53 protein-coding genes, 1 tRNA gene and 4 pseudogenes (1 of these 58 running past the window's edge) are annotated in these 55565 nt (G+C 70.1%); 31 read left to right on the top strand and 27 right to left on the bottom strand.

Annotated features, from left to right (window positions below; all coding sequences use genetic code 11):
* Nucleotides 1–305, bottom strand: partial view of a potassium channel family protein gene (locus tag ACZ573_RS24915; protein WP_471307632.1) — the 5' portion only. 244 nt of this gene lie to the left of the window's left edge; only the first 305 of its 549 coding nucleotides appear in the window; it begins with the start codon at nucleotides 303–305; the stop codon falls past the left edge of the window.
* A 113-nt stretch (nucleotides 306–418) separates the two neighbouring features.
* Here ACZ573_RS24915 and ACZ573_RS24910 point away from each other — a divergent pair.
* The 3 genes and pseudogenes from ACZ573_RS24910 (at nucleotide 419) to ACZ573_RS24900 (ending at nucleotide 2958) form a co-directional block, all read left to right on the top strand.
* Nucleotides 419–809, top strand: a pseudogene (locus ACZ573_RS24910) (SHOCT domain-containing protein).
* 57 nt (nucleotides 810–866) lie between these two features.
* A complete protein-coding gene (locus tag ACZ573_RS24905) occupies nucleotides 867–1352 on the top strand; it encodes a MarR family winged helix-turn-helix transcriptional regulator (protein WP_471307631.1) in 486 nt (161 codons plus the stop codon).
* A gap of 202 nt (nucleotides 1353–1554) precedes the next feature.
* Nucleotides 1555–2958, top strand: a complete 1404-nt coding sequence (locus tag ACZ573_RS24900) for an MFS transporter (RefSeq protein WP_471307985.1) — start codon at nucleotides 1555–1557, stop codon at nucleotides 2956–2958.
* Here ACZ573_RS24900 and ACZ573_RS24895 read toward each other — a convergent pair.
* The gene (locus ACZ573_RS24895) at nucleotides 2882–3349 is read right to left on the bottom strand and encodes a MarR family winged helix-turn-helix transcriptional regulator (protein ID WP_471307630.1); all 468 of its coding nucleotides are present in this window, start codon (nucleotides 3347–3349) and stop codon (nucleotides 2882–2884) included. The two genes, ACZ573_RS24900 and ACZ573_RS24895, sit on opposite strands and share 77 nt — an antisense overlap.
* 35 nt (nucleotides 3350–3384) lie before the next feature.
* Complete coding sequence (locus ACZ573_RS24890; RefSeq protein ID WP_471307627.1) at nucleotides 3385–4227, bottom strand: NAD(P)H-binding protein; 843 nt, start codon at nucleotides 4225–4227, stop codon at nucleotides 3385–3387.
* Nucleotides 4228–4326: 99 nt separating this feature from the next.
* Between ACZ573_RS24890 and ACZ573_RS24885 the strand changes: the two genes are divergently transcribed.
* Nucleotides 4327–4797, top strand: coding sequence for a MarR family winged helix-turn-helix transcriptional regulator (locus ACZ573_RS24885; RefSeq protein ID WP_471307624.1), 471 nt, complete (start codon nucleotides 4327–4329; stop codon nucleotides 4795–4797).
* Between the two features lie 108 nt (nucleotides 4798–4905).
* On the opposite strand, the gene ACZ573_RS24880 is transcribed toward ACZ573_RS24885, so the two are convergent.
* Nucleotides 4906–6741 (bottom strand): galactose oxidase-like domain-containing protein, encoded by a 1836-nt coding sequence (locus tag ACZ573_RS24880; RefSeq protein WP_471307622.1) that lies wholly within the window; start codon nucleotides 6739–6741, stop codon nucleotides 4906–4908.
* A 436-nt stretch (nucleotides 6742–7177) separates the two neighbouring features.
* On the opposite strand from ACZ573_RS24880, the gene ACZ573_RS24875 reads away from it, so the two are divergent.
* Together ACZ573_RS24875 and ACZ573_RS24870 are read left to right on the top strand one after the other, a co-directional pair.
* Complete coding sequence (locus tag ACZ573_RS24875) at nucleotides 7178–7588, top strand: VOC family protein (protein ID WP_189738411.1); 411 nt, start codon at nucleotides 7178–7180, stop codon at nucleotides 7586–7588.
* Nucleotides 7589–7619: 31 nt separating this feature from the next.
* Nucleotides 7620–7970 (top strand): helix-turn-helix transcriptional regulator, encoded by a 351-nt coding sequence (locus tag ACZ573_RS24870; RefSeq protein WP_471307620.1) that lies wholly within the window; start codon nucleotides 7620–7622, stop codon nucleotides 7968–7970.
* Between the two features lie 16 nt (nucleotides 7971–7986).
* Here ACZ573_RS24870 and ACZ573_RS24865 read toward each other — a convergent pair whose 3' ends face one another.
* Nucleotides 7987–8814 carry a DUF2182 domain-containing protein gene (locus ACZ573_RS24865; protein WP_471307617.1) on the bottom strand — a complete coding sequence of 276 codons (828 nt, stop codon included), beginning with the start codon at nucleotides 8812–8814 and terminating at the stop codon, nucleotides 7987–7989.
* Between the two features lie 209 nt (nucleotides 8815–9023).
* Here ACZ573_RS24865 and ACZ573_RS24860 point away from each other — a divergent pair, with 209 nt between their 5' ends.
* From ACZ573_RS24860 to ACZ573_RS24835, 6 genes are all read left to right on the top strand, one after another.
* Complete coding sequence (locus ACZ573_RS24860) at nucleotides 9024–9677, top strand: DUF1326 domain-containing protein (RefSeq protein WP_471307615.1); 654 nt, start codon at nucleotides 9024–9026, stop codon at nucleotides 9675–9677.
* A 430-nt stretch (nucleotides 9678–10107) separates the two neighbouring features.
* Nucleotides 10108–10446 carry a response regulator transcription factor gene (locus ACZ573_RS24855; RefSeq protein WP_471307612.1) on the top strand — a complete coding sequence of 113 codons (339 nt, stop codon included), beginning with the start codon at nucleotides 10108–10110 and terminating at the stop codon, nucleotides 10444–10446.
* 67 nt (nucleotides 10447–10513) lie between these two features.
* Entirely contained in the window at nucleotides 10514–10939 is a 426-nt protein-coding gene (locus ACZ573_RS24850) for a hypothetical protein (RefSeq protein WP_471307607.1), read from the top strand.
* Between the two features lie 95 nt (nucleotides 10940–11034).
* Entirely contained in the window at nucleotides 11035–11283 is a 249-nt protein-coding gene (locus tag ACZ573_RS24845; RefSeq protein WP_471307605.1) for a hypothetical protein, read from the top strand.
* Entirely contained in the window at nucleotides 11271–12197 is a 927-nt protein-coding gene (locus tag ACZ573_RS24840; RefSeq protein ID WP_471307602.1) for an ABC transporter ATP-binding protein, read from the top strand. Before ACZ573_RS24845 ends, ACZ573_RS24840 begins: the two co-directional genes overlap by 13 nt.
* On the top strand, nucleotides 12194–13129 hold the full coding sequence (locus ACZ573_RS24835; protein ID WP_471307599.1) for a hypothetical protein: 936 nt from the start codon (nucleotides 12194–12196) through the stop codon (nucleotides 13127–13129). Before ACZ573_RS24840 ends, ACZ573_RS24835 begins: the two co-directional genes overlap by 4 nt.
* 16 nt (nucleotides 13130–13145) lie before the next feature.
* On the opposite strand, the gene ACZ573_RS24830 is transcribed toward ACZ573_RS24835, so the two are convergent.
* The 3 genes from ACZ573_RS24830 to ACZ573_RS24820 all read right to left on the bottom strand — a co-directional run bounded on the left by ACZ573_RS24830 (nucleotide 13146) and on the right by ACZ573_RS24820 (nucleotide 16004).
* A complete protein-coding gene (locus ACZ573_RS24830) occupies nucleotides 13146–14324 on the bottom strand; it encodes a sensor histidine kinase (RefSeq protein ID WP_471307598.1) in 1179 nt (392 codons plus the stop codon).
* Nucleotides 14321–14983, bottom strand: coding sequence for a response regulator (locus tag ACZ573_RS24825; protein ID WP_471307595.1), 663 nt, complete (start codon nucleotides 14981–14983; stop codon nucleotides 14321–14323). Before ACZ573_RS24825 ends, ACZ573_RS24830 begins: the two co-directional genes overlap by 4 nt.
* Before the next feature lie 187 nt (nucleotides 14984–15170).
* The gene (locus tag ACZ573_RS24820; RefSeq protein ID WP_471307592.1) at nucleotides 15171–16004 is read right to left on the bottom strand and encodes an alpha/beta fold hydrolase; all 834 of its coding nucleotides are present in this window, start codon (nucleotides 16002–16004) and stop codon (nucleotides 15171–15173) included.
* A gap of 48 nt (nucleotides 16005–16052) precedes the next feature.
* On the opposite strand from ACZ573_RS24820, the gene ACZ573_RS24815 reads away from it, so the two are divergent.
* The gene (locus ACZ573_RS24815) at nucleotides 16053–16667 is read left to right on the top strand and encodes a TetR/AcrR family transcriptional regulator (protein WP_471307590.1); all 615 of its coding nucleotides are present in this window, start codon (nucleotides 16053–16055) and stop codon (nucleotides 16665–16667) included.
* Between the two features lie 42 nt (nucleotides 16668–16709).
* Here the strand turns inward: ACZ573_RS24815 and ACZ573_RS24810 are convergent, their stop codons facing one another.
* From ACZ573_RS24810 to ACZ573_RS24800, 3 genes are all read right to left on the bottom strand, one after another.
* Nucleotides 16710–17174, bottom strand: coding sequence for an anthrone oxygenase family protein (locus ACZ573_RS24810; protein WP_471307588.1), 465 nt, complete (start codon nucleotides 17172–17174; stop codon nucleotides 16710–16712).
* A 198-nt stretch (nucleotides 17175–17372) separates the two neighbouring features.
* The gene (locus tag ACZ573_RS24805; RefSeq protein ID WP_471307586.1) at nucleotides 17373–18314 is read right to left on the bottom strand and encodes a CAP domain-containing protein; all 942 of its coding nucleotides are present in this window, start codon (nucleotides 18312–18314) and stop codon (nucleotides 17373–17375) included.
* Between the two features lie 113 nt (nucleotides 18315–18427).
* On the bottom strand, nucleotides 18428–19993 hold the full coding sequence (locus ACZ573_RS24800; protein ID WP_471307583.1) for an FAD-dependent oxidoreductase: 1566 nt from the start codon (nucleotides 19991–19993) through the stop codon (nucleotides 18428–18430).
* A gap of 48 nt (nucleotides 19994–20041) precedes the next feature.
* On the opposite strand from ACZ573_RS24800, the gene ACZ573_RS24795 reads away from it, so the two are divergent.
* Nucleotides 20042–20713, top strand: a complete 672-nt coding sequence (locus tag ACZ573_RS24795) for a TetR/AcrR family transcriptional regulator (RefSeq protein WP_471307581.1) — start codon at nucleotides 20042–20044, stop codon at nucleotides 20711–20713.
* Nucleotides 20714–20773: 60 nt separating this feature from the next.
* Here the strand turns inward: ACZ573_RS24795 and ACZ573_RS24790 are convergent, their stop codons facing one another.
* On the bottom strand, nucleotides 20774–21034 hold the full coding sequence (locus tag ACZ573_RS24790; protein WP_471307578.1) for a hypothetical protein: 261 nt from the start codon (nucleotides 21032–21034) through the stop codon (nucleotides 20774–20776).
* A 203-nt stretch (nucleotides 21035–21237) separates the two neighbouring features.
* On the opposite strand from ACZ573_RS24790, the gene ACZ573_RS24785 reads away from it, so the two are divergent.
* Nucleotides 21238–22506 (top strand): ATP-binding protein, encoded by a 1269-nt coding sequence (locus ACZ573_RS24785; RefSeq protein ID WP_471307575.1) that lies wholly within the window; start codon nucleotides 21238–21240, stop codon nucleotides 22504–22506.
* A gap of 45 nt (nucleotides 22507–22551) precedes the next feature.
* On the opposite strand, the gene ACZ573_RS24780 is transcribed toward ACZ573_RS24785, so the two are convergent.
* From ACZ573_RS24780 to ACZ573_RS24760, 5 genes are all read right to left on the bottom strand, one after another.
* On the bottom strand, nucleotides 22552–22818 hold the full coding sequence (locus ACZ573_RS24780) for a hypothetical protein (protein WP_471307572.1): 267 nt from the start codon (nucleotides 22816–22818) through the stop codon (nucleotides 22552–22554).
* 95 nt (nucleotides 22819–22913) lie between these two features.
* On the bottom strand, nucleotides 22914–23102 hold the full coding sequence (locus tag ACZ573_RS24775) for a hypothetical protein (protein WP_471307569.1): 189 nt from the start codon (nucleotides 23100–23102) through the stop codon (nucleotides 22914–22916).
* A 5-nt stretch (nucleotides 23103–23107) separates the two neighbouring features.
* Nucleotides 23108–23680, bottom strand: coding sequence for a DUF5994 family protein (locus ACZ573_RS24770; RefSeq protein ID WP_471307566.1), 573 nt, complete (start codon nucleotides 23678–23680; stop codon nucleotides 23108–23110).
* 320 nt (nucleotides 23681–24000) lie between these two features.
* Nucleotides 24001–24216 carry a hypothetical protein gene (locus ACZ573_RS24765; RefSeq protein WP_471307563.1) on the bottom strand — a complete coding sequence of 72 codons (216 nt, stop codon included), beginning with the start codon at nucleotides 24214–24216 and terminating at the stop codon, nucleotides 24001–24003.
* A 964-nt stretch (nucleotides 24217–25180) separates the two neighbouring features.
* Complete coding sequence (locus ACZ573_RS24760) at nucleotides 25181–26845, bottom strand: ice-binding family protein (protein ID WP_471307560.1); 1665 nt, start codon at nucleotides 26843–26845, stop codon at nucleotides 25181–25183.
* Nucleotides 26846–27204: 359 nt separating this feature from the next.
* Here ACZ573_RS24760 and ACZ573_RS24755 point away from each other — a divergent pair, with 359 nt between their 5' ends.
* Nucleotides 27205–27387, top strand: coding sequence for a hypothetical protein (locus ACZ573_RS24755; protein ID WP_471307997.1), 183 nt, complete (start codon nucleotides 27205–27207; stop codon nucleotides 27385–27387).
* 605 nt (nucleotides 27388–27992) lie between these two features.
* Complete coding sequence (locus tag ACZ573_RS24750) at nucleotides 27993–28469, top strand: cupin domain-containing protein (protein ID WP_471307555.1); 477 nt, start codon at nucleotides 27993–27995, stop codon at nucleotides 28467–28469.
* Nucleotides 28470–28778: 309 nt separating this feature from the next.
* On the opposite strand, the gene ACZ573_RS24745 is transcribed toward ACZ573_RS24750, so the two are convergent.
* The 4 genes from ACZ573_RS24745 to ACZ573_RS24730 form a co-directional block, all read right to left on the bottom strand.
* Nucleotides 28779–29120: a MerR family transcriptional regulator gene (locus ACZ573_RS24745; protein ID WP_471307552.1), complete on the bottom strand. Its 342-nt coding sequence runs from the start codon at nucleotides 29118–29120 to the stop codon at nucleotides 28779–28781.
* A 1035-nt stretch (nucleotides 29121–30155) separates the two neighbouring features.
* Entirely contained in the window at nucleotides 30156–30599 is a 444-nt protein-coding gene (locus tag ACZ573_RS24740) for a DUF2267 domain-containing protein (RefSeq protein WP_471307550.1), read from the bottom strand.
* A gap of 48 nt (nucleotides 30600–30647) precedes the next feature.
* Entirely contained in the window at nucleotides 30648–31043 is a 396-nt protein-coding gene (locus tag ACZ573_RS24735; protein WP_471307547.1) for a DUF2267 domain-containing protein, read from the bottom strand.
* Nucleotides 31044–31136: 93 nt separating this feature from the next.
* Nucleotides 31137–31571: an Hsp20/alpha crystallin family protein gene (locus ACZ573_RS24730; RefSeq protein WP_471307544.1), complete on the bottom strand. Its 435-nt coding sequence runs from the start codon at nucleotides 31569–31571 to the stop codon at nucleotides 31137–31139.
* Nucleotides 31572–31700: 129 nt separating this feature from the next.
* On the opposite strand from ACZ573_RS24730, the gene ACZ573_RS24725 reads away from it, so the two are divergent.
* The 6 genes and pseudogenes from ACZ573_RS24725 to ACZ573_RS24700 form a co-directional block, all read left to right on the top strand.
* Nucleotides 31701–32375 carry an HSP18 transcriptional regulator gene (locus tag ACZ573_RS24725; RefSeq protein ID WP_471307541.1) on the top strand — a complete coding sequence of 225 codons (675 nt, stop codon included), beginning with the start codon at nucleotides 31701–31703 and terminating at the stop codon, nucleotides 32373–32375.
* Nucleotides 32376–32443: 68 nt separating this feature from the next.
* Nucleotides 32444–32842, top strand: a complete 399-nt coding sequence (locus ACZ573_RS24720; RefSeq protein WP_471307539.1) for an STAS domain-containing protein — start codon at nucleotides 32444–32446, stop codon at nucleotides 32840–32842.
* A 149-nt stretch (nucleotides 32843–32991) separates the two neighbouring features.
* Entirely contained in the window at nucleotides 32992–33441 is a 450-nt protein-coding gene (locus tag ACZ573_RS24715) for a hypothetical protein (protein WP_471307536.1), read from the top strand.
* An 83-nt stretch (nucleotides 33442–33524) separates the two neighbouring features.
* A complete protein-coding gene (locus ACZ573_RS24710; RefSeq protein WP_471307982.1) occupies nucleotides 33525–33944 on the top strand; it encodes an SDR family oxidoreductase in 420 nt (139 codons plus the stop codon).
* 30 nt (nucleotides 33945–33974) lie between these two features.
* Nucleotides 33975–34412, top strand: coding sequence for an NUDIX hydrolase (locus ACZ573_RS24705; RefSeq protein WP_471307533.1), 438 nt, complete (start codon nucleotides 33975–33977; stop codon nucleotides 34410–34412).
* Nucleotides 34413–34542: 130 nt separating this feature from the next.
* A pseudogene (locus tag ACZ573_RS24700) lies at nucleotides 34543–34722 on the top strand (tyrosine-type recombinase/integrase); the annotation flags it as partial.
* 53 nt (nucleotides 34723–34775) lie between these two features.
* Here ACZ573_RS24700 and ACZ573_RS24695 read toward each other — a convergent pair.
* Nucleotides 34776–34846: transfer RNA gene (locus ACZ573_RS24695), tRNA-Gly, on the bottom strand.
* Nucleotides 34847–35306: 460 nt separating this feature from the next.
* Here ACZ573_RS24695 and dcd point away from each other — a divergent pair.
* Nucleotides 35307–35894, top strand: coding sequence for a dCTP deaminase (gene dcd / locus ACZ573_RS24690; protein WP_030009868.1), 588 nt, complete (start codon nucleotides 35307–35309; stop codon nucleotides 35892–35894).
* A complete protein-coding gene (locus ACZ573_RS24685; protein WP_030009869.1) occupies nucleotides 35891–36388 on the top strand; it encodes a phosphoribosyltransferase in 498 nt (165 codons plus the stop codon). Before dcd ends, ACZ573_RS24685 begins: the two co-directional genes overlap by 4 nt.
* Nucleotides 36389–36474: 86 nt before the next feature.
* On the opposite strand, the gene ACZ573_RS24680 is transcribed toward ACZ573_RS24685, so the two are convergent.
* Nucleotides 36475–37389 (bottom strand): Yip1 family protein, encoded by a 915-nt coding sequence (locus ACZ573_RS24680; RefSeq protein WP_471307529.1) that lies wholly within the window; start codon nucleotides 37387–37389, stop codon nucleotides 36475–36477.
* A gap of 291 nt (nucleotides 37390–37680) precedes the next feature.
* On the opposite strand from ACZ573_RS24680, the gene ACZ573_RS24675 reads away from it, so the two are divergent.
* The gene (locus tag ACZ573_RS24675) at nucleotides 37681–38469 is read left to right on the top strand and encodes a hypothetical protein (RefSeq protein WP_471307526.1); all 789 of its coding nucleotides are present in this window, start codon (nucleotides 37681–37683) and stop codon (nucleotides 38467–38469) included.
* A 517-nt stretch (nucleotides 38470–38986) separates the two neighbouring features.
* On the opposite strand, the pseudogene ACZ573_RS24670 reads toward ACZ573_RS24675, so the two are convergent.
* Nucleotides 38987–41239: pseudogene (locus ACZ573_RS24670) on the bottom strand ((Fe-S)-binding protein); the annotation flags it as partial.
* A gap of 110 nt (nucleotides 41240–41349) precedes the next feature.
* A complete protein-coding gene (locus ACZ573_RS24665) occupies nucleotides 41350–41883 on the bottom strand; it encodes a sugar transferase (RefSeq protein ID WP_471307524.1) in 534 nt (177 codons plus the stop codon).
* A gap of 243 nt (nucleotides 41884–42126) precedes the next feature.
* Here ACZ573_RS24665 and dnaK point away from each other — a divergent pair, with 243 nt between their 5' ends.
* The 4 genes from dnaK to ACZ573_RS24645 are packed head-to-tail and all read left to right on the top strand — an operon-like array spanning nucleotide 42127 to nucleotide 46317.
* On the top strand, nucleotides 42127–43971 hold the full coding sequence (gene dnaK, locus ACZ573_RS24660; protein WP_471307522.1) for a molecular chaperone DnaK: 1845 nt from the start codon (nucleotides 42127–42129) through the stop codon (nucleotides 43969–43971).
* Nucleotides 43971–44621, top strand: a complete 651-nt coding sequence (gene grpE / locus ACZ573_RS24655) for a nucleotide exchange factor GrpE (RefSeq protein ID WP_301368620.1) — start codon at nucleotides 43971–43973, stop codon at nucleotides 44619–44621. Before dnaK ends, grpE begins: the two co-directional genes overlap by 1 nt.
* Nucleotides 44622–44660: 39 nt before the next feature.
* Nucleotides 44661–45842: a molecular chaperone DnaJ gene (gene dnaJ, locus ACZ573_RS24650; protein WP_471307519.1), complete on the top strand. Its 1182-nt coding sequence runs from the start codon at nucleotides 44661–44663 to the stop codon at nucleotides 45840–45842.
* 1 nt (nucleotide 45843) lies between these two features.
* Entirely contained in the window at nucleotides 45844–46317 is a 474-nt protein-coding gene (locus tag ACZ573_RS24645) for a heat shock protein transcriptional repressor HspR (protein WP_382540452.1), read from the top strand.
* A 168-nt stretch (nucleotides 46318–46485) separates the two neighbouring features.
* On the opposite strand, the gene ACZ573_RS24640 is transcribed toward ACZ573_RS24645, so the two are convergent.
* Nucleotides 46486–47004 (bottom strand): hypothetical protein, encoded by a 519-nt coding sequence (locus ACZ573_RS24640; RefSeq protein ID WP_471307516.1) that lies wholly within the window; start codon nucleotides 47002–47004, stop codon nucleotides 46486–46488.
* Nucleotides 47001–54050 carry a ricin-type beta-trefoil lectin domain protein gene (locus tag ACZ573_RS24635; RefSeq protein ID WP_471307513.1) on the bottom strand — a complete coding sequence of 2350 codons (7050 nt, stop codon included), beginning with the start codon at nucleotides 54048–54050 and terminating at the stop codon, nucleotides 47001–47003. Before ACZ573_RS24635 ends, ACZ573_RS24640 begins: the two co-directional genes overlap by 4 nt.
* A 617-nt stretch (nucleotides 54051–54667) precedes the next feature.
* Between ACZ573_RS24635 and ACZ573_RS24630 the strand changes: the two are divergent.
* Nucleotides 54668–55565: pseudogene (locus ACZ573_RS24630) on the top strand (DNRLRE domain-containing protein); the annotation flags it as partial.

The following is a 55565-nucleotide window of genomic DNA, read 5'->3' as shown; positions in this document are numbered from 1 at the left end:
TCCTGCGCCGCGAGCAGGTAGTACGTCGCGGAGAACAGCAGCAGGAACAGCGGTACGCCGGTGGCCATCGCCTCCAGAGCGCGCATCCGGGGGAACTGCGCATGGGAGACGGCGGTGATCTGCCAGGCCGTCAGCAGGCCGAAGACCGCCAGACCGACCACGAGCGTCATGACGGTGCCGATGCCGAACCCGCCCTCCAGGGGCGCCACGTAGTACAGCGCGGTGAGGAGGGCGACCGAGAACACCGAGCGCAGGAGGTGGCCCAGCAGGACGCGCCGGCGCTGATCGGCTGCGTTGCGTTCCATGCCTTCAGGAGAACGGCCCGGGGCCCGTCGCGCGACCGGAGCCGGTCCTGCGAATGCGGACCGCCGGGGTCGCCTGTATGAATGAAGGACCACGCGCATGATCGGAGTCGGGCATGGACGATTACCCGCTTCTCAACTTCTTCTGGACGATGCTGTGGTTCTTCGTGTGGGTCATGTGGTTCTTCCTCCTCTTCAAGGTCATCACGGACATCTTCCGTGACCACACCCTTGGCGGCTGGGGGAAGGCGGGCTGGCTCATCCTGGTGCTGGTACTGCCGTTCCTCGGCATCTTCGTGTACCTGATCGCCCGCGGGCGCAGCATGCACGAACGGGACCGGAAGCAGGCCGAGGAACAGCAGGCGGCCTTCCGCGCGTACGTGCAGCAGTCGGCCGGGGCCGGGTCGGGCGCGGCGGACGAGCTGCACAAGCTGTCCGCCCTCAAGGGACAAGGGCGACATCACCCAGGAGGAATTCGACCGGGCCAAGGCCAAGCTCCTGGCCTGAGCAGTAGTCCGGTTGCCGATAATCCGCGACGGATCGATTCTCGCTACCCTGGCAGACATGACAGCCATGGCACCCGCGCGCACCGAACCGGACCTGTCCTTCCTCCTGGACCACACCAGTCACGTGCTGCGTACGCAGATGAGCGCGCGGCTCGGCGAGATCGGACTCACCCCGCGGATGCACTGCGTGCTCGTCCACGCACTGGAGGGGGAGCGCACCCAGGCGCAGCTCGCCGAGATCGGTGACATGGACAAGACGACGATGGTGGTGACCGTCGACGCGCTGGAGAAGGCCGGTCTCGCCGAGCGCAGGCCGTCCAGCACCGACCGGCGGGCCCGGGTCATCGCGGTGACCGAGGAGGGGGCGAAGGTCGCGAAGGCGAGCCAGGAGATCGTGGACCAGGTCCACGAGGGCGCGCTCGGCGCCCTGCCCGAGGACGAGCGAGAGGTGCTGCTCCGGGCGTTGAACCGGCTGGTCACGGGGTATTTGGAGGCTCCCGTCGAGGGCCCCCGGCCGGCCCGGCGGGCACGGCAGAAGGGGTAGTGGGGAGCGGTCGCCGGGTGCGCACCGAACGATGGGTCCGTAAAAGATAGTCTGCAACAAAACTATCTGTTACGGTCTTTCCTGTTGCCTCCAACGAACAGGAGAGACCGCCGTGCCCGCCACCGTTGCAGCCCCCTCCGCTTCCTCCTCCGCTTCCCTCTCGCGCTCACGCCGGCTCGCCCTGGGCGTCCTGGCCACCGGAATGCTGATGACGATCCTCGACGGCAGCATCGTCACGGTCGCGATGCCGGCCATCCAGAGCGACCTCGGCTTCACCCCGGTCGGGCTGAGCTGGGTCGTCAACGCCTATCTCATCGCCTTCGGTTCACTGCTCCTGCTCGCCGGCCGCCTCGGTGACCTGATCGGCCGCAAGCGGATGTTCCTCGCGGGCACCGCGGTGTTCACCGCCGCCTCACTGCTGGCCGGGCTCGCCGCCTCGCCCGGGGTCCTGATCGCCGCCCGGTTCCTGCAGGGCGCCGGCAGCGCGATGGCCTCCGCCGTCAGCCTCGGCATCCTCGTCACGCTCTTCACGGAGCCACGTGAACGGGCCGGTGCCATCGGGGTGTTCAGCTTCACCGGCGCGGCCGGCGCCTCGATCGGGCAGGTCCTCGGGGGCGTCCTCACCGACGCGCTGACCTGGAACTGGATCTTCTTCATCAACCTGCCCATCGGCATCGCGGTGTTCCTCGTCGCCCTCCCGGCCCTGCCGGGCGACCGAGGTCTGGGTCTGAAGGCGGGCGCGGACACCCTCGGCGCGCTGCTCGTCACCTCGGGTCTGATGCTCGGGATCTACACGGTCGTCAAGATCGAGACGTACGGGGCGGCTTCGGCCCACACCGTCGGGTTCGGCGCCCTCGCGCTCGCCCTGCTGGCCGGCTTCCTCGTCCGCCAGGCCGCGGCACGCAGCCCGCTCATGCCGCTGCGCATCTTCCGCTCGCGCAGCGTCCTCGGCGCCAACCTGGTCCAGATGCTGATGGTCGCCGCGCTGTTCTCCTTCCAGATCCTCGTCGCGCTCTACATGCAGAACGTGCTCGGGTACTCCGCGTCCGAGACCGGTCTCGCGATGCTGCCGGCCGCCGCCGTGATCGGGCTGGTCTCGCTCACCGTCTCGGCCCGCCTGAACTCCCGCTTCGGCGAGCGCAAGGTCCTGCTGGCCGGGCTGGTCCTCCTGGCCGGCGTACTCGGCCTGCTGACGCGCGTACCCGGTCAGGCCGACCGGGCGGACTACCTCACCGACCTGCTCCCGGTGATGCTCCTGGCCGCCGGCTTCGGCCTCGCCCTCCCCGCGCTGACCTCGCTGGGCATGTCCGGTGCGAAGGAGGCCGACGCGGGCTTGGCCTCCGGGCTCTTCAACACCACCCAGCAGATCGGCATGGCGCTGGGCATCGCGGTCCTCTCCACCCTGGCCGCCTCCCGTACCGAGTCCCTCACCGCGGCGGGTGCTCCCGTCCCCGAGGCGCTGACCGGTGGCTACCACCTGGCCTTCGCAGCCGGCGCCGCCCTGATCCTGGCCGCCCTGGGCGTCGCCTTCACCGTTCTGCGCGGCCCGAAGGGCTCTCCGCGGCCGGTCCCGGCCGGGCCGAAGTCCCGTCTCGCGGCTCGGTGAGGTTGCGGGTCATGCGCTCCAGGACGGTGACGGCGGTGACGTACTCCTCGCGGGTGATCCCCGTCGCCGACCGCTCGCGGAAGGCATCCACGCGACGGGCGACCTCGGCGAGGCGGGCGCGCCCGTCGTCGGTCAGGGCGAGGCGGTCCGGCCGCGGGCGGGTCACCCAGCCGCCGTCGAGCACCGAGGTGACGGCCGAGGTCAGCGCCGGGGCGCCGGCGTTCGCGGCCAGGGCGGTCAGGACGGCGGTGTCCGTGGCCCGCGGGTCGTCCTCGACGACGCCCAGGACCTGCCAGCCGAGCCGGGTGAGGCCGAAGTCGGCCAGCAGTGCGTCCATGGACACGGTGAGGGCCTGGTCCGTGCGGTTGAGCCAGTAGCCGATGGGCTTCATGTCCTGCTCCTTCGGGAGGCCTGCGGGGCTGCGGGTCAGCGGCCGCTGAAGGCGTCCGCGTTCTCGCGGGCCCACTGCCGGTAGGTGCGGGCGGGTACGCCGAGCAGGGACTCGGTGGTCTCGCCGATGACGGCGGGACCGTGGTCGGCGGCCTCCCACAGGTCGAGCAGCGAGGACACCATCGGGGCGGGCATGTGCCGGCCCATCTGTTCCTCCGCCTCGGCGCGGGTGATGTGCTCGACCGGGATCGCGCGGCCGAGGGTCTCCGAGAGGACGGCGAGCTGTTCGCGGAAGGAGAGCGACTCGGAGCCGGTCAGGGTGAGCGCGCGGCCGGTGAGCCAGTCCCCGGTCAGGGCCAGGGCGGCGATGTCGGCGATGTCCTCGGGGTGGATGGGCGCGATCTGCGCGTCGGGGTAGGCGAGCTGGACCGGCAGGGACCGGCTGATGGGCCAGGCCCAGCCCAGCGAGTTGCTGGCGAAGGCGTCCGGGCGCAGGAACGTGCAGGTCAGACCGGATTCGGCGAGGGCGTGCTCGACCCTCAGGCTGTGGCTCGCGAGCGGGTCGGTCCCGGCGTCCGGGGCGAGCACGGAGGACGAGGACAGCAGGACGACGTGCTCGACCCCTGCGGCCTCGGCGGCCTTGACCAGGTCGTGGATGCCGTCGGGCTGCGGGTAGAGGAAGACCTGGAGGACCCCGCGGAGCGCGGCGGCGAGGGTCTCGGGCCGGTCCAGGACGAGCTCGGCGGTTTCGACGCCGACCGGGACGGTCAGTTCGGCGGGGCGGGCGCTGGCGGCCCGGACGGGGAGACCGGCGGAGTGCAGGCGGTCGACGACGGCCCGGCCGACCTTGCCGCGCGCGCCGGTGATGAGGAGGGTCACGAGAGCTCCATTCGTTCGTGATGACATATGCATGCTTGCATGCACACGTTTTCACGTCAACACATGTCTGCGTGAGCTCACGTATGTACGATGAGGGGCATGACGAAGCACGAGCCGGCGACCGACGAGGAACTGCTGGACGCCGTGGGCCCGGCGTTCGGGAAACTGCGGCGCTCATCGCTCCTGGAGGTCGAGAACCCGATCTCCCAGAAGGACCTCGGCCGCACCCTGGTGCTCAACATCGTCCTGGAGGCCGAACAGGGGGACGGCCGCGAGATCACCGTCGGCGGTGTGGCCGAGCACCTGGGCGTCGACCCCTCGGTGGCCAGCCGCATGGTGTCCGACAGCATCTCCGCCGGCTACCTCGTGCGCGCCGCCTCCCAGCAGGACGGCCGCCGCACGATCCTGCACCTCAGCCCCGAGGGCCGGGACATGATGGACCGCTTCCGGCGGCACCAGCGCGCGGCCTTCGAGTACGTGACGGCCGACTGGAGCGAGCGCGACCGCCTCGACTTCGCCCGCCTCATGCTGAAGTACGTCGACTCCCAGAACGCGCTGCGCCACCGCTGACGACCGCCGGCCGCCCGCGGGCGGCGACACCACAGCCCCAGGCGCAACGCCTGGGGCTGTGTCGTGGGGCGCGAGGCCCTGCGGTTACCTGACGGCTCGTCCGGCGGGTTACCTGAAGGAGACCCACTTGGCCGCGCTCGGCACCCCGTTCTCGTCCAGCAGGAAGAGCATGTAGTAGCCGGGCGGGACGTCGTCGGCCGAGGGCGGCGCCTGCAGGCGCAGGCCGTTCCCCTGGCGCCCCACGATCCCCAGTTCCACGTGGCGCTGGCTGGTGTTGAGCGAGTGCGTCGCCGTGGTCGGGGCCAGCAGGACGGCCTTCTTGACCTGGTCGGGCGTGGAGGTCCCCACGTTGAAGGCGGTGTTGTACCGCAGCGGCCCCTCGGGGGCGCGGTCGAGGGCCGGGCGGCTCCCCTGGTGGAGGTAGGCCGGCTCGAAGATCTCGATGCTGCCGTTCATGTCGTCGTCGATCTTCGGGTCGTTGGCGAGCTGCTGCAGCTCGTCACCGGTGACCATGACCCGGCCGTCCGGGAGCACGACGGCGTTGGAGTGGTAGCCGCGCGGCAGCCGCTGCGCCGGTCCCAGCTTCCATTCGCCCAGCGCGTTGCGGGTCTCGATCTGCCGGTACTTCAGATCGGACTTGGGGTTGTAGTCGCCGTTGCCGTAGTCCCGGATGCCGTAGGCGCCGTTGACGGTCAGCAGGCTCGCGTCCGGGAGCAGCAGCGTGTCGTCCTGCGTCCGGCCGAAGGCGCGGGGCTGCTGCTTCTCCCAGGCGCCGCCGCTCGTGAGCCGGTAGGTGTTGGGGTCGTCCCGGTCGCCGCCGAGGACCAGTACGGAGTCCGGGCCGCGCAGTCCGGCGGGCAGCGCCACGGCGGAGCCGTAGCCGCGGTGCACGCCGTCGGGGCGCGCGGGCAGGTCCGTACGGGTCTCCGCGACCGGGTCGAAGGCCCACTGCTTGGTGGCGTGCCGGCCCAGGCCGTACACCTTGCCGTCGCGCAGGGTGAACAGGTGCGGGTAGTCGCTGTCGGCACCGAAGGGCGCGTCCACGCGCAGGGTGTCCGTCGGGACGTCCTTGGGGATCAGGGTCTTCTCGAAGGGGACGGGGTGGCTCTTGGCGGGGAAGCGCTCGATGACGGAGGTGGAGGTGCCCCAGCCCTGGTCGGTGTGGCCGGACATGATCAGCAGGCGGCCGTCGGGGGCGGTGGCCACCGACGGGTACCAGCGGCCGACCTCCATGTCCTTGTTCACGGACCAGCTCTCGGTCCACGGGTCGAAGACCAGCGACAGCTTGGCGCCGGCACCGCCGCCGTAGCCGAGGTTGCCGCCGAAGACGCCGACCATGCCGTTGGGCAGGAAGGCGTGTCCGGCGCAGAAGAAGGGCGCCGGGCGCTTCTCGCCCGTGCCGTCCGGCACGACCAGCTCGGGCGGGGTGACCTTCCTGAAGGCGGCCGGTCCGGTGCCGCGGCGCGGGTCCCACAGGAAGGCGCGGCCGGCGTTGGCCTTGCCGAGGGTGTTGGTCGGCGCGGGCTCCTCGGTCGGGTCGGTCTCCATGCGCTCGAAGGAGAAGAGCAGCACCTTGCCCGTCGGGAGCATGGCGATGTGGGCGGCGAAGTCGGGGGACTGGAAGTACTCGGCGAACTGCCCGAACGCCTTGGGGTGGAAGCGCGCGTTCACGTCCGCCTGGGACCGGGTCAGTGAGTTCAGGCTGTCGATCCGGGCGAGCTGGGAGTAACCGCCCAGCTTGAGGATCTGCTCGCGGACCTTCGTATGCTCCTGGGCGTGTTCGGCGCCGAGGGCCGCTTTCTCCTCGGGGCGGGACGAACCGTCGTGCGCGGCCGCCGGGACGGCGGTGACCAGGGCGGCGGTGGCCGCGAGGACGGAGACCGCGGCCCTGCGGGCAGCTCGGCGGGCGGCTCGCGGGGCGGACCGACGCTTGATACGTGACATGTGACTCCTCACCAGGGGTGCTGGAGCGGCGGGTGCCCCTGCGGGGGGCACAGGGCGCCTGCGACGCTTACGAACACAGACCTATGCCGACGCGTCGGACGCCGCACACCGGGAAGATCGTCCGGGCTTCGGGCCGCCCGGGTGAAGGCACGGCCCTGAGCTGCGCCGACGGCGGCCCGAGGGCCCGCCCGCCGGTCCCCCGCCCGGCCGCAACCCGTCGTGATCACGGACACCGTGTCGGCCCACGGCCGACCGGGTCGCCGCCGCCCCCGCGCGGGCGAGGTTCCCCGGCGGGCCCGGCCCGGACGATTCCCGCCCCGGCAGGGGGCAGGAGAGCGGCCCTGAGGAGGGGCCCGGAGGAGGCCCGGAGCAGGGGGCCCGGATCGGTCAGGATTCGAGAAGCGCCCTTGGTGCAGGCGCAGTTACCGTGACGGACATGGACATCAGCATTCACATGAGCACCCTGCCGCAGGACGACCCGGACGCCGCCGTGGCCTTCTACCGCGACGTCCTCGGCTTCGAGGTCCGCAGCGACGTGGGCCAGGGCAAGATGCGCTGGATCACGGTCGGCCCCGCCGGCCAGCCCGGCACGTCGATCCTCCTCGCGCCGCCGGCCGTCGACCCCGGTGTCACCGAGGCGGAGCGCCGCACCATCGCCGAGATGATGGCGAAGGGCACCTACGGCTGGATCCTCCTCGCCACCAAGAACCTCGACAGCACCTTCGAGAAGATCCAGGCCGGCGACGCCGAGGTCGTCCAGGAGCCGACCGAGCAGCCGTACGGCGTCCGCGACTGCGCCTTCCGAGACCCAGCGGGCAACCTGATCCGCATCCAGGAACTCCGCTGAGCCCTTCACCCGAAGAAAAGGGGGTTCCTCCATGTGTCGTCCCGCGTGGAGACAGGCACTGATCGAGGCCGCGCACCTGAAGGACCTGGCGCGGCTGCGCCGCGTCCGGGACCGCATCGACCGGGAGTACGCGCGTCCGCTCGACGTCGAGGAGCTCGCCCGCGCCGCGGACATGGCGGCCGGGCACCTCGGCCGCCAGTTCCGGCTCGCGTACGGCGCGTCCCCGTACGCATACCTGACGGCGCGCCGCATCCAGCGTGCGACGGACCTGCTGCGGGGTGGCGACCTCGGCGTCACCGAGGTCCGCCGCGCCGTCGGCTGCCCGACGCCGGGCATCTTCAGCACCCACTTCACCGAGCTCGTCAAGAAGGCCGTCGGCTGATCCACCCGGACACCCCCTAAGGGCGGAGCATCTCCGTCATGGGCGACTGCGGCGGGATCAGGCCCGGCAGCAGCCAGGGCTGGAAGAGGCTCAGTACCGCGAGGATGAGGAAGGCGGCCCCGACGACCTGCGAGAAGACGGGGCCCAGCCGCCAGAGCTTCTCCACGAAGATCACCACGGCCACCGCGGCCATCGCCAGGACGTTCATGACGCCCAGCGGGACGAGCACGACCATCAGCCCCCAGCAGCAGCCCACGCAGTACGCCCCGTGGTGCGCCCCGACCCGCAGGTCGCGGGCCCGGGGCCGGAAGCCCGCGTAGCGCACGAGCTGCCCCATCGGGCTCCGGCAGTGCCGCAGGCAGAGGTCCTTCCACGGGCCGAACTGGTACAGCCCGGCGACCAGGAAGGCCCCGGCGCCGATCCAGCGCCCGGCGCCCGGGTGCTCGTCCACCAGGGCCCCGGTCCCGGCGAGGAGCCCGTAGGCGATCAGGCCGAAGGCCGTCCAGGCCAGCAGGTACCCGCCGGCGAACTGTGCGGTACGGGCCACCCGCACGACACCCGTGGGCGACCGGCGGCCGATGGCCCGCGCCCAGGTGAGGGCCACCGGGGCCACCGACGGGAACATCATGGCGATCATCATGACCAGCCACAGCAGCAGGAACAGCGGGACGCCCATACCCATGGTTCCCGGCGCGACCCCCATGTCACGGGCCTGGTCGACGACCAGCACCCAGGCGAGGACGGCGAGCGACGCCATCACGGACCAGGCGAAGGCGAGCTGCCGGGCCGACAGCAGATTCGCCGGACGCAGAGGTGGTGACAGAGCCTCCCGGTCGATGCGCACACCTCCAGCACATCACGGCGGACCTGCGCGTGCGCGCGGGAACGCGGGTACCGCGTGTACGGGGCAAACACCTCCTCCGGGTGACTCCTGCGGTGGGACAATCGGGGTGGATACCCCGTACGACCCGGGCGTGGGCCGGCGATGGTTCCCGGGGGTCCTGCCGTCCTCCCGAGACCGACGTCCCGGCACGGTCACGAGGAGGCAGGGAGATGTCCGAGACGACGGCGACCGTTCCCCGGTGGCACGCGGCGGGCGACTGGTTCGACACCTGCAAGTGCAACGTGCCCTGTCCCTGCTCGTTCGCGCAGCTGCCCACCCACGGCGACTGCGACGGCATCCTGGCCTGGCACATCCGCGAGGGGCGTTACGGTGACGTACGGCTGGACGGCCTGAACGTGCTGATGCTGGCCTCGTTCGTCGGCAACATCTGGGCCGAGCACACGGACACGTACGCCGCGGTCTTCGTCGACGAGCGCGCCGACGACGCACAGCGCGAGGCGCTTCAGATGATCTTCGGCGGGCAGGCGGGCAGCTGGCCCGCCGAGATGGTGGGCATGATGGGCGCCGAAATGCGCGGCATGGAGTTCGCCCCCATCGAGATCGAGGTCGCCGACGACCTCGCGAGCTGGCGGGCCGTGGTGCCGGGCCGGGTCGAGGCGAGCGCGGTCGCGCTCACGGGACCCACGACCCCGGAGGGTGCGCGCGTGCAGTCGACCAACTTGCCGGGTGCGGAGACCGGACCGGGCCAGGTCGCGACCTGGGGCCGTTCGACGGCGGACCGCGCCGACGCCCACGGCTTCTTCTGGAGCCGCGAAGGCCGGTCCAGCAAGCACATCACCTTCGACTGGGCCGGGCCCGACTAGCCAGGTCGGTCCTTCCGGATCTTTCAGCGCGGTGTGGCGGGTCCGCCGCCGGAGGGGGAGACGACGCCGGCCTCGTACGCCGCGATCACAGCTGGGCGCGGTCGCGGGCGGACCGTTCGGCCAGGAGGCGCGCCGGGGAGGGCGCAGGCGCGTCGGAGCACGGTCCACTTCCCCTGCCCGGGCATCGGACCGTGGTCCGATGGCCGGATGGTCCGATACCCGGGGGTCGCCGTCACCAGGTCGAGGGGACCCCGCCGTTCGGCGGGGGCGGCCCCCGCCGAACGGAGGTCCTGGACAGGGACCGAGGTCCTTCCTGCGGCTGAATTCTTCTTGATCTTCGGGGTGAGAACATGGCCGCAAGGGCTCTCCCGCTGACCACGAGAGAGCCCCGCGCCAGCATCATGCACGTATATGAATCGGGGGATTCCAGATGCTCGAGGCTGCCCGAAGTCCTGGTCTTTGTTCCTCTCATGACACGCTCGACCCCTTCCACGACTGCGACTTGGGGGTGGCACATCTGGTGAACATGGCCGCTCCCGACCTTTCCCGGCTCACTCAGCGGGAAAAGGAAGTGCTGCACATGCTCGGACTGGGAGAGAGTAACCGCCTGCTGGCCCGGCGGCTGAGAATCGCCGAACGCACCGTGAAGGCCCATGTGTCCAGCATCATCGCCAAGCTCGAACTGCGCTCGCGTGCCGATGCGACAGCCTTGTCGATCCTTCGCCACGCCGAGGTCCACACCAGCCTGGGCCTCCCTAACAGCCAATAGAAAAAGGCTCCTTGAGTCAGCATCGTTGTCTTCGTCAAGTGATTGTTTCGCTGAAGGAGAGAACAGCATGACGAAGTCCGCCCGCATAGCCGCCGCTTCGATCGTCGCAGCGCTGGCCATCGGTGTCGCGGCCCCGGCCGCAAGCGCCGCCCAGACCGCCTCCCCGGCCGTTTCCGCCGTTTCCGTCTCGCGCGGTGGCGACGTGGCTGCCGTCGGTCAGTTCGGTGGCACCGCGCAGGCCCCGGCGGCCAGCCCGGCCGACGTGGCCGCGGTGCAGCAGGCCGCCGAGAACGCCAAGGGCAAGGCGTTCATGGAGCTGCTCAAGCGGACGGGCGGCCTGTTCTCCAAGGCCGTCTCCAAGGCCAAGGAAGGCCGTGCCGCATTCAACAGCTGGATGGGCAACCAGCACTGGAGCGTCAAGAGCGCCTGGTGGCTGCTCAGCGGTGGCGTCCAGACCTGGGTGTTCGAGCAGCTGCTGAACTGGGTCGGCTAACACCCCGGGCCGCCCCCTGAGCACGCTCGGGGGCGGCCCGCCCCTCAACGAACGGAAGGCACAGCATGACCCCACGAACGTCCGGATCCACTCCGGTGGACTCATTCTTCGCGGCCCCCATGGTTCTGCTCGGCCTTACATTTCCGGTTTTCTTCTTCCTTTCCGAAGACATCGGGCGAACCGCCGGCTGGCTGCTCTACGGTGCGGGCCTGCTCCTGACCCTCGGCGGTTTCCTCTATTGCGGAATTTCCCGCAAGAGTCCGAGCTGGGGCGGGGCGAGTTGTGCGGTGGGTGCCGCCGTCATCGGCCTGATCGCCTGGAACGTCCACGGGTGGCCCTGGTGAATTCCCCGGACGCCGCCGCCGACAGCGGCCTGACCGCGTATTCGCTCAGCCGTGCATTCGGCTCCAAGACCGTGCTGCACGAGGTTTCGTTACGCGTTCCTCCCGGATCGGTGACCGGATTCCTGGGGGCGAACGGAGCCGGGAAGAGCACCGCGATCCGCATGATGCTCGGCCTGCTCAAGGGCGAGGGAAAGTCCTTCTTCCTCGGCCGGCCCCTTTCCGAGTGGAGTTCCCCGGGGCATGTGGTCGGGGCCGTTCTCGGTGGCGTCGCCGGCCACCCCCGCCACCGGGTCCGTACCCACCTGGCGATGGTCGCCGCGGGCATGGGCCTGCCGGCCCGACGGGTCGGCGAGGTCCTCGACCTGGTCGGCCTGGGCGAGGCCGGCGGGCAGCGGTTGGGGTCCCTCTCGCTGGGCATGGCCCAGCGCGTCGGCATCGCCCAGGCGATGCTCGCAGATCCGCCCGTACTCATCCTCGACGAACCCGGCAACGGCCTCGACCCGCACTCCCTGCGCTGGCTGCGCACGTTCCTGCGCGGCCTCGCCGCGCAGGGGCGGGCCGTCCTCGTCTCCAGCCACCTCCTGGGCGAGATGGAGCAGCTCGCCGACGCCGTGATCGTGCTCGCCCGGGGCCGGGTCGTCGCACAGACCACCGTGCGGGAGATCGCGGCCCGGACCGGGACGGTCACCGCGCAGAGCCCGCATCCCGACCGGCTGACGGAGCTCGTGTCGAAGGCCGGCGGCACCACGCGGCCGCTCGACGGCGACCTGATCGCCATCGGCGGACTGGACCGCTTCCAGGTAGGCGCGCTCGCGGCCGCCGAGTCGCTGGCGCTCAGCTGGCTGGACGAGCGGCCGCCTTCCCTGGAGGACTTCTACCTCTCCGTCGCGCACGAGGAGTTCCACATCCGATGAGCACACCGATGACGGATACGGCTGACTCCGCGCAGGGGGCGCGCACGCACGGGGCGCAGGGCACGTACGGCGGCCCCGCACGCCCCCGGCCGCAGACGCCGTCCGCCCCCACTGCCCTGCGCCGGGCCGTCGCCTACGAATGGCACCATCTGCGCGGGTTGCGCTCCACCTGGATCCTGCTGTCCGTGGTGGCCCTGCTGTCCGTCGGCAATGGGGTGAGTCTGCTGCTGGTCGCCGACGAGCGGGCGGCTCCGTCGCCCTCGGCGGTCGCGGACGCCTTGCAGTGGTCTCCGGCCGCCGTCCAGGTGTCCATGCTGGCCCTGTTCCTCATCACCCTCGGCACCGGCTCCATCAGCACCGACCTCACGCGCGGAGCGGCCCGTACGACCTGGCTGACCGCCGCCTCCCGGGGCACGGCGTTCGCCGCGAAGCTCGGCGTGGCGGCGGTGTCGGCCGCCGCCGTCACCGGCGCGTCCGCACTGCTCGCCGGGGCTTCGGGGGCGCTGGCCCTCGCCGTGTCCGGGTTCCCCCAGCCGGGCTGGGGGCAGGCGCTGCCCGCGCTGCTGCGGTTCGTACTCGTACTGGCCTGCTGGCCGGTGGTGGCCGGCTCGGTGGCGGCGCTCGTACGCAACAGGGCGGGGACCGTGCTGGTCCTCGTGGTGTGGCCGCTGATCGCCGAGCGGCTGACGGGTCTGCTGCTCGGCCGGCTCCTCGGCGTCGAGGGACTCGGTGGATGGCTGCCCTTCGCGGCCGCGCGGGCCGCCATGTCCGGTGCCCCGGAGGGCGTGCCGGACGATGCGGGCGGCGCCTTCGCGCAGGCGATGATCGGCAGCGACCTCGGCCCCGGGACCGGGCTGCTGGTGCACGTTCTGTTCGCCCTCGTGCTGGCTGCCGCCGGCGCCTGGGCCTACCGGAGGCGCGACGCCCCCTGAGGCTGTCCGGCCGCCTTCATCGAAGCGACCCCTGCTCGGGCCCCGGCCCCGGCGCTGTCGCGGGCGCCCGGGCGGGCAGGTGGGCGCGGACCAGGAAGCCGCCGCCCGGGGTCGGGCCGGCCTCCAGGCTGCCGCCGAGGGCCTGAGCCCGCTCGCGCATCCCGGTCAGTCCGTGCCCGCCGCCGTTCTGCGGCGGTGTCGGCGGTGTCGGCGGGGCCACGGCCGGCCGGCCGGTGGGAGCCGGCGCCAGGCTGCGGATCTCGACGAGCAGGCCCTCCTCCGGTCCGGGCCCCGCCGCAGGGGCGGCCCGTACCGACGCGGCCGCCCCGAACCCGTGCTTGCGTACGTTGGCCAGCGCCTCCTGGACGATCCGGAAGGCCGCCTCCTGTACGGCCGCGGGCCACTGCCGCTCCATCGCGGCCCCCAGATCCGCCGAGACGTCCAGACCGCTGTCCTCGATCAGGGCGCCCACCTGCCGAAGCCCCGGCCCCTCGCTGCCGGGGCCGTCCTTCAGCACGCCCACCATGCGGCGCAGTTCGGTCATCGCCGCGGAGGCCAGCAGGCGGATCGACGCGGCGGCCTCCCGGCTGTCCGCTCCGCCGGCGGTCCGCTCCAGCGCCGCCGAGCGCATCGTGATCAGGCTGACGTGGTACGAGACCGAGTCGTGCATGTCCCGGGCCAGCCGGGCGCGTTCCTCGGCCGCCGCGGTACGGGCGGAGAGTTTCCGCTCGCGTTCCTGTGCCTCGACCAGCCCCGCGATGTGCAGGGAGAGTTCCCGCCTCGCCCGCGCGAGCGAACCCAGCGCGGTCGGTCCGGTGCTGGCCAGCGCGGCGGAGACCAGCCCCATCAGCACGTACTCGGGCGTCCACTCCTCCAGCGGTTCCGCCGGGTAGTAGGAGGCGAGGCCGACCAGGAAGAGGAGGCCGGCGCAGACCAGCGTCACCGCTCGGGACCGGGCCGCGACCGCCACCTGGTACATCGTGAACAGGGGCGCGAGCACCAGGTATCCCGTGAACGCGACGGGCAGGGTGGCCAGCATGGCCGGGACCGGGTGGCGCAGGCAGACGGCGACCGCCACGAGGGTGAATCCGTACAAGGTCAGGTCCGGCGGGCTGCTCTCGGCCCACACCGTGGCGATCTCCGCTCCCGAGACGGCGAGGACGACCGCCGTCTGCGCGAGGGGCGAGAACCTCACGCGGCCGGCCGGGGATCGGTCCGTGCCAGACCGGCCCGGTGGGCGAAGACGGCGGCCTGGACCCGGTTCTCCACGCCGAGTTTGCCGAGGATCGCGCTGACGTGGTCCTTGGCCGTGGCCGCGCTCAGCCCCAGCCGGCGTCCGATCTCGGCGTTGGCCAGCCCGTCGGCGAGCAGCGCCAGGACATCGAGCTCGCGTGCCGTCAGCGTGTCCTGCACCGGGGGTCCGGGACGGGCCGGCCCCTGCGTCAGGTAGCCCTGTACGACGGAACGGGCGACCGGCGCCGACAGGACGGTCCCCCCGGCCGCGATCAGCCGCACCGAGTGGATGAGCTCGTCGGGCGCGGTGTCCTTGAGCAGGAACCCCGCGGCGCCGGCGCCCAGGGCCCGTGCGACGTCCTCGTCCGCGGAGAAGGTGGTGAGCACGGCGACCGCGGGCGGGTCCTGGGCCGCCCGCAGGGCCTCCAGCACCGTCAGGCCGTCGGTGCCGGGCATCCGCAGGTCGAGCAGGACCACCTCGGGTCGGTGGACGGCGACCGCCGCCACGGCCTCGGGGCCGTCACAGGTCACGGGCACCTGGATGTCCGGTTCGGACTCCAGGATCTGCTGCATACAGGAGCGCAGGAGGAGTTCGTCGTCGACGATCAGAACCCGGATCACCGAACAACCCCCCTTCGTCAGTCCATCCCGCCGCCCTGACAACACCGGTGTGTCCAGGCCGTTCACCCAGGCGGGATCCAGCCGCTCCCCGGCGCGGCCGCGCCGCACCGGCCGCTCCGGCGCACCGCCAGGGGACGTGCGGCACGCGCCGGGTCCCGTCGGACGGACGCCGGCCGCGGACCGGGCCTCAGCCGGTCTGCTCGATGAAACGGCGCAGCTCGGCGCAGAGGGCCCCGGGGTTGTCCAGCTGGACGAGGGTGCCCGCCCCGGGGATCTCCACATACCGCCCATGCGGCAGCAGTTCGGCGAGCCGTCGGCCCGTGGCGGGCGGCATCATGCGGTCCTGGGCTCCCCAGGCGACCAGCGCGGGCCGGTCGAATTCCGCGAGCTTCTCGGCGGCCTTGAGGTAGGTGTCCTTCCGGGTGCTGCGGCAGAACTTGGCGAGATCGCGACGGATCGCGCGCCGCCCGAGCAGGGGCCCGTACCAGCGCCGGACCAGCGCGTACGGGATCGGCCGCTGCGCCATGCCGCCCAGCGAGCTCCCCATCCGTACGAGGAAGGGCACGCGGAAGGACTGCAGCAGCAGGAACAGGCCGCCTGGGACCCAGGAGGCCGCGTGCAGGGTCCTGCCCTGGATGCCCGGCGGGTAGTTCTCCAGCGCCTCGCACGAGGTGAGCACCAGGCGGCCGACGCGTTCGTCGCGCACGCCCACCAGGAGCTGGGCCGTGCCCGCGTCGTTCTGGACCAGGGTGACGTCGCGCAGGCCGAGGCGCTCCAGGAACTCGGCCAGCAGCGCGGCGACCCCGTGCGCCGAGAGGTCCGCGTCCGGCCGCATCGGTCTGCGATGGCTGCCGATCGGCAGTACGGGCACCACCACCCGGAAATCGGCCCGCAGTTCCCGTACCACCTCGTCCCAGACCGACCCGTCGAACCCGAGCCCGTGGACGAGCACCACGACCTCTCCGTCCCCGCCCGTGTCCGTGAAGTCGATGACGCCTGCGCTCAGTTCGATCTCGGGCAAGGTGCTACCTCCGACTAGATAGACCGATCTAGTGAGAGACTATCGAGTGTGAGGACCACGGGCGACACCAGAGCACGCATCGTCACCGCCGCGACCGAGCTGTTCCGGCGCCAGGGCTACGCCGCCAGCGGTATGAAGCAGATCGTCGCGGCGGCCGACGCCCCGTACGGCTCGGCCTACCACTTCTTCCCCGGGGGCAAGACACAGCTCGGCGAGGAGGTGATCCGTACGTCCGGTGCGGCCTACCTGGAACTGATCACCGGCCTCTTCCCCCCGGCGGAGGCCACCGAGGACATGGCCACCGTCACCCGCGACGCGTTCACGGCCGCGGCGCAGACCCTGCACGAGCTCGACTTCACCGACCCGTGCCCCATCGCCACCGTCGCGCTGGAGGTGGCCGGCACCCATGAACCGCTGCGCCTGGCCACCGCCGAGGTCTTCGCGAGCTGGACGGACGGCCTCGCCGCCTTCTACCTCGCCGGCGGTATCGCCGAGCCCGCCGCGCACGAGACCGCGAGCTCGGTGATCGCCCTGCTGGAGGGCGCGTTCATGCTCGGCCGTGCCGCGCGGAGCACCGGTCCGGTACTGGCCGCGTCCCGGGCCGCGGCGGCCATCGTCCGCGCGGCGCAGTCCGATGCCGCGGCGACGTCGGCCGGCGCGTAGGGCAGGGCATGGCCGGGGCGCTCGGGCCCGGCTGCGGCGTCGTCAGTCGCGGGCGGGCGTGCGCAGGGCGGAGAAGATCAGGAGCGCGAACGCGACCACGGCGGCGGCGGTGCGGATGTCGTTGAACATCTCCCAGTGCCGCAGGATCTCCGTGTGATCGGCCGGGGCCGAGGTGTGCGCCCACTCCTTGATCCGGCCGTTGATCGGGACGTTGCCGAACCGGGTGACCAGGAGGGACGTGAGGGCCAGCAGGCCGGCCCCGCCCGCGAGCAGCCGCGTACGGCCGCGCGTCACGACGGCGAGGGCCAGCGAGCTGACGATCGACACGCCCATCGCCGCCTGCATGGTGATGCCGTTCATCTTCATCAGCTCGGTGTGGAACGACAGCCGTATGTCGAGCGGTACCGCGTTGAAGGTGGGTACGAGGTTGGCCGCCCCGTAGCCGAACGCGCCGGCGAGGAGTCCGGTGGAGAGGAGGGCCAGGCCCAGCAGAAGGCGTGTGCGCATGTTCGTCGGCTCCTGTGCGTCGGTGCTTGCGGGGGGTGGGCGCGCGGGCGGGCGGGGGATTCCCGCCGGCGACCGTGAGGGGCGCCGGCGCCCCTCACGCCTGTGCACAAGGGTCCGGGCTGCTTCGCGCCAAGTCCAAGAGAAAGTCCTTCTCGCTTCGAGATGGAGGTCATCAGGTAGGGCCACGGAGGCCCCGCGTCACTTCCCGTCGGAGAAGTTGTGCACGCCCCACCAGCCCGAGGAGTCGTGGTAGAGGCCCACGCCGACCTCGGTGAAGTCCGGGTTGACCTGCGCCTTGTAGTGCCCGGAGCTGTGGCGCCACATCGACTGGAACTTCTCGGCGGCTTCCTGGGCGGTCATCGAGGCATCGCTGTACCAGACGATGTTCTCGCCGGTCCAGGTGCGCGAGCCCGTCTTCAGGTAGGCGCGGTCCGCTGACGAGGAGTGGGCGAACCCGTTGTTCTTCATGTGCTCGGCCCACTTGCGGGCGAAGTCGCTGAGGTCCTGCTTGAGCGCGAGCGGAGGCCGGCCGACGGCGGCTCGTTCGTTGTTGAGCAGCTGCAGGGACAGCGACTGGGCCGTCGCGGCGTCCTGCGTCGAGGTGCGAGGGCCGGGCACCTTGGGGTCCGGCCCCGCCGGACCGCTCTCCGAGGTACCGCGGGTCGGGGGCGCGGCGGGCTTGGCCGCGCGTTCCGTGGTCGGCGCCCCGGAGCGCTGCTCCCCGTCCTTCGCCTGCGGCGCGGGCGCGGATGCGGATGCCGATGCGGGGACGGACGCGGCGGCGCTCGGGCTCGCCGTCCCCCCGGTGGCCGACGGGCCGGCTCCGGCGGTCGCAGACGCGGTGGCGGCCGGCAACCCGTCCACCGTGTCCGGCCGTCCGGCGAGCGCCCAGGGGGAACCGGTCGCGGCGGTACGTTCCGGAGCCTCCTCGGATATGAGGGCGTAGGCACTCCCGACCCCGGCCAGCAGGACCACGGCGGCCGCCGCCATCAGGGGGGTCCGGCGACGGCTCCGGCGGTGGCCGCCGGCCGCTCCGCGCGCGGCGCGCGACCGGCCGCGCCGGTCCGGCCCGGAACCGGCACCGACCACGTCCGCGGCCGCGTCCGCGCCGTACATGAACTCATCGTCGTGATACCGCATCGCATCTCCTCGAAGGTGACGGCCCACTTGGCCTGACACTGAAGGAGACCCGTGAGCCGCGCGGCGATAACACCTTTCTCACAGGAAGATGCGGCCCTGCCCGCCCCGGGTCCTCATCCGCCGTCCCGGCCGAACCACCGCGCCAGTGCGCCGGCGAGCCCGTCCCCGGTATCCGCCGCATCCCCCGCCCAGGCGACGATTCCGTCGGGGCGTACGAGCAGCCCGGCCGCCTCCTGCCCGCCGGCGCAGGCCGCGGTGGCGACGCGTACGCGCTCGCCGTACCCCTGCGCGAGCGCCCGGAGCCCCGCGTCGCCGGCGAGGTCGAGCAGCAGTCCCCGCCCGTCGTGGAGCAGGTCCGCGAGGTGCGTCCCGTCGGTGAACGCGAGATCCGGGGCGCTGCGGCCGACCAGCGGATGGCTGCCGGGAAGGTCGTACCGGTGCGAGACGCCGGAGATCTTCTTGGCGAGATACGTGGTGCCCGCGACGGACCCGGCCAGCTCGGTGACGACGTCGCGCAGAGCGCGGGCCTGCGGTTCCGGCCGCATCAACGCGATCTGCGCCCGGGTCCAGTCGAGCACCCATGCCCCGACCGGGTGCCGTTCGGCCGTGTACGAGTCCAGCAGCCCTTCCGGTGCCCGGCCGCGTACCACCGCGGCGAGCTTCCAGCCGAGGTTCACCGCATCCCCGATGCCGAGGTTCAGGCCCTGGCCGCCGAACGGTGAGTGGACGTGCGCGGCGTCGCCCGCCAGCAGCACCCGGCCCGCGCGGTAGTCGGCCGCCTGGCGCGCGTGGTCGGTGAAGCGGGTGGCGGTGCGCACTCCGGTGATCGTGACCCCGGTCCCGGAGACGCGCCGCAGGCTCGCCTGCAACTCCTCCGCGGTGACCGCCGCTTCCCGGTCGGCTGGCGTGCCGTCGAACTCGACCGTGAGGATGCGGCCGGGCATCGGCCCGTGCACGTACATCCCGGTGTCCGTGTGGTTCCAGCCGGGACGCAGGGCTTCGGCCCCGGTCATCTCGACGAGGGCCTGGTGACCGGTGATCTGCGGATCCGTGCCCGGGAAGGCGAACCCGGCCAGCTTGCGGACCGTACTGCGGCCGCCGTCGCAGCCGACCAGCCAGTCCGCGCGTACGACCTCCCCCGACCACCCGTCGGCCGGCCGCGCCACGCGGACCTCGATTCCGCCGTCGTCCGCGTCGAAGCCCGTCAGCTCGGTGCCGGTGCGCACCTCGGCTCCGAGCTCACGGGCGCGTTCGGCGAGCAGCCGCTCGATCTCCTGCTGCGGTACGAGGCTGACGTCCCGAGCGGGACCGGCGCCCGCGAAGTCCGGGTCGGTCGCGTCCAGCAGCTCCCCGCTCAGCATGATCCCGGCGAAGTGCCCGGCGAACCTGGCCGGCGTACGGGGAGGCCGTCCGTCCCCCGGGGGCCCCTGCTGTTCGCGTACGAACGCCTGGAACCGCTCGACGGAGCGCTGCTGGACCTCGGCCAGCGCGGGCAGCATGCCGCGCCGGTAGAAGGCCTCGGCGGTCGATGTGTTGATCGACCCCGCCTTGATGGTCGGGTCCACTTCGGTGCGGCGCTCGACGACCACCACGCTCGCGCCGCCGAGCCGGAGCTCGCAGGCGAGCATCAGTCCGACCGGGCCGCCTCCGGCCACCACTACGTCAAAGTCCGAGTTCATGGCGTTCACTTTAGTCACTAAAACTTTTGAGTCGCTATAGTGTTATCCGTGAACGAGGAAACTGAGAGACGTGGTTCCGCGGAGCGCGCGGCCGACCGGCCGCCGACCTTGCGCGAGCGCAAGAAGCGCGAGACCCGGCAGCGGATCTCCGACGAGGCGACGATGCTGTTCGCGGCGCGCGGCTTCGACCAGGTGACCGTGGCGGAGGTCGCCAAGGCCGCCCATGTCTCCACGATGACGGTCTTCAACCACTTCCCCCGCAAGGAAGACCTCTTCCTGGACCGGATCCCCGAAGCCGTCGAGCTCTTCACGGCCGCGGTGCGCAACCGCCCGGCCGGCGAATCCCCGTCGGCCGCTCTGCGCGCGCTGCTGCTCCAACTCCTCGACCAGCGCCACCCGCTGGCGGCGGTGAGCGACGACTTCCCGTACTTCTGGCGCATCGTGCTGGACTCACCCGCCCTGCGGGCGCGGGCGCGCGAAGGCGTGGAGGAGGTGGAGCAGGCACTGGGGGACGCGATCGCCGGGACCGCCCCCGGGGGCGACGGCCCCGCCCCCCGCCTCGCGGCAGCACTGACCGTCGCCGCGTACCGGGCCGTCTACGTCGCCACGGCCCGACGCCTGCTCGCGGGCGAACGCGCGGCCGACGTGGCCGACGACCACCGCTCCCGCCTGCACGAAGCGTTCGACGCCCTGGAACGCGCACTCCCCGCGGCGCGCTGACGGAACATCGCTGCCTTCCGCCCGATCCCGGGGTTCTCGAGAGCAGGAGGCGCCGTACCCCTACGGCTTCTCGGCGGCCTGGCGGAGCAAGGCGAGCGGCTGATCGACCGAGGTCGTCCTGGTCTTCATTCCGTACGGCTCCTGCTCGTCCTCGCTGAGGACTTCCCGGCTGTTCGGGTCGCGGGCGATGTGGACCTGCATGTACGGGACGGTCTCGCCGGGCGCGAAGAGCTTTCCCTCACGCCAGGCCGGAACGTACAGGCTGGTGCGGGCGGCGTTCAGGGTCGGTTTCCCGTCCGTCCTGCTCCGCGAGCGCCGCACACAGACCCTCCGCCGCGGTGGCCGCCGCGGAGGAGCCCACTTCTGGCTGTGGACCGCCGCGGCGGCGTCTTCGGTGATCCAGTACGTCCCGTCGACAGCAGCGCCGGATCGACCGGAGCCGGCCCGGGGGTACGCGGCCCCTGGCGCGCGGCCCGCGTACATCGGCCGATGATGGAAGTACGGCCGAACACGCGGAGCTGATCATGACGGGTTGGCGTGTCAGGGACTACGCCCAGGACGATCTCGAAGCGGTGATCCGGGTCGATGCGGAGAGCGGCAGGACCGAAGAGCCACCTCTCTTCCCGCTCTCGGACGCCGTGGCGGCCCTCCAGGCCCTCCATCCGGCGGTGGTGGCCACGGCGGACGAGTTGGTGGTCGGTGCCGCGGTGAGCAGGGTGGACGGTGACCGGGCGTGGATCCTGCGCATCAGCATGGCGCCTGCCTGGCGGCACCAGGGTCTGGGCAGCGACCTGATCACGGCCTTGGAGCACCGGCTGTTCGCCGGTGGCGTCCGAACGGTGCACGCGGTCCTGCCCGACGGCGAGACCGGTGCCGCCGCCCTGTACAACTGCGGCTTCGGAGCCCGTCCGGGCCTGGTCTTCTTCGAGAAGCGCGGGCGCGTGACCCCTCAGGCGGTCAGCATGCTCGCGTCGCTGGGAGCGGAGCTGCCGCCCGGGGGACTGTGGCAGAAGGTCGCGGGCATGGAGCGGGAGAAGGAGCTCATCGAGCGGCGTCTGGTCCTGCCACTGGCCCATCCCGAAATGGCCGCCCAGCACGGCGTGGAGCTGCCGCGGGCGGTGATGCTGTTCGGGCCGCCCGGGACGGGGAAGAGCACGTTCGCGCACGCGATCGCCAGCCGCCTGGGATGGCCGTTCCTCGAACTGTTCCCCGCCCGGCTGGCCGCCGAATACGGGCTGGCCAGCGGGCTGAACCGGCGCTTCGACGAGATCGCCCGGCTCGATCACGTCCTGGTCTTCATCGACGAGGTCGAGGAGATCGCGGGGACCCGAAGCGGCGCGGACGCGACCGCGGTCGGTGTCGTCAACGAACTGCTCAAGGCGATCGTCCGGTTCCGGGGCCAGGACGGGCGGCTGCTCGTGTGCGCCACGAACGACGTGACCACGCTCGACTCCGCGTTCCTGCGGCACGGCCGTTTCGACTACGTGCTGCCGATCGGCCCGCCCGACCGCCGAGCCAGGACCGCGCTGTGGGAGAGCTACCTGGCCCGGTCGGGCGCCGAGGCCGACAGCGCGGTGCTGGCGACCGCCAGTGAGGGGTTCACCCCTGCCGACATCGCCCATGTGGCGCGCACCGTCTCCCAGGTCCAGTTCGAGCGCACCTTCGACACCGGGACCCGGACCCGCCCCACCACCGAGGACTACCTGCGCACGATCGGCGAGACCAGGCCCACGGTCAGCGCGGGCATGGCCCAGGAGTTCGCCCGGCAGACCGAGAAGTTCGCCCGTATCTGAGCCGTCTCCCGCCGATCAGGCCCGGCCCGTTGCCGTCGGGGCTTCTCAGATCTCGTCGGAGTGTGCGCCGGTGCTGGCGGGGGTCCTGCTGGCGGCGAGCCACGAGCGGGCGGGCCCGGCGGGCGCCGCCGTGTCCACGGTGAGGTGGAGGCGGGTGTTGCCGTCGAGGGCGGGGTAGCTGCGCTGTTCCGTGCCTGCGAAACAGCGCCGGAGCGCCTCCGCGACCGCTCGGGCGGCTTCCGGAGTGTGCGCGATGATCCGGACCTCGGCGTGCCCGAGGGAGGGCAGGGTCTGGGTCTCGATGTACTTCACGTGGGCGTGGTTCCCTTCAGGGCGGGTGAGGAGGCCGGCGGGTCGGGGCGCCGGGGCGCCCCGCCGCTGCCCCCGGTCGGAGGAAGATCCGTTCCTCACCGGTCGGCACCCGGGTGGTGGGCTCGACGACCGGTGTCGTCCGGCAGGCCGGGAGGCCTCGGCCGGGGGTCACTGAAGCGGTAGGCCTCGATCCGCGCGTCGTTCCGGGCGTTCAGCACCTGGATCCAGCGCATGGCGACGCCGATCATCAGGATGATCACCGCGACGAGGACGACGGTCTCCACGGAACTCACCTCCAGCCGTTCCCGGACAGCGGCAGGGCACTTCGTCCCATCGGCTCCCCGAAGGGCGACATGCAGGCCCCGCCCTCGCCCTCCCAGACGGCTTCCCGGCGGCGCGCGTCGCGGACGCCGCGCCCGATGACGCTCTCGTTGGTCATCAGGACGCCCGCCGCCAGGGCACTGCCCGGGATCGCGGCGGCGGCCATCAGCCGGGCCGCGGCCGCGGGCCCGGTCTCGGGCGGGACCACCAGGAGGTCCCAGCGGCCGACGGTGTAGGAGAGCAGGATCAGCTTGTCGGGGTCCTGCTCGGTGAACCAGCCCACATGCAGCACGCGCCCGTCCACGGCAACCGTGCGCGGGACGACCGGCCAGCGGGCGGGATTCACCGTGACGCGCGTGACGCGCCCCCACGGCTCCTCCAGAGCGGCCGCGAGAGCGGGGAGCTCGGCTCCGAGGTCACGCGAGCGGGGCCACCAGGCACCGTCCAGCTGACCTGCGAGGGTGGACTTCGGCGTAAGGGACAGGCGAGCGGGGAGCAGGGCAACAGCCGGCTGCGCGGCGCGGTCGAGGGTGGTGGTCATGTCGCGGACCCGTCCCCGGACCGTTCGCGAACGGTCCGGTGCAGTGATCGCCGGAAACGACGTCCGCGTGGGAGCGGGTGTGCGAAATACTCCCGGTCTCTTCACCGTACTCCGGTTCGCGATCCAGGAAGCCGCTTCTGACCAGCTGTTTTCCGGCGCAGACGGCGAGAGCGGCGCAATGGTGTCCTGAAACGACGGGGACGTTTCCCAGCTCAGCAGCCTCTTCGTCGCCCCTGCCGGCCGCCGAACGGCGTGCCGTCATCCCGGTCAGGGGCTCCTGGAACGGCGCATGGCGGCCGAGCGGGCGAGCAGTGCGCCGGTCAGAATCCCTCGCCGTGCAGGTCCTCCTCGCGCAGCAGGTCCTCCTCGCGGTGGCGCGAGGTCTCCTTCTGACCGTCCTTCTGACCGGCCTTCTGCCCCTTCTCGCGGGACGACTTGCCGGGCTGGGGCCGCGCGGGGTCTCCGGGGCGATGGTGTTCCTGTGCCTCGCGCCCCTTGCCCGGCTCCTCCCGGCGCTTGTCCTGCTTACCGTCCATGACGGCGACTCCTTTTGATGCGTGGGTACGGATTCCTCTCCGATCACGCTGACACGCACCGCGACGGTCTGCATCATGTCGCCCGCGAAGCGAGGCACACGGATGACGCCCTTCCCCGGTGCGGCGGCGCCGCTCCAGCGGGCGCGCGAGCCTCGCACCCAGGCTGTCCGGGACCACCACAGGAGACTCGTCGAGCCCGAAGTCGTAGGAATCGCACCTGTGCTTGTAGCTGCCGATGCGCAATCGATGCGCAATCTGAGGTCGCGGTGGTCTCCTTCGGTGCGGACTCGCTCAAAAGCCCCAGGTCGTTGACCTGGGGCTGTGTCATGGAGCGGATGACGGGAATCGAACCCGTGCTGCAAGCGTGGGAAGCTGGGGCACGCAGGACGCCCACGCGGTCTCTGACTGCGAAAACTGGTTCCCGAAGGGTACGCCGCGAAGGTTCTCCCGTAGCGGTGTCGACCGCAGTTCACCGCTCCGAAGGGGATGTACGGGGCAGGGGTCCCCCGATCCTGTGGCTATTGGCGGGACCACGCCCACACAACGGCCCCGGCACATTCACCCGCCGGGGCCGCCCTTCCGGGCCGCCGCACGTGAGAGTGCATTGACCCATTCGTCATACTACGCCTGGGGCAAATCTCCGACATAAGGGACTTTTCGTGGTGATACGGGCCTGCAGGCCCGCGTGGTCCGGCGCGCCTCGGCCGACAGGACCGTGACGACGATGGTGACAAGGGCAAGGAGTTCCGGCCAGACGCCCGCACGCTGTCCCTGCCGAGGGTGTGACCGTTCTCGGGGCTGATCACTCGCAAGCCCCACCGAGCCCCTGGACGGCGCGTCCAGGGGCTCGGTCGCCGAACGGCGGACCAGACGGTCCCTCTGTGCTTGATCGAGCTTCAACCACTGCCGTCGATGCGTACGTCGCTGTCGGTGACGAACGGGAGACGGTCACGCCTGCGACGGGCTAGTCCTGTCGGGTTGCTGTACCTCGCCGGGTCCGCTTCATGGCGAAGAAGGCCGAGCCTCCGACGAATGCCAGCGCGGCTGCGGTGGCGGCCGTGATGCCGATGCCGGCCTCGCCGCTTGAGCCGGTTGTGGCGAGGTCCGGCGACGCCTGCTTCGGCTGCTGGCCGGTGGCGGCGCTTACGTGGGCGAAGTTGACGCTCTTGGCCGTGTGGCCGGGAGCGAACTGGCCCAGAGCGTCGTCGAGGCCGCCCGGCAGGAGGCCGGCCCACGGGGGCTTGCCGTGGCCGTCGTGGCCGTCGTGGCCGTGGCCGGGCTTGCCGTGGTCGTCGTCGTGACCGTGCTCGCCCTCGTCGTCGTCGCCGTGACCGTGGTCGCCGTCGTCGCCTCCGTGTCCGTGTCCGTGGTCGTGATCGCCCGAGTCGCCCTTTTCACCCTTGTCGCCGCGAGGCCCCTTGGGCCCTGCGGGTCCGGCGGGTCCTGCAGGCCCGGCAGGCCCTGCGGGACCGGCGGGTCCTGCGGGTCCGGCGGGTCCGGGGGCGCCCGTCGGGCCAGGAGCACCGGGGGCGCCGGGGCTGCCGCTCGGGCCAGGGGCGCCGGTCGGTCCGGGGGCACCGGTGGGGCCGGGGGCGCCGGGGCTGCCGCTCGGGCCAGGGGCGCCGGTCGGGCCAGGGGCACCGGTCGGTCCGGGGGCGCCGGGGCTGCCGCTCGGGCCGGGGGCGCCGGTCGGTCCGGGGGCACCGGTGGGGCCGGGGGCGCCGGGGCTGCCGCTCGGGCCAGGGGCGCCGGTCGGGCCAGGGGCGCCCGTCGGTCCGGGGGCACCGGTGGGGCCGGGGGCGCCGGTCGGGCCGGGCTCACCCGTCGGGCCGGGGGCGCCGGTCGGGCCGGGCTCACCCGTCGGGCCGGGGGCGCCGGTCGGGCCGGGTGCGCCCGTCGGTCCGGGAGGCCCGGTGGGTCCGGGAGGCCCGGGCGGGCCGACGGCGCAGGCCGCCCTCGTGATGGTGTTGTCGTCCAGCGTGACGGCGCCATTGCGCGCCAGGGCGCGGCCTTCGATCACGGCGCCGGTGTTCACCGTGATGGATTCCAGGGCCAGGATGTTGCCCTTGAACTGGGAGGTCGTGTCGATGGTGGCGGAGCTGCCCACCTGCCAGAACACGTTGCAGGCATTCGCTCCGTTGATAAAGGCCACGACACTCGCCGGAGCCGTGATGAGGGTCGAGGGGATCCGGAAGATGAAGACGGAGGCGGGGTCGTTCTGGCCGTCGAGAGTGACCGTCCCGGTGATTCCCACGGTCGTCGGGGCCGTGTAGACGCCGGGCGCCAGTGTGAGTCCGCCGATCTCGGCCGAAGCGAGCACGGTCCCGGGGCCTCGGCCTGCCGCGTCGTTGTAGGCGGTGACGAGGTCGGTCTTCGCCTGGAAAGCAGCAGGGTCGGGGGCGATGCGCTGCACTCCGTTGACGATGCCGGGCGGAAAGTTGGTCACCGATGTGCCCGGAGCGAGCCCCAGGTCGCCGTTGATGATGGTGGGGGTGTTCGTGTTGGTGACCGTCGAACCGGCCAGAACCGCGTAGTTGGTGGCGGTACCCAGCCCCACGGGGGCTTCGGCGGCGTGCGCGAGGCTCGCGGGCAGGGTGACGGACGCCGCCAGCAGCGCTGCGGGGAGCATGGCGAAGGTTACCCGCTTGAGCGTATTGCGTTGAGGTCTTTCATCGGGTGGAACAGACCGGATGACATCCAATGCCATAGCAGGACCCTTCTTGTTGCTTCGGCTCTCGGTCCTCCCGCAGGAGGATCCCGAGCGCCCGCGACGTTGGCGGCTCAGGAGCGACTCCCCGCCCGAGGTAGTGATACGCCGTCATGCGGAAGTAGTCACGCATATTTCATGGCAATAGGCCGTAAATCGGAAAAAGTGGCCTATATGAGTGATGTGACCTCAGGAATTGGACGCACGTCCGTGCGAATCTGTCGTGTCTCTCCGGCGGGCGCGGCCTACTCGTCGCGCCCGTAGGCCTCTCTCTGTCACCGATGCTGCTGAGGATCCGAGAGCGCGGCGTCATCTCGGAGGTCGGCCCGCTCGGCCCACTGGGCCCGCTCTCCTTCGGCACGGGACGCGCGGCGCCGGCCGCCGACCCCGACGGGGCGGTCTTCGGGTTCTGGCAAGGGAAGGTGATCCCCGACCGCACCAGCAGGTCGTCAGGCCGGCGGTAGAAGGTCACCCGCGATGCAACCGTTGCTCGCGGCAGCTCAGGCTGCCAACGACCCCAGCTGAGGAGGAGGGCGGCTCGGTCGGTGTGGGAGGGCTCGCGCCCCGCTCGGTGGGGGCTTCCGCGTTTCCAGACCAACGCCACCAAGGGGCAGGTGCGTTGCCCCGTGGCTGCCTGATTCCTGTCCGGGGACCCTGCCCTGCCGTATCGCGGTATCGCGGCAGCCGTCCGTGCAGTCAGCGACGTGCGGTCGGCACACTCGGCGCGGCCCGGCCCGAGCGCGTCGACTGCCGCGGAATCCAACCCAGCCCCAGCAGTGACCTGAGTCCGAGGTCCGGCGTTAGGTCGGCTGGAGTCGTCCTGGTCCGAGGATTCCGCCATTGTCGGTAACCGATGCCCCGCGGGCCGTGCTGGAGGGCTGGGTGCGTCGTCGCGAACGGCTCAGGCTCTGGCTCAGCGGTCGCGGACCGTGTTGGAGTGCGCGGACGGGGCACTCGATCATGGAGGTCGCGTCCGCGCCGGGCCGACGAGCCCAGGGCTCTGAGAATGCTGACGTGGGCCGGCGCAAGACCGCGACCGTGTACCGCCTTCGTCGACCGGGAGAGAAATATGACCATCAAGGACATCGGGCCGGAACCTCAAAGCTTCGACCTGGAGAAGGCGACGCTCGAGAACACGAACTATCGCGCGGTCGCCTGGTCTGGGAAGTACCTTCAGTTGACGCTCATGTCGATCCCGGCGGGTGAGGACATCGGCTTGGAGGCGCACCCGGAGACCGACCAGTTCCTGCGACTCGACGCAGGCCGGGGCCGCGTCCAGATGGGCCGCGCGAAGGATCGACTCGACTTCGACCAGGAGGTCGAGGACGGCTGGGCAATCTTCGTGCCCGCCGGCACTTGGCACAACGTCACCAACATCGGTGACGAGACCCTGCAGCTCTACGCCGTATACGCACCGGTCCACCACGCGTCGGGCAAGATCCATGCGACAGCCTCCGACGCGGAGCGCGACGAGGACTCAGGGGGCGACGAGCCGCCCAGCTGGTCGGTCCAGCCTGTCCAGCCGCCATCGGACAAGCACGCCTGACCAACGAGGCTTATCGCGACCTCCAGGGTGGTGGAGGGCACGGCCAGGACGTCGTGGTCGCACCTCGGTCACTCTCATCGACGCCAGAGTGCGCGCCGCCCGCGACAAGGGGTTGGTGAAGAGGCCGGCGAGGGCTGCCTGACGACGGGTGGGTGGGGAGGGCTGCGCACCTCCCTCGCCCACCGACTCCGGGATTGGCCGCGTGTGCCGTTCGGTCGCGTCCGGCGGCCGGGGTGCGGCACGCAGCCTCGGTCGCTCCCGCTATGAAACGCCCCGGCCCACGGCATCCTTGGCTCGCAGGCGCAGTCGTCACACCGCGGTTGGCGGATGGGGTGTTCCGGTGGTCCGGCGGTATTCGGCGTTGATGCGCTGGGCTTCCGCGAGCTGGTCTTCGAGGATGACGATGCGACAGGCAGCCTCGATGGGGGTGCCCTGGTCGACGAGCTCTCGCGCGCGGGCGGCGATGCGCAGCTGGTAACGGGAGTAACGGCGGTGTCCGCCCTCTGAGCGGAGCGGGGTGATGAGGCGGGCTTCTCCGATGGCGCGGAGGAAGCTTTGGGTGGTGCCCAGCATGGCTGCGGCCCGGCCCATGGTGTAAGCGGGGTAGTCGTCGTCGTCGAGACGATCGTCGAACGATTCGTGTGCTGTCATTTGCACCTCTCTCTGTGGAACGCGTGGAGGGGCCCTGGTGCCGTACGGCACCAGGGCCCCGAAGGAACTGCTACACCATCTGCCGACCCTAGTACTGCGTCGGCTTTCTGTTTCCGCGGGCCTGGCCTGCACTCGGCCGGGGACGCGGGGATCGCGGTTGCTTGACCGGAGACCACCTCACTATCGATGTCCTGCGGTACCCGGGCTCAGCCTTTCGACCCGGGCGATCCTGATGGCGGTCAACTCCTCCGTTCTTCCCTCTGGACCGATCACTTGCCAAACGGGGAACTACGTACTGCTGTTGATGCGAACTGCTCAGTGGCCTGCGGTAGCGCCACTCTCCGGCAGCCAGCCCCGTCGCCCATCCTGCGTCTGCTCTGGCTTAGAACCCCACTGCCGAACTTCCCGGTACGCGCGCCCGCAGCCGACGCCTTTACCGAGGTACCACTCACTGACTGCACTGCTGGTACTGCGAACTGCACTTACCGAACTGCCACTGCGTCAACTGCGTTACTGCTCATGGCAGCCCCTGATCACTGCGGGCCGCCCGGTCCGGTCGTCAGTCCCGTCGCCGTCCTGCAACAACCCTGGCTTCGGAACTCCACCACCGCACCGCCCTGCGCACTGCGTGAACTGATGCCCGGCAGTTCGTCTCTCCGGGCCTTGCTCGATCTCGGCTACGAGAGAAACCATAACCACACCGCAAGCGAATGTCTACTGCGGCCATCACAGATTTTCGCGTGTTCGATGAGGAGGTAATCGGGGTCGAACGCAACCCTGCATCTGCGCGCTGGGCAGCCGGCAGGTACTACCCCCCCAGCCGTCCCAGCGCCTCGACGGGCTGAGTGCACGGATCACAGCTGGCGGTGCCGTCATCACCGGTCGGCCGGCTCCCGAAGCCGTGTGGAGGCAGCGGGTGTCGGAGGTGCTGACGGATCCGTCCGTCTGGGCGAGTTCTCCGCCGGGGTGTGCCGACAGCCGCGCCGGCCCCTGCGGTCAGGCATCGCGGAAGTACTGGAACGGGGTGGGGCGGGATCAGGCGGCGGGCTGGGGCTGCCGCAGTTCTGCCTGGCCGAAGAGGAGTGCGTAGCCGCCGGGAAGCTGGTGGAGGATGCGGGCGAGGAGGTCGGGGCCTGCGAGCCGGGAGACGACGGCGAGGACGGCGCCGGTGTCCCAGCGCGTGGTGGCCGGGGTGCCCCCGGTGCGGGCGGCCAGGTCTCTGACGAAGCCCCAGCCGGTGAGTTGTTCGGAGTCGGGGATCTGGGCGGTCAGGGCGAGGGCGGCCTCGAGGGGCAGGCACTGCGCGAGATCGACGCGTTCGTCGCCGGTGAGCTGCCGGCCGAGGGCGGCCAGGACAGCGCGGACGGCTTCCTCGGCGCGTTCGCGGGTGGGATAGGCGCCTTCGTAGCGCACGCGTTCCAGCATCTGGTCGAACGTCATGGCCGCGAGGGACGGGTTCGCTCGAGGCTGGTCGTACATGGTGCTGGTTGCCTTTCTCTTCGAGGGCTCGGTTCATGCCGGCCGCGGTCAGGTGGGCTGGGGGTGGCCGAAGAGGAGGTCGTAGCCGGGCGGGAGCTGCAGCAGGACCTCGCGCATGAGGACGTCTCCCGCCGCGGCGGCCACGGTGGAGAGGACCGCGCCGATGTCCCACAGGGCCGTCTTTTCGGTGGCGCCCTCGATCCAGGCCGCGGTCGCGCGGATGAAGCGTTCCGGTGAGAGCGGTTCGGTGGCCTGCAGGGGGTTGAGGAGGATCAGGGCATAGGTCTCGGGGAGCCGGGCGGCGAGCTCGGCCCGCACGGTGCCGACCAGGTGCGCGCCCAGCAGGGCCAGGACGACGCGGGCCGCCCGTTCGGCTTCTTCCCGGGTCCGGTACTCGCCGCGTTCCTGGACGTGGTCCAGGAAGGCTTCCCGGCGCATCGTCATCACGTCACCTCCGGATAGGGGTGAAGGGGTGCGGAGGGCGGGGTGCCGGAGGGGGAATCGGTTCCCCGTCCTCCGCCGCTGGTGCCGGGCCGGTCAGCCGGAGATCTGCTTGCGGCCCGACTCGCCGCTGATGCTGATCTTGCGGGGCTTGGCGCGCTCGGCGATCGGGATCCGCAGGGTCAGGACACCTGCGTCGTAGTCGGCTTCGATGCGCTCGGTGTCGAGGGTGTCGGCCAGCATGACCTGGCGGGAGAAGACACCGAGGGGCCGTTCGGAGAGCTCCATCTGCACGCCGTCGGACTTCTCCGCGGGCCTGCGCTCGGCCTTCACCGTCAGCATGTTCCGCTCGACGTCGATGTCGATCGCCTCGGTGCTCACTCCGGGGAGGTCGAAGGCGATCACGTACACGTCGCCCTGGCGGTAGGCGTCCATCGGCATCACGGACGGCTTCGACCACGTGCCTGACGCACCCGAGAGCTGCTGAACGATCCGGTCCATCTCGCGGAACGGGTCAGTGCGCATCAACATCGCGAAACACCTCCAGTTGGTTCAGGCAGGAACTGCCCATGCGCTTCAACGTGCTTCCGTTGTAACATGTCATCGAAACGATGACAAGCAAGGAGTCATCTGGAGGATGACAGAGTCACGGAGAACGCGATGAACGAGGCCGCCGAGCCGACCACACCAGTCCCTTTCCTGGCCGCCGCAGCAGCACTGGAGGCCATCAACCAGACCGTCAAGGACGCGCAGCAACCCTCCGCGAGAACCCCGGCGGCCGAAGCGGCACCCGCGGCGGACTCTGGCCCGCACCCGGCTCTGGCCGCGCTGCTGATGCTGCGCGAGGTCCGTGAGCAGCTCGCGGGCTGGGAGAGCGGCCTGATCGAAACCGCCCGCGACAGGGGCGCGAGCTGGGCCGACCTCGCCGGGCCCCTCGGGGTCGCCAGCCGGCAGGCCGCCGAACGCCGCTACCTGCGCCTGCGCCCCGGCACCGCGGGAAGCACCGGCGAGGAACGCGTCCAGGCCACCCGTGACACCCGCGCCGCCGACCGCACCGTCACCGCCTGGGCCCGCGACAACGCGGCCGACCTGCGCCGACTCGCCGGGCAGGTCACCGCCCTCACCGGCCTCCCCGCCAACGCACAGGGCGCCATCGGCGACCTGAACGCCGCGCTCGCCGACAACGACGCCGCCCGTCTCGTGCGTCCCCTGACCGCCACCCGGGCCCATCTGCGGCCCGAGGACGCCGAGCTCGCCGAACGCATCGACGCCCTGACCCAGCACACGGACCAGCTCCGCCAGGACACCCACGACCAGCGCAGCACGTACCCGTAACCCGCGAACTATCGACTGGCCAACGGGCGTCGGGAGAGCCACGCCTGTAGATGCAAGGAGTGATCACCATGGTCGAACACCCTCCCCGGACGGCCGACGGTAACGACGTCGCCGTAGAGGTCCTGGACCACACCGTCGCGGTCAGGCTCACCGGCGAGATCGACCTCGAGACGGCGCACTCCCTGCAGCTCGCCCTCTCCGAAGCTCTCACTTACGCGTCACCGGCCAAGCCGGTGGCGGTCGACTGCAGCCGCGTCACCTTCTGCGACTCCTCGGCACTCAACGCACTCCTCGCCGCACGACGCGCAGCGCAGGAGACCGGCGCCGTCATCCGCCTGGCCGCCCCCAACCCCCAGCTCCAGCGCCTCCTGGAGATCACCGGCGCCCTGTCCCTCTTCCCCGTCGACCAGGACCCGCCGCCGGCCGGCCGCGTTCCCGGGCGGCGCCCGGATGGACCCTCGCAGTAGGCGCCGACTGCCGATACCGGTCGCGACCAGGACAAGTGGCTGAGGCGCATGAATTCCGGGCGAAATAGAGATGAACTGGGCGAGCCGGTCCCTCCAACGGAACTACAGGAGAGGCCACAGCACGTGCGCAACGGGAAGTGCAAGCCAAAATGACCACGATCGAACGCCTATGGGAAGATTTCCAGCTTCCCATCAGAGATGCCCTGCATTTTGCAGACGGGAGGTCCTGTGATGTTGACCTCGACTCCGACGTGCCGAGCGGTTTGAGGGTGCTCGCCCCGTTCGATCTCGATGAAATGCTGGAGAGCGATCCCTCTTGGGTCTCTTCGGTCGATGGGCTGGTCGCAGCAGGCCTGGGGAGTAAGGGGCTGCTGTGGGGCGGCGAGGGTTCGTACGGGTCGGAGGGGTTCATTGCGCGGTTGACTGTTGACCGTGCGCTCATCTGGGCAATTTTCTTCACGGAATCCAATCCATTTGATCGGATCCAGCTGTCCGGAAACGTGGCCACCTTTAGCTCAACCTCGGGGTTCGAGATCACAGTTGACATCGACGCTCCAGGAACTTTGGCCTCTGGGCAGCTTGGTTCCAAGAGCGGGTGACGAAGGCGTCGACGAAGGGGGTCGACCCGGCGCGCGAGAGCGGCGTGCGATGTGGGGCCGGCCACTGAAAGAACCGGTCCGGCCTGAACCTCACCGCCCACTACCGCACCTGCCACGCCCTGACCCCCGGCATGATCGAACGCCGCTGGGGCCGGATCGTGAACATCGGCAGCGTCAACGCCCGCGCCGGCCGCACCAACCTCGTCGCCTACAGCACCGCCAAGGCGGGCCTGCTGGGCCTGACCCGTTCCCTGGCCCGCGAGCTCGGCCCGCACGGCATCTGTGTCAACACCGTCCTGCCCGGCGCCATCGAGGTGGAAGCCGAGACCGCCATCCCCCCTCATCACCGAGCCCGCCCGGAAGAGCAGATCAACCCGCCAGTGCGTCCCGCGACGCGGACGACCCGAAGACGTGGCGCCCTGGTGGCGTTCCTCGTCGGCCCGTCGGCGTCGTTCATCACCGGGCAATCCGTCCACGTCGATGGCGGCTGGCTGCTGCACTGAGACCGTCAACAAGCAAGGAGACAGAGCGAAATGATCGAACGAGTCCGAGCCGTCCTCGTCACCGTGGACGACACGATGCTGGTCATCCGCCGCACCAAGCCGGGAATCCCCGTGTACTGGGTGCTGCCCGGCGGCGGGGTCGAGGAGAGTGACGAGTCCCGGGAGGCCGCCCTCCACCGTGAGATCCACGAGGAGATTGCCGGGAAGGCCGACGTCGTCCGCCTCCTGCACACGATGGAGTCCGACGACGAGCGTCAGCTCTTCTACCTCGCCCGCATCTCGACGTGGTCCTTCGAGGACCGGACCGGCCCCGAGTTCAGTGCGGAGGGACGCGGCGAATACGCGCTGGAGGAGATCCCGCTGACCGTGGAGGGGGTCGACAGCATCGACCTCAAGCCCGAGGAGATCGCTCATGTCCTGCGGGGCGCTATCAGCTCCGGAAGCCTCGGAGACGAGGCAACGCGCTGAGCCCTCGACACGTCAACACATCGCTGGGGCCGGCACTGAGATGAGCCGGCCCCAGCGGCATGCCTGTGCGTTGCTCGGCCTCGCCCGCGGCTTCTGAGGCCGAGCGGTGACCGCTACTGGACCAGCCGGAGCACCGGACCTCATGGTCCGTGCGGGCCAGCCGTCCGAGCGTGCCCAGCTGATCTATCAGCACTCCCCCAAGGCGCACCAGCGCACGCTCGCCGACAACATCGACGCCGATGTCCGCCGCCAGCGCACGCAGCCGGACCGACAGACTGGCGGAACCACTGCAGCCACCGTCCACAAGTGAGAGATCTAGACAACAACGAAGGCCCAGGTCTGTGACCTGGGCCTTCGTTCAAGAGCGGATGACGGGAATCGAACCCGCGCTATAAGCTTGGGAAGCTCATGTTCTACCATTAAACTACATCCGCACAGCGGGCCAGTTGCCTGGATCCCTGGCTTTGCTCACTCTACCTCATGATCGACCCCCGGTGAATTCACCGCGGGGTCGTCGTCGTGTGTGGCGTACACCGGGGCGTGTGGGCGCGGGAGTTGGGGCGTACCGTGTGGGTGCGGAGCGGCGGCTGGAGTGGGTGCCGATCATCCCCTAATGTGGCGATTCGTCGCAGTACGGCTCGTTGGGGAAAGGGACTCGATGGAGCACACCGTCGTCCGTTGTGCCGAAGGGCACGTTTTCAGTACCGCCTCCTTCCCGCTGCAGCACCTCGGTGCCGGCCGGATCGGGCCCGGGCGGCTGCTGCGGTGTCCGCGGTGTGCGCGGTTGCGGCACGCCGTGCCCGTGGGTGGCGCGAAGCGGTAGTCGCCGGGGCGGGCGCGCGGGTCGTCGCTCTCGATTGGGGGTGGCCCGCGCGCTCTGCGTATCCTCGGGACGTGCTTCTCTCTGATAAAGACATCCGGGCCGAGATCGACAGCGGACGGGTTCGCATCGACCCGTTCGAGGAATCGATGGTGCAGCCCTCCAGCATCGATGTACGTCTCGACCGGTTCTTCCGGGTGTTCGAGAACCACCGCTACGCCCACATCGATCCGGCGATCGAGCAGGCGGACCTGACCCGGATGGTCGAGCCGGAGGGCGACGAGGCGTTCATCCTCCACCCCGGTGAGTTCGTCCTCGCCTCGACGTACGAGGTCATCTCGCTGCCCGACGACATTGCCTCCAGACTGGAGGGGAAGTCCAGCCTGGGCCGCCTCGGCCTGGTGACGCACTCGACCGCCGGGTTCATCGACCCCGGGTTCTCGGGTCACGTGACCCTGGAGCTGTCGAACCTCGCCACCCTGCCGATCAAGCTCTGGCCGGGCATGAAGATCGGGCAGCTGTGCATGTTCCGGCTCAGCTCGCCCGCCGAGTTCCCGTACGGCAGTGAGCGCTACGGGTCCAGGTACCAGGGGCAGCGCGGGCCGACCGCCTCGCGCTCCTTCCAGAACTTCCACCGCACCCAGGTGAGGCACGAGGCATGAGCGACGTACGCGAGAACCTGACCTACGACGGTTTCGGGCGCGCCGTGCGCGAGCTGGCGCAGACGATCGCCGACGACGGCTACGAGCCCGACATCATCCTGAGCATCGCCCGCGGCGGGGTGTTCGTCGCCGGCGGCCTGGCGTACGCGCTCGACTGCAAGAACATCCACTTGGTGAACGTGGAGTTCTACACCGGCGTCGGCACCACGCTGGAGATGCCGGTCATGCTGGCTCCCGTGCCCGAGGCGATCGACTTCACCGACAAGAAGGTCCTCATCGCCGATGACGTGGCCGACACCGGCAAGACGCTGAAGCTCGTCCATGACTTCTGCCTGGGCCACGTCGCCGAGGTGCGCTCCGCCGTCGTCTACGAGAAGTCCCACTCCCTCGTGAAGTGCGAGTACGTGTGGAAGAAGACCGACGAGTGGATCAACTTCCCCTGGTCGGTCGAGCCGCCCGTCGTCAAGCGTGAGGGCCAGGTCCTCGACGCCTAGCCGACAGACGTCATGCAGAGGGCCCGCCGCGCGGACAGTGCGCGGCGGGCCCTTTCGTGTGCGGGGGCGGGTGGGGCGTGGCCGGGCTAGATCGTGCCCAGCTTGATGATCGACAGCAGTGCGACCAGCTGGATCGAGGACGCGCCGAGGGCCTTCGCCCACGGCAGGTCGTGCGACTTGCTGATCAGCGAGGTGAACAGGGCTCCGGCCGCCACCCACGTGGCCCAGCCCAGCACCTGTACGACCATGTTGTCGCCGCCGAGGAACACGGCGAACAGCAGGCGCGGCGCGTCCGTGATGGACATGACCAGCATCGACAGGCCCACCGTCGGCTGCCACGAGCCGTCGCCGCCCAGCTGGCGCGCCAGGGTGTGCGTGACCGCGCCCAGGATCAGACCGCAGATGACGAAGGCCACGCCGGCGGACAGGACGATCGGGACGGCCTTCGGCACGGTCGCGTTGATGACGTCCTCGCGGGCGTCGTCGAGGCCGAAGACCGCGAGCAGCCCGTAGAGGAAGGTCACGATCAGCGCGGGACCCCAGACGGCGTAGTCGCGCATCTGCAGGAAGGTCTGTCCCGGCCGCGTCACGATGCCGCGGAGCAGTTCCTTCCACGGCAGTCGCGGCCCGGACGGCACCGCCGAGGCCGCGCCCGCCTGGTAGGTCGCGCCCTGGCCGTACGGGTCCTCGCCGACGGCGAAGACCTGGGTGTGCCCCGGGTTGTCGTTGTAGCCCCCGCCTCCGTGGCCTCCGTGGCCGTACGGGGGCTGCTGCGCGTGCGGCTGCTGCTGCCCGTACGGGTCGAAGTACTCCGGCTCGCCGTGACCTCCCGCGCCCGGCTGCGGCCACTGCTGCTGCGGTGGCGGGCCGCCGGCGGGAGGGTAGGGCGGCTGGCCGTACGGCGGCGGTTGCTGCTGCTGACCGTACGACTGCTGCTGCTGCGGGGGTTGTTGCGGAGAGCGGTTGTTGTCCCTGCCGCGTCCGATCCTGAATCCAGCCACGTGATCGAACGTACCTGGTCCGGCGAGCATCGGTGGACGGGCAGCCGGAACAGCCACCCTTTGCGGCTGACCTGTGACATCCCTTAGGGGATCCCGGAGGGGCTGTCCCCACCCCGTGCCCGATCATGCCGCCCGTCCGATTTACAGGTCTGTGTGGTGTTCTGCCGCCTCTCGTTACATTCTCGACGGAATAACCACATATCGGGTCCGTAGCTTCGTACTCGTCGCCACCACGCAGGACGAACGAGTACGAACGAGCACGAGATACGAGACACGAGAAGAGCTCACACCATGCGCAACACCCGCCGAACCACCCTCCGCAGCGCCGCCGTCGTCGCCGGCGTGGCCACCGTCCTGGCCCTCCCGGTCGGGTCCGCCTTCGCGGCCTCGCCGGCCGCTCCGGAGCCCCGGCCGTCCGTCGAGCCGGCCCCGGGCGTCCGCGCGTACGTCACGACCGTGAAGCTGGCGGACGGGTCCGTCGCCAAGGTCTACAAGATCGGCGGCAGTCACTTCGAGGCGGACATCTTCGCGGGCTCCACGAAGCTGGACACGCTGGTCGGCAAGGACGGCGCCGCCTCGTACGGGCAGAACGACGGCCTGCACGTCGTGCTCCGGCCGGACGGCACCGTCACCTCCTGGATGGACGGCGCGCCGAAGCCGCAGCCGAAGCCCGAGCCGAAGCCCGCGCCCCAGAAGGAGATCAGGAAGGAGAGCCCGGTGCGGATCACCGTGCCCGACGGGCGGACCGCCGAGCTCGTGGACGGCCCGAACGGCAAGCGCGTCGAGATCTCCACGCCGAAGGGCCGCGCCCTCGCCACGATCGACCTGAGGCGTCCGAGCGTCCACCACGACGGCTGGACGTACGAGCTGGTCCAGGACGGCAAGCGCGTGACGTTCGTCGTCATCGACGGCAAGGGCGGCGGAAACAGCTGGGTGTACGACTTCGACGGCAGGCTGATCGCGAAGTGCACGGTCGCCCCGGCGGGGTCCGACGCCCCCAGGCTGGTCGCCTCGGGTGGCGGCGCGGCCGCGGCGGGTGCGGCCGGGCCGGGCTTCGCCGTGCTGAGCGGCCGGGGCTGACCCCCTCCCGCCCCCCTACGACGGAACGGCCGGTCCCCCGGGTGGGGGACCGGCCGTTCCGGTGCTGCGGGTGTCCTGCGTCCTACTTGGTCTCGGCCTCGGGCTTCGCCTCGGCAGCCTCGGGTGCTTCGGCCGCCGCCTCCGGCTCGGCCTCTTCCGCGGCCTTGGGCCCGGCTTCCGGCTCCACCTCGGCCGGCTCGGCCTTCGCCCCGGCGTCCGCCTTCGTCCCGGCGTCCGCCTTCGTCCCGGCGTCCGCCTCCGGCTCGGCTTCGGCCCCGGTCTCCGCTGCCGCCTCGACCTCCGCCTCCGGCTCCGGCTCGGCCGCAGCTTCTGCCTCGGCCGCAGCTTCTGCCTCGGCCGCGGCTTCCGCCTCGGCCGCAGCCTTGGCCTCGGCTTCCGCCTTCGCCTTCGCTTCGGCCGCCGCCTTGGCTTCCGCCTCGGCCGCCGCCTTCGCCTTGGCTTCCGCCTCCGCCGCAGCCTTCGCGGCAGCGGCCTCCGCCTCGGCCGCGGCTGCCGCCTCGGCCTCCGCCGCGAGCGCTGCCAGCTCGGCCTCCGTCGGGCCCGGGGCCTTCACCGAGTCGAGCAGCAGCTGCGCCACGTCGACGACCTGGACGTGTTCCTTGGCCTGGCCGTCGTTCTTCTTGCCGTTCACCGAGTCGGTGAGCATCACGAGGCAGAAGGGGCAGGCGGTGGAGACGATGTCCGGGTTCAGGGACAGGGCCTCGTCGACGCGCTCGTTGTTGATGCGCTTGCCGATCCGCTCCTCCATCCACATCCGCGCGCCACCGGCGCCACAGCAGAAGCCCCGCTCCTTGTGGCGGTGCATCTCCTGCTGCCGCAGGCCCGGCACGGCCGACATGATCTCGCGCGGCGGCGTGTAGACCTTGTTGTGCCGGCCCAGGTAGCACGGGTCGTGGTACGTGATCAGGCCGTCGACCGGCGTGACCGGCGTGAGGCGGCCCTCGTCGATCAGGTGCTGGAGCAGCTGCGTGTGGTGGATGACCTCGTACTCGCCGCCCAGCTGCGGGTACTCGTTCGCGATCGTGTTGAAGCAGTGCGGGCAGGTCGAGACGATCCGCTTCGCCGACTTCGGCTTCTTCGTCGAGGGGTCGTCGTCGTCCTCGCCGAATGCCATGTTCAGCATGGCCACGTTCTCCTGGCCCAGCTGCTGGAACAGCGGCTCGTTGCCCAGGCGGCGCGGCGAGTCACCGGTGCACTTCTCGTCGCCGCCCATGATCGCGAACTTGACGCCCGCGATGTTCAGCAGCTCCGCGAAGGCCTTGGTGGTCTTCTTGGCCCGGTCCTCCAGGGCGCCGGCGCAGCCGACCCAGTAGAGGTAGTCGAACTCGGAGAGGTCCTCCGCGTCCTTGCCGATGATCGGGACCTCGAAGTCCACCTCCTTGGTCCACTCGACGCGCTGCTTCTTCGCCAGGCCCCAGGGGTTGCCCTTCTTCTCCAGGTTCTTGAGCATCGTGCCCGCCTCCGACGGGAACGCGCTCTCGATCATCACCTGGTAGCGGCGCATGTCGACGATGTGGTCGATGTGCTCGATGTCGACCGGGCACTGCTCCACGCACGCACCGCAGGTGGTGCAGGACCACAGCACGTCCGGGTCGATGACGCCGTTCTCCTCGGCGGTGCCGATCAGCGGGCGCTCGGCCTCCGCGAGAGCGGCGGCCGGGACGTCGGCGAGCTGCTCCGCCGTGGCCTTCTCGTTGCCCTCCATGTCCTTGCCGCCACCGGCGAGCAGGTACGGGGCCTTGGCGTGCGCGTGGTCGCGCAGCGACATGATGAGCAGCTTGGGGGACAGCGGCTTGCCCGTGTTCCAGGCCGGGCACTGCGACTGGCAGCGACCGCACTCGGTGCACGTGGAGAAGTCGAGGATGCCCTTCCAGGAGAACTGCTCGACCTGGGAGACGCCGAAGCTGTCGTCCTCGCCCGGGTCCTCGAAGTCGATCTCCTTGCCGCCCGAGGTCATCGGCTGCAGGGCGCCGAGGGCCGTGGAGCCGTCCGCGTTCCGCTTGAACCAGATGTTCGGGAAGCCGAGGAAGCGGTGCCAGGCGACACCCATGTTGGTGTTGAGCGAGACCGTGATCATCCAGGTGAAGGACGTGACGATCTTGAGCGCCGCGAAGAAGTACGTCAGGTGCTGGAGCGTGCTCAGGCTCAGCCCGTCGAAGGCGGCGATCATCGGGTACGAGGCGAAGAAGCCCGGCTCCCAGCCGTCGACACCGTGCTGGGCGCCCTCGAGCGCGCGCAGCGTCATGATGCAGATGCCGACGATCAGGATGACGGCCTCGACGAAGTACGCCTGGCCCGTCTTGGAGCCCGCGAAGCGGGACTTGCGGCCCGCCGCGCTCGGCCGGCTCAGCTGCCGGATCACGATCAGGGTGACGATGCCGAGCACGGTCATCAGGCCGAGGAACTCGGTGAAGATCTCGTACGGCAGCCAGTCACCGATGATCGGGATCAGCCAGTCGGCCTGGAAGAGCTGGCCGAACGCGTTGACGATCGTCAGCAGCAGCGAGAAGAAACCCACCGCCACGAACCAGTGCGCGAAGCCGACGATCCCCCAGCGGTTCATGCGGGTGTGGCCGAGGAACTCCTTGACCAGGGTGATGGTGCGCTGCGTGGGATCGCCGGTGCGCGTGCCCGCGGGCACTGGCTGGCCGAGTCGCACGAAACGGTAGATCTGCACGGTGGCACGGCCGAACAGCGCGACGGCCACCACCGTGATGACCAGCGACACGATGATCGCGGCGAGTTGCATGGAAGGGCTCCTCGGGCGGCACTTACTAAGCGGTAACTTATGAAGTCAAGGCTTGAGGTTACCCATTCCCGACGCCGCAATGTAGCCGAGCGTGCGGTGATCTGTGTCGCTCAGGCGACCCTTTGCCGGTACGCCGCGCGCGGGGTCTGCGCCAGGATCGCGAGGTCCATCCCGAGCCAGTGGTTCTCCACATAATGCCGGTCCAGCAGGGCCATCTCCTCCCAGGGGAGGTCCGAACGCGCGCTGACCTGCCACAACCCGGTCATGCCGGGGCGCACGAGGAGCCGCTCGGGGCGGTCCGTACGAGCCTGTGGGCGCGGTCCGACCAGCGACATCTCGCCGCGGAGCACGTTCAGCAGCTGCGGGAGGCCGTCGAGGGCGCAGCGGTCCAGGGCCGCGCCGATCCGGCCGGCCCCGTCGTCGGTGCGCAGCCGCCAGGTCCGGAAGGGCCGCCCGGCCAGGCCCGCCGCCGGCTCCCGTACGAAGGGGCGGCCGCCCTGGGTCACGTAGAGCAGGGCGGTGATCGCCGTGAGCGGCAGGCCGAGCACTGCGAGCAGCATCACTGCCCCGACGAGGTCGAACACCCGCTTCGCCGAGGGGGCGGCGGGGACCCGTACCCGCGGAGCGGTGAGTGTGAGGGGCATGCCAGCACGCTGCCGTATGCCTTGGGCGGTCTCGCGGTGGCGCGCGGTCGCGGTGACCCGTTCGGCCGCAGCGCCGCTGCGGGGGGCCGGCCCCCGGACCCCCGGGAGGTCGGGGGTGAGCTCCCAGGGTTGCGCGTAAGCGGCAGCTAAAGATTGAGCCGACTCGACTCAGCTCTGTTGACGCAAGCGCGGCGATGCGGCATGGTTGAGTCTGTTCCACTCAAGTCAGCTGGAGGAATTGAAATGGCACGTGCGGTCGGCATCGACCTGGGCACCACTAACTCCGTCGTCAGCGTTCTGGAAGGCGGCGAGCCCACCGTCATCACCAACGCCGAGGGCGCCAGGACCACGCCGTCCGTCGTCGCCTTCGCCAAGAACGGCGAGGTCCTCGTCGGCGAGGTGGCCAAGCGCCAGGCGGTCACGAACGTGGACCGGACCATCCGCTCCGTCAAGCGCCACATGGGCACTGACTGGAAGATCAACCTGGATGGCAAGGACTTCAACCCGCAGCAGATGAGCGCCTTCATCCTGCAGAAGCTGAAGCGCGACGCCGAGGCGTACCTGGGCGAGAAGGTCACGGACGCGGTCATCACCGTCCCGGCCTACTTCAACGACTCCGAGCGCCAGGCGACGAAGGAGGCCGGCGAGATCGCGGGCCTGAACGTCCTGCGCATCGTCAACGAGCCGACGGCCGCCGCCCTGGCCTACGGCCTCGACAAGGACGACCAGACCATTCTCGTCTTCGACCTCGGTGGCGGCACCTTCGACGTGTCGCTCCTGGAGATCGGCGACGGCGTCGTCGAGGTCAAGGCCACCAACGGTGACAACCACCTCGGTGGCGACGACTGGGACCAGCGCGTCGTCGACTACCTGGTGAAGCAGTTCGCCAACGGCCACGGCGTGGACCTTTCCAAGGACAAGATGGCGCTCCAGCGCCTGCGCGAGGCCGCCGAGAAGGCGAAGATCGAGCTGTCCTCCTCCACGGAGACCACGATCAACCTGCCCTACATCACGGCTTCCGCCGAGGGCCCGCTGCACCTGGACGAGAAGCTCACGCGCGCCCAGTTCCAGCAGCTGACCGCGGACCTGCTCGACCGCTGCAAGACCCCGTTCCACAACGTCATCAAGGACGCCGGCATCCAGCTGTCCGAGATCGACCACGTGGTCCTGGTCGGCGGCTCCACCCGCATGCCGGCCGTCGCCGAGCTCGTCAAGGAGCTCACCGGCGGTCAGGACGCCAACAAGGGCGTCAACCCGGACGAGGTCGTCGCCATCGGCGCCACCCTCCAGGCCGGTGTGCTCAAGGGTGAGGTCAAGGACGTCCTGCTCCTCGACGTGACCCCGCTGTCCCTCGGCATCGAGACCAAGGGCGGCATCATGACCAAGCTCATCGAGCGCAACACCACGATCCCGACCAAGCGGTCCGAGATCTTCACGACGGCCGAGGACAACCAGCCGTCCGTGCAGATCCAGGTCTACCAGGGCGAGCGCGAGATCGCGGCGTACAACAAGAAGCTCGGCATGTTCGAGCTGACGGGCCTGCCCCCGGCCCCGCGTGGCGTCCCGCAGATCGAGGTCTCCTTCGACATCGACGCGAACGGCATCATGCACGTCACGGCCAAGGACCTTGGCACGGGCAAGGAGCAGAAGATGACCGTCACCGGCGGCTCCTCGCTCGGCAAGGACGAGGTCGACCGCATGCGCCAGGAGGCGGAGCAGTACGCGGACGAGGACCTGCGCCGCAAGGAGGCGGCCGAGTCCCGCAACCAGGGCGAGCAGCTCGTCTACCAGACGGAGAAGTTCGTCAAGGACAACGAGGACAAGGTCCCGGCCGACGTCAAGACCGAGGTCGAGGCCGCCGTCTCCGAGCTGAAGGAATCGCTCAAGGGCGAGGACACGGCCGAGATCCGCACCGCGACGGAGAAGCTCGCCGCGGTCAGCCAGAAGCTCGGCCAGGCCATCTACGCCGACGCGCAGGCCGCCCAGGCCGCCGGCGGCGCCGGTGACGCGGGCCAGGCCAAGGCCGACGACGACGTCGTCGACGCCGAGATCGTCGACGACGAGAAGCCGAAGGGCGGCGCTGCCTGATGTCGGAGGAGACCCCGGGCTTCGACGAGAAGCCCGAAGTCCCCGACGCCGGTCAGAACGACGCTGAGCCGAAGGCCGCCGACTCCGCCAAGGAGGAGGCGGCCCCGGCCGGGGACGCAAGCCAGGACGTGGCACTGCTGGCGCAGCTGGACCAGGCCCGTACCGCGCTCTCCGAGCGCACCGCGGACCTCCAGCGGCTCCAGGCCGAGTACCAGAACTACCGCCGCCGGGTGGAGCGGGACCGGATCACCGTCAAGGAGATCGCGGTCGCGTCCCTCCTGACGGAGCTGCTCCCGACCCTGGACGACATCGGCCGGGCGCGGGAGCACGGCGAGCTGGTCGGCGGCTTCAAGTCGGTGGCCGAATCGCTGGAGACCGTCGCCGCCAAGATGGGCCTGCAGCAGTTCGGCAAGGAGGGCGAGCCCTTCGACCCGACGATCCACGAGGCCCTGATGCACTCGTACGCGCCGGACATCACCGAGGACACCTGCGTGGCGATCCTGCAGCCGGGGTACCGGATCGGCGAGCGTACGATCCGTCCCGCACGGGTCGCGGTGGCCGAGCCCCAGCCGGGCGCGGCCCCGAAGTCCGAGTCCACGGAGGGCGAAGCGCCGGACGGCTTGGACGCGGATGCCCCCGACAAGGGCTGATGCACCACACGTAGAAGCACGGGAGGAGGGACACCGGGGATGAGCACGAAGGACTTCGTCGAGAAGGACTACTACAAGGTCCTCGGTGTCCCGAAGGACGCCACCGAGGCCGAGATCAAGAAGGCGTACCGGAAGCTCGCCCGCGAGTTCCACCCGGACGCCAACAAGGGCGACGCCTCCGCCGAGGCGCGCTTCAAGGAGATCTCCGAGGCGAACGACATCCTCGGCGACGCCAAGAAGCGCAAGGAGTACGACGAGGCGCGCGCCCTGTTCGGCAACGGTGGCTTCCGCCCCGGGCCGGGCGGCGGCGGCTCCTTCAACTTCGACCTCGGCGACCTCTTCGGGGGTCAGCAGCAGGGCGCCGGCCAGGCCGGCGGCTTCGGCGGCGGCCTGGGTGACGTCTTCGGCGGCCTCTTCAACCGCGGCGCCGGCCCCGGTGCGGGCACCCGTACCCAGCCGCGCCGCGGCCAGGACATCGAGTCGGAGGTCACCCTCTCCTTCACGGAGGCGGTGGACGGGGCCACGGTCCCGCTCCGGATGTCCTCCCAGGCCCCCTGCAAGGCCTGTTCGGGCACCGGCGACAAGAACGGCACCCCCCGGGTGTGCCCGACCTGTGTCGGCACCGGCCAGGTCTCGCGGGGCAGCGGCGGTGGTTTCTCGCTGACCGACCCCTGTGCGGACTGCAAGGGCCGCGGCCTGATCGCGGAGACCCCTTGCGAGGTCTGCAAGGGCAGCGGGCGCGCCCGCAGCTCCCGCACCATGCAGGTCCGGATCCCGGCGGGCGTCTCCGACGGCCAGCGGATCCGGCTGCGCGGCAAGGGTGCGCCGGGCGAGCGCGGCGGTCCGGGCGGTGACCTCTACGTGGTCGTGCACGTCGGTTCCCACCCGGTGTTCGGCCGCAAGGACGACAACCTGACGGTGACCGTGCCCGTGACGTTCGCGGAGGCGGCGCTGGGTGCCGAGATCAAGGTCCCGACCCTGAACGGCCCCTCGGTGACGCTGAAGCTGCCGCCGGGCACCCCCAACGGGCGCACCATGCGGGCCCGCGGCAAGGGTGCGGTCCGCAAGGACGGCACCCGCGGCGACCTGCTGGTCACGGTGGAGGTCGCGGTCCCGACCGAGCTGTCCGACAAGGCCCGCGAGGCCCTGGAGATGTACCGCGAGGCGACGGAGTCGCAGGACCCGCGCTCCGCGCTGTTCGAGTCCGCGAAGGGAGCATGACATGGACGGCCGCCGACGACAGTCCTCCCGTCTGGGAAACGGTGCCTACCAACTCACCGACGAGACCCCGGTCTACGTGATCTCGGTGGCCGCCCAGCTCTCCGGTCTGCATCCGCAGACCCTCCGCCAGTACGACCGTCTCGGCCTGGTCTCCCCGGACCGTACGGCCGGCCGCGGCCGGCGCTACTCGGCCCGTGACATCGAACTGCTCCGCACGGTGCAGGCGTTGTCGCAGGACGAGGGCATCAACCTGGCGGGCATCAAGCGCATCATCGAACTGGAGAACCAGGTCGCCGCGCTCCAGCAGCGCGTGGCCGAACTCTCCGCGGCCGTGGACGGCGCGGCGGCCACGCTGCAGGCGCGCGAGGCCCAGGTCCACGCCTCGTACCGCCGCGACCTGGTCCCGTACCAGCCCCCGCAGCCGGGCAGCGCCCTGGTCGTCTGGCGCCCCAGCCCCAAGCGACCGCTGGACTGATCCAGGCCCCGCGCCTCGCGCACGAACACACGAAGGGCCTCACCGGAAACCACATCCGGTGGGGCCCTTCGTCATGTCATCCTCAACGCCACCCGGCCCCGTGTAGCAGCCCCGTCAGGACGTGACGTGACGGGGCTGCCCATCGCTAGCCGGATCCGCGTGAGTCGCTCACGGGATGGGAATTTCCCGCCTGTCGAAGTCACGCGCCAGGGAAATAGACCAGACATCTCCCTTGAGCGGCCGTCCCACACCTCCGAGCTCAGCCGTCAGTACGTGCACGATTGCGGCCGACTCCGCTACCGCGAATCTGGCGTGAGGCTCCTGAAGTCGGTCGTCGATCCGGCGCAAGCGGATACCCTCGGCAGCCATGTGTTCCTCGAGGTCGCAGAATTTGATCCGCTCCTCAAATTTCCCATGCCTTTCGATCAGGGCATTCGAGACGACATCAGGTTCTCCGGTCGCCAGCCTGTGAATCTGAATGCTCAATTCGACGCATTGCCATCCATCAGCGCCCTTGATGAAGGAGAGTTCCACCAGTCCGAAGTCGCGACGCATTCGCCCTTTGCGCACATCGTCGACGTAATCGCGGCCGAGCTGCGCCTCCCAGTCGTCAGGCCGGGCATTCAGCCCGAGGTTTTGTACGGTGCCAGACCGCAAGACGTCGATGCAGAACTGGAGTGCGCTCATCCGAGCTTCTCCAGGTTCTTGATCAGGAAGTGCATTTCCGCGGCGCGGTTGGACTTCATTCCAAATTCTCCGGCGTTCATGCTGTTGCGAGCGGAAGTGGCCTTCTGGATGATGTCGGCCCTGAGGTCGGGATTTGAGTGGATCTCGTCCAGCACCTTTTGAACCTCCTTCGAACTTGCGGTTCCGTTCTTCAGGCGAATCGGTTCCGCCCCAATTCCGCCCTTGTCGTCCGGAAAGATGCGGACTTCGCTCTTTCCGATGTGAATGTGGGCGCCCTTGGTTGCCCAGTCCTGATAGGCGACCGAAGCATGGATGCAGTCGCTGTTATGAACCAGAACCGGAGTCGACCCTGCCAGCACATAGTACGTGTGGAGGTCGTCGACGGTGAGGTTGTACGTTCTGGCGTGCTGTGTGTAGGGCTTGTTGGCCGTGACGATGACGATCGTGCCGTCGTCGGTGAGCAGGGTCGACCCGGCGGTGAGTTCCCTTGCCTCCAGCCAGGCGTTGGCCGAAGGGGACCAGAAGGGGTGCTCGTGGGTGGCGGTGAGCTCTTCGATTCCGTCTTCGGTGGCTATCGAGAGCGTGTTGAAGTACTTGTCGTCCTCGGTGACGATCAAGTGGGTGACTTGACGACTTCCTGTTTCCCCGGTTTCGGGATCGGTCGCCTTTACCTCGTCGCCCACTTCGACATCTTCGATGTCCTTGGTAGTGCCGTCGGCCATGAGGACGTCAGTGCCGGCGAGGAAGCACTTCGCGCATTTGGTTCCCGGTAGGTTGAAGTTGTCGAGTTTCTTCTCGCTCTTCACCGCGATCTTGATGCCCTTGGCCCACTTGGCCCATGGGAGGTCCAAAGCGGATACCGCGCAGCCCTTCACGGACAAGGAGGCGCAGGACGCCCATGCGGCCGCGTCGGGGGCGATGACCAGGAGCATGAAGTCGCCGATCTCGGCGTCCCGCGCGGACCTTTCGTAGTCGAAGAGGCCGAGGTCGGCCGCACCCTGGCAGAAGGCAGTCTTCTGGTCCTTGATGTGGAAGCACTTCTCCGTGCTGAGCCAGGTCTTCATCCGCTCGTAGTAGGTCTTCTTGGCCGGGTAGCGCTTCTTCAGTTCCTCGGCGGTGAGAAGACGTCCACCGTTGACGTGGATGTCGCCCTGCTTGTCGACGGTGACGGTGACCCTGGGCGGCTTGGTGTCGTTGCCCTTGGTCTTGTCGTGCTCCTCGATGGTCAGGCCGTTGGTTTCGCCGCCACCACCGCAGTAGCCGTACCCGAAGCAGCTTTCGAGACCGGTCGGGTCCATCTGCGAGATCGGGTTGTTGTTCGCGTAGTTGTACCCGTTCATCTGGAGCGGGTTGGTGACGTCGATGACCGGGTCGACCGAGATGAAGCGGCCGGTGGCCGGTTCGTATTCGCGGGCGCCGATGTGGGTGAGGCCCGTGTCTGCGTCGTCGACACCCGTGCCGAGGAAGGCGCGGCTGCCGGGCCAGTTGTTGACGGCGCCGCCGCGCTGGTTGCCGTACGGGTCGAACTTGCGGCGGGTGACCGGCTGTCCGGCCGACTGTTCGACCGCGACGGTCGCGGTGTTGTGGTGGTCGGCCAGCAGGACGGTCAGCTTGTGGCCGGTCGCCTTGCCGTTGGTCTGCCGGGTGGTGGTGACACCGCCGGGACCGCTGTAGTACCGGAGGGCGTCGATGGCCTTGCCGGCCTTGTCGACGGTGATCTCGGTCTCGCCCAGGTAGAGGGTCCGGCTGCTGCCGGTCTCCTCGACCAGCCGGGTGCCGCTCGCGTCGTAGATGTACTTGGTGGTGGGGTCGGACGGGTTCCACTTCTGGTTCGTGCCGTTGTTGCAGGTGTAGACCAGCAGGTCGGTGCCGTCCGCGTCGTTGCCGTTCGGGACGTCGACGCAGGCGTTGGCGGCCTCGTTGTAGAGCGCCTTGTCGGTGGTGGAGCGGTGGACGAACTTCTGCTCGGGTCCGCCGTTGCAGGTGGCCACGACCGCCCTGCCGTTCTGCGCGGTCAGGCACTTGTCCAGCGCGCGGACGGTGTTGCCGGTGAGGCGCCACTGCTGTGCCTTCGCCTCGTTGCAGGGCCACAGCTGGACGGGGGTGCCGTCCGCGGTGCGGCCCCCGTCGACATCGAGGCACTTGCCGGACAGGCCGGTGATGGCGACGGCGCCGATGCCGGGACTGGACGCCTCGGTGAGCTTGTTGTTGCGGTCCCAGGTCAGGGCCTGGGTGTCAGCGTCGATCTTCCGGGTCTTGGTGTTGCCGGCGGCGTCGTATTCGTAGGTGGACTGGGAGAGGGACGTCGCCCCCTGCTTCTTCTCCGCCTTGCTGAGGGCGTGGGGCTTGGTCATGACCGGGGTCTGGCCGGCCGGCGAGATGTTGACGCCGTAGGAGTACGTCGTCGTCTGGTCCAGCGCGGAGTTGGTGAGGTGGTGGTTCACCAGCTCGGTGCGGTTGCCGATGGCGTCGAACTTGTACGACTGCCAGTAGCCGTCACCATCCGGACCGGCGGTGACGTCGTTCAGCGAGGGCCCGGTGCAGGCGTCCGTCTTGCCGGTCCAGGCCTGGGTGAGCTGTCCCAGCGGGCTGTACGAGAAGCACTGCCGGTCGATCATGCCGCCGGCCCGGGTGTCCGTGATCGAGGTCGGGTTGCCCGCCACGTCGTACGTGTAGGACAGCGCCGAGATCCGGTGCTCGTTCGGCGTCTCGCGGTCGGCGATCGACTGGGTGACACGGCCCGTGTTCGGGTCGTGCATCGTGGTCGTCCACACCCGGTTGGGGGCGTTGCCGGACGCGGTGCGCAGGACCTCGCCGAAGGGGCTGTACGCCACTTCGGCGGTGTACCAGGACAGGCCCGACACGGTCTGGGGCAGGCCGTCGGCGTTGTAGCGCGTGATCAGCTTCTCGGCCGCGAGGCCGCCCGGGGTGGCGGGCAGGGTCGTCGACTGGACCGCGCCCGTCGGGGTGTAGGTGGTGCTGTAGGCGTACGTGCCGGCCAGGCCCTTGGTGGCGGCGTTGTCCGGGATGGTGATCTTCGACCCGGTGGGACGGTACTCGGTGTCGTAGCCGGTGATCTCGCTCTTGTACGCCGCGCCGTCGGTGTAGGAGGTGGACGAGACGGGCTTGCCCTTGCCTCCGGCCAGGGTGTCGTAGGTCCACGAGGCCGCGAGCGGGCCGGTCGCGGAGTCCTCGCGCGACTCGGTCGGGCGACCGAGCTTGTCGTAGAGGGTGTAGGTCTTCTTACCGGCCGAGTTCTGCGACCACTCCTGCTGGTCGAGGTTGTTGTAGCCGAAGGAGGCCGCGCCCATGTCCGGGTCGGTGGAGCCGGTCAGGCGGCCGCGGGCGTCGTAGGTGTACGTCCATTCGTTGGCGGCGGCGTCGGTGACCTTGGCCAGCTTGCCGCGCACGTCGTACGTGTAGGTGGTGTTGTTCCAGGTGGTCAGGTCGCCGGCCGTGGCCTTCTGGATGAGCGTCGTGCGGTTCAGCGCGTCGGTCCAGGTCTGGGTGGACTGGCTGCCCGGCAGCGGGGTCGAACCGTTCACCGACATGCCGCTGCGCTGGCGGATCCAGTTGCCGCCGTACGCGGTGACATCGGAATGGTGGTCGGTTCCCGCGAAGAGGGTGGTGTTGCGTACCGGGCGGCCGAGGCCGTCGTAGGCGGTCGCGGTGGCGTTCGGGACGTGGAAGTCGGTCTCCGGGACGAAGATGTTCCGGTCCGGCTCGCCCTCCGCGTAGTAGGTGTTGTTGGTCCGGCGGACCGTGCCGTTCGCGTTGTACAGCTTGTCCTTGACCATGCGGCCGCCGCCGATGGCTTCTGCCTGGGTCTGGCGCGGGCGCAGCAGGCCGTCGTAGATCTCGATGGAGCTCTCGTAGGTGCCGTTGTCCCGCAGGATGCGCGAGGTGACGGCCGGGGGCTCATGCTCGGTGATCTGGTAGTCGAAGGTCTGCCGGGCCTTGTCGGTGGCCGGGTTCTGGGAAGGTGTCCATACCGCCGTGGTACGGCCCAGGGGGTCGTAGGCCGAGGTGATCTTGCGGTTGTTCTGGTCGGCGATCTCCAGGACCAGGCCGCGGCCCGGGTCGATCTTGGTGGTCGACTTGTGGGTCAGGGCGTTGGTCGCGGCCTGGGTGAAGGCCGGTCCGGTCGCCGGGGTGAACGTCGTCGTGATGGCGTTGCCGGCGGGGTCGTACGACTTGACCACGCGGCCGAGGGCGTCGTACTCGAAGCGCCCGGTGGTGGTCCAGCCGGTGCCCGCTCCGTCCTGGGTGTCGGTCTGGAAGACCAGGCCCTTGACCGGGGCGGTACCGAAGGCGTTCAGGGCGTCGTACGAGGTGCGGGTCTGGGACAGCAGGGTGCCGGTGGCCGCCTGCGCGCACGTGCCGGAGGTGGCGCGGACGTTCTGTGTCAGACCGATCAGGTGCTTGGCGGTGTTGTGGACGTAGGTGGTGGTGGTGCAGCTCTGGTCGTTGACGGTCCAGCCGCCGGAGCCGTTCGAGGTCTTGGCCTCGGTCTCCGTGCTGGTCTTGAGGCCGTAGGCGGGCTCGTAGGTGTCGATGCCACGTATGAGGCGCGTGCCGCCGTCGATCGCCTCGTACTGGTCGGTCTGCTTGGTGTTGACGCGGAAGGCTTCGAGGTCGGTGGTTCCGGCGCGGGGCCGGGAGCCGGTCTTCGTGCTCTCGTACCGGTTCAGGTCGCGGGCGGCGACTGTGCCGCCGGCCCCGGCCTTGGTGTAGGTAATGGTCTCCGCGACCTTGCCCGCGTACTGGCGCAGGTCGTCGCCGAGGGTTTCCGCGCCGGTGGAGTCCTTGACCGTGATCACGGGGCGGCCGGCATCGCCGGACATGCCCCGGAAGTAGCGGGTCCTGGTCAGGGCCTGCTCGGTGGCCTCCCTCGGGACTGCGGTGTCGGTGACGCCCCTCGTCGTGACGACCGAGGCGTAGCCGCGCCACTGGTTGTAGGTGCGCAGCTCGGGCTTGGTCCACTCGTCGTCGTCCTTGGCCCAGGCGGCGTCACCCTCGTAGGTGTAGCTGGTGGTGACGTCGGGCTGGCGGGCGACGCGGTCCTTCTCGACGACCTTGTCGACGACGTACTTGTTGAACCACTCCAGCGGGGGCGTCTCCAGCTCACCGTCCGGGGACCAGTGGTTGGGGAAGCAGCGGCCCGTGTTCTCCTCGGGCTTGGGGTGGCTGGTGCCCACCGGGCAGGGCGCGGAGTAGTCGACGTAGATCTCACCGCCGGTCTCGTTGCGGATGGTCTCCACGCGGAGGCGGTCGTAGTCCGGGGTGGCGTCGTTGGCGCTCTTCGCGACGCGGTTGGGCATGTCCTGGACATTGGGGAGGAAGGAGACCGGCGGCAGCGGGGCGCTGAGCTGGTTGCCGTTCTCGTCCTTCTTCGTGCCGTACCCGGTGCGGCTGATCGACTCCAGCCACAGGGGCGGGTGGGTGTCGGTGCGCTGCTTCGGGAAGGACTGCTGCAGGGTCCACTGGTCGACCTTGGACAGGTCCGTGGTGCCCTCGGTGCGCTGGCCGTAGGTGGTGACGGCGGTCAGACGCTTGCGGGTCCAGAAGGTGGGGACGGAGACGTAGCAGGTCTCATCGGTGAACGTGCAGTTCAGCGTGGACGGGGTATCCCACCAAGGCTGCTTGACCTCGTAGTTCTTCGATGTGAACTCCGAGTCCTGGCACTTCGTGGTGCCTTCCTTGATGCAGCGCTCGTCGACCGTGAACTCGACCTTGGCCGCCGGGGCGCCGGAGAGGTTGTCCGCCCGCAGACCGTAGGTGATCTGGGACGGGTAGCCGCCGCGGACGTAGCCGACCTCGGCGCTGTTCTTCTCCTTCCACTTCTCGTTCTTGGAGTAGCGGTTCTCCTCCCGCTTCCAGTCGATGATCAGTGCGTTGCCGTGCACGTCCTCGACGTAGTCGAGGTTCCAGCGCCAGGCCTGCTTGCAGGAGGAGCTCGCGAAGGCGGTCTGGTAGCAGGGCTCGCCGGGGTGGTTGCCGAAGACGGGGACGTTGAAGACCGAGTCCGTCACGGGCCGGCTGCCCGCGCCGTCGACGTCGTGGCGGCCGAAGTAGTACTTGGTGCCCTCGCGGGTGGTGACGCGCCAGTACTCGCCGTCCTTGGCGCCGTTGGCGACGTTCGCGTCGGTCAGGCGCTCGACCTTGGAGCCGTCGTCGTCCGCGGGGATCCAGTTCCCCGTGGTGGCGTCCTTGACGAGCTCGGTGGTGCTGCCGCCGAGCGACATCACCATGTTGTCGCCGGCCCAGCACAGGTCGTTCTTCTTCTTGTCCGCGCTGTTGTTGTTGTTCGGCGTGCCCTTGAGGTCGGCCGAGCAGGGGCGGTAGCGCCGCTCGACGAAGCCGGGGTGGTAGTCCCAGCCGTCACCGATCCAGGAGGCCTGGCCGTTGGCGACCGAGGTCTTGCCGTCGACCGCCTGGGAGCCGTACGAGAGGGCGATCTTCGGCTCAGGGCCCGCCGGGGCCGCCGGCACTCCGAGCGGGTAGCTCCAGGAGAACCCGCCGCCGCTGCCGCCCGCGCTCCAGGAGCCGGACGGCGAGAGCGAGGTGGCCTTGTACGTGCCACCCGCGCCCGAGGCGGAATCCGTCGCGGCCAGCACGGTCGGGCCGGCACCGCCGCTGAGCGCCATGGTGCGCAGGCCCTGGCCCGGCCCGGTGGCCGGGTCCACGGTCGCACGGACGGTGCCGGTGGCCGGGTCGTTGGTGGTCGGAACGGCCTTTGCGGTGGTGCACTCGGGAATCGTGGGCGTGGTCAGGAAGCACGCCGGAAGCTGCCTGAGTTCCAGACGGGTGGCCCACTCGGTGCCGTAGAGGTCTTCGAACTGTTTGTAGTCGAGCTGGATGTCGACCGGAGTCGATCCCTCGGCGGGGGGCGTGACCTTGATGATCGCGCCGTCGATGCCGACCGACTCGGTGGCCGTACGGGCCTCGACCGCCACCGACCAGGTGCCCGAAGGGTCGGGCGGAGTCGGGTTGCTCTCCGTGGGGGACGCCTTGCCGATGCTGACGGGCAGGGTGCCCGCTTGCACCAGCGCGCCTCCTGTGCCCGGATTCAGTGCGACATTTACCGAACCGGCTGCCGGAGGAGTCACCTTGGAGGGCTCATATCCGGCCGGAGGCTGAGCCGGAGCGCCGGCCCACCCCTCGAGCTTTGCGGCCTCGACCTTGTCGAGCTTGGCCTTCAGATCGGTCTGGAGCCCAGGGAGCTGGACCCCGGAGCGGTTACCCGGTGGTACCGCCCAGGCCTGGGCGGGCAGAAGAGAGGCCAGCAGAACCGCGGAAAGCACGATTCCGGTACGCGCCAGGTGTTTGCGCGCCTTCCCGTTTCCGGGCAGGCGCAAATTACTCGCCGCAAAGGGCGACATCGTTTACCCCCCATGCCGCTGCCGTTCGGATATCAGACGCTCCGAGCCGCAGGGAATTGACAAATTGCCAGCAGATCTTGGGGCGAGGGGTATCGGTAAGTCCACTGCCGAAGGGTCTCGAGTGGCCTTAATCACTCGGGGGGCTTCGAATATCGGGAAAAGTGGTGCAATTTTGGCGTATCAGAATGTGGGATATCGCCGCCGATGAGGTACGGCGACCCCGGGGATGGTTGATGATCGGGTCGCACTTTTGTGAGCATGCCCGAGGGGGAGAACGAAGAATGGCTGTCAGCGGTTCCGAGATCGAAGCCGAGCCCGTGGCCGACGATCCACCGAGACGTAGCTGGTATCGGCGCCGCAGGGCTGTGGGTGGCTTGGCCGCTCTGCTCGCGGTGGCTGTTGCGGTTCCGGTCGGTGTGCAGCTGGGTGGGGGCGAGAAGCCGGAGGGGAAGGCGTCGGGCGGGGCGAGTGGTCCGGTCGCGGCGCCGCAGGCGCGGAAGCTGGCTGCTGAGACGGGCAAGGACGTGGAGGTGACGGCCGAGCGGAGTGCGAACACGACGACGTGGGCGCAGCCGGACGGTCTGTTCAAGAAGCACATCTCCAGCTCCGCGGTCCGGGCGAGGGTCGGTGAGGTGTGGAAGGCGATCGACACCGATCTGCAGCCGGTCGAGGGCGGGTTCGCCGCGAAGGCGGTGAACGGGTCCGTCGTCTTCAGTGCCGGCAGTGATGGGGCGCGGGTCACTCGCGGTGTGGTGCGTTCCGCTCTGGCGGTGGATGCGCCGGGTGAAGTGTGGACCGAGCTGGTGCGTCTGAAGGCCGACGGGCATGACATGTCCGTGAGTTGGCCGGGTGTGCTGCCCGTGCCGGTGATCGACGGTCCGCGTGCGCTGTACGAGAATGTGCGGCCGGGTGTCGATCTGCTGATGACGGCTCAGGACGGCGGCTATTCGCACCTGCTGGTGGTGAAGGACACGCAGGCCGCCGCGGATCCTCTGCTCGCGGAGATCAATTACCGTCTCGCTTCGCCCGATCTTCAGTTCCAGCTCGACCCGGAGTCCGGATCCCTCAGCGCGCGAGACGCCAGGGGTGAAGAAGTCGCAGGCTCTCCGTCACCGTTGATGTGGGATTCGTCGGGCAAGGTCGCCACCACCGACGACGTGCCCGCGTGGAAGGCCCCGG

Source organism: Streptomyces sp. NPDC040545 (genome assembly GCF_055595065.1).
The sequence above is the reverse complement of the archived record's forward strand: the minus strand, read 5'-3'. Positions and strand labels throughout refer to the sequence as shown.

Bases quoted from the DNA above. Each gene is read 5' to 3' on its own strand.
- ACZ573_RS24805 (WP_471307586.1), bottom strand. From the start codon at position 18,314: ATGCGGTATCACGACGATGAGTTCATGTACGGCGCGGACGCGGCCGCG.
- ACZ573_RS24810 (WP_471307588.1), bottom strand. From the start codon at position 17,174: ATGCGCACACGCCTTCTGCTGGGCCTGGCCCTCCTCTCCACCGGACTC.
- ACZ573_RS24675 (WP_471307526.1), top strand. From the start codon at position 37,681: ATGCGCAACACCCGCCGAACCACCCTCCGCAGCGCCGCCGTCGTCGCC.
- ACZ573_RS24730 (WP_471307544.1), bottom strand. From the start codon at position 31,571: ATGTTGATGCGCACTGACCCGTTCCGCGAGATGGACCGGATCGTTCAG.
- ACZ573_RS24895 (WP_471307630.1), bottom strand. From the start codon at position 3,349: ATGAAGCCCATCGGCTACTGGCTCAACCGCACGGACCAGGCCCTCACC.
- ACZ573_RS24665 (WP_471307524.1), bottom strand. From the start codon at position 41,883: ATGCCCCTCACACTCACCGCTCCGCGGGTACGGGTCCCCGCCGCCCCC.
- ACZ573_RS24800 (WP_471307583.1), bottom strand. From the start codon at position 19,993: ATGAACTCGGACTTTGACGTAGTGGTGGCCGGAGGCGGCCCGGTCGGA.
- ACZ573_RS24705 (WP_471307533.1), top strand. From the start codon at position 33,975: ATGATCGAACGAGTCCGAGCCGTCCTCGTCACCGTGGACGACACGATG.
- ACZ573_RS24685 (WP_030009869.1), top strand. From the start codon at position 35,891: ATGAGCGACGTACGCGAGAACCTGACCTACGACGGTTTCGGGCGCGCC.
- dnaK (WP_471307522.1), top strand. From the start codon at position 42,127: ATGGCACGTGCGGTCGGCATCGACCTGGGCACCACTAACTCCGTCGTC.
- ACZ573_RS24745 (WP_471307552.1), bottom strand. From the start codon at position 29,120: ATGACAGCACACGAATCGTTCGACGATCGTCTCGACGACGACGACTAC.
- ACZ573_RS24885 (WP_471307624.1), top strand. From the start codon at position 4,327: ATGACGAAGCACGAGCCGGCGACCGACGAGGAACTGCTGGACGCCGTG.
- ACZ573_RS24850 (WP_471307607.1), top strand. From the start codon at position 10,514: ATGACGAAGTCCGCCCGCATAGCCGCCGCTTCGATCGTCGCAGCGCTG.
- ACZ573_RS24715 (WP_471307536.1), top strand. From the start codon at position 32,992: ATGACCACGATCGAACGCCTATGGGAAGATTTCCAGCTTCCCATCAGA.
- ACZ573_RS24765 (WP_471307563.1), bottom strand. From the start codon at position 24,216: ATGGACGGTAAGCAGGACAAGCGCCGGGAGGAGCCGGGCAAGGGGCGC.
- ACZ573_RS24755 (WP_471307997.1), top strand. From the start codon at position 27,205: ATGCTGCTGAGGATCCGAGAGCGCGGCGTCATCTCGGAGGTCGGCCCG.
- ACZ573_RS24870 (WP_471307620.1), top strand. From the start codon at position 7,620: ATGTGTCGTCCCGCGTGGAGACAGGCACTGATCGAGGCCGCGCACCTG.
- ACZ573_RS24875 (WP_189738411.1), top strand. From the start codon at position 7,178: ATGGACATCAGCATTCACATGAGCACCCTGCCGCAGGACGACCCGGAC.
- ACZ573_RS24735 (WP_471307547.1), bottom strand. From the start codon at position 31,043: ATGACGATGCGCCGGGAAGCCTTCCTGGACCACGTCCAGGAACGCGGC.
- ACZ573_RS24750 (WP_471307555.1), top strand. From the start codon at position 27,993: ATGACCATCAAGGACATCGGGCCGGAACCTCAAAGCTTCGACCTGGAG.
- ACZ573_RS24900 (WP_471307985.1), top strand. From the start codon at position 1,555: ATGCTGATGACGATCCTCGACGGCAGCATCGTCACGGTCGCGATGCCG.
- ACZ573_RS24855 (WP_471307612.1), top strand. From the start codon at position 10,108: ATGCTCGAGGCTGCCCGAAGTCCTGGTCTTTGTTCCTCTCATGACACG.
- ACZ573_RS24640 (WP_471307516.1), bottom strand. From the start codon at position 47,004: ATGAGCGCACTCCAGTTCTGCATCGACGTCTTGCGGTCTGGCACCGTA.
- grpE (WP_301368620.1), top strand. From the start codon at position 43,971: ATGTCGGAGGAGACCCCGGGCTTCGACGAGAAGCCCGAAGTCCCCGAC.
- ACZ573_RS24720 (WP_471307539.1), top strand. From the start codon at position 32,444: ATGGTCGAACACCCTCCCCGGACGGCCGACGGTAACGACGTCGCCGTA.
- ACZ573_RS24740 (WP_471307550.1), bottom strand. From the start codon at position 30,599: ATGTACGACCAGCCTCGAGCGAACCCGTCCCTCGCGGCCATGACGTTC.
- ACZ573_RS24880 (WP_471307622.1), bottom strand. From the start codon at position 6,741: ATGTCACGTATCAAGCGTCGGTCCGCCCCGCGAGCCGCCCGCCGAGCT.
- ACZ573_RS24905 (WP_471307631.1), top strand. From the start codon at position 867: ATGACAGCCATGGCACCCGCGCGCACCGAACCGGACCTGTCCTTCCTC.
- ACZ573_RS24860 (WP_471307615.1), top strand. From the start codon at position 9,024: ATGTCCGAGACGACGGCGACCGTTCCCCGGTGGCACGCGGCGGGCGAC.
- dnaJ (WP_471307519.1), top strand. From the start codon at position 44,661: ATGAGCACGAAGGACTTCGTCGAGAAGGACTACTACAAGGTCCTCGGT.
- ACZ573_RS24770 (WP_471307566.1), bottom strand. From the start codon at position 23,680: ATGACCACCACCCTCGACCGCGCCGCGCAGCCGGCTGTTGCCCTGCTC.
- ACZ573_RS24785 (WP_471307575.1), top strand. From the start codon at position 21,238: ATGACGGGTTGGCGTGTCAGGGACTACGCCCAGGACGATCTCGAAGCG.
- ACZ573_RS24725 (WP_471307541.1), top strand. From the start codon at position 31,701: ATGAACGAGGCCGCCGAGCCGACCACACCAGTCCCTTTCCTGGCCGCC.
- ACZ573_RS24835 (WP_471307599.1), top strand. From the start codon at position 12,194: ATGAGCACACCGATGACGGATACGGCTGACTCCGCGCAGGGGGCGCGC.
- ACZ573_RS24760 (WP_471307560.1), bottom strand. From the start codon at position 26,845: ATGCTCCCCGCAGCGCTGCTGGCGGCGTCCGTCACCCTGCCCGCGAGC.
- ACZ573_RS24645 (WP_382540452.1), top strand. From the start codon at position 45,844: ATGGACGGCCGCCGACGACAGTCCTCCCGTCTGGGAAACGGTGCCTAC.